The sequence below is a fragment of the Micromonospora sp. CNZ280 genome, from assembly GCF_011759515.1.
In genome coordinates this window covers 282972-339533 of the sequence record NZ_JAAOYP010000005.1, presented here as the reverse complement: position 1 = coordinate 339533, position 56562 = coordinate 282972, and the positions used below count along the sequence as shown (strand labels likewise).

The 56562-nt window shown below is 75.1% G+C and carries 55 protein-coding genes and 1 riboswitch (2 of these 56 running past the window's edge); of the genes, 7 read left to right on the top strand and 48 right to left on the bottom strand.

Features of this window, described 5'->3' with window-relative positions:
• The 4 genes in view from FHX32_RS32250 to argC are tightly spaced (each overlapping or abutting the next) and all read right to left on the bottom strand, a layout consistent with a single transcriptional unit that may run on beyond the window.
• Positions 1-331, bottom strand: the 5' portion of a protein-coding gene (locus tag FHX32_RS32250; protein ID WP_167191642.1) for an acetylornithine transaminase. 959 nt of this gene lie to the left of the window's left edge; only the first 331 of its 1290 coding nucleotides appear in the window; it begins with the start codon at positions 329-331; its stop codon lies beyond the left edge, outside the window.
• Entirely contained in the window at positions 328-1278 is a 951-nt protein-coding gene (gene argB / locus FHX32_RS32245; protein ID WP_167191640.1) for an acetylglutamate kinase, read from the bottom strand. The genes FHX32_RS32250 and argB overlap by 4 nt, the downstream gene beginning before the upstream one ends.
• A complete protein-coding gene (gene argJ / locus FHX32_RS32240) occupies positions 1275-2447 on the bottom strand; it encodes a bifunctional glutamate N-acetyltransferase/amino-acid acetyltransferase ArgJ (protein WP_167191638.1) in 1173 nt (390 codons plus the stop codon). Before argJ ends, argB begins: the two co-directional genes overlap by 4 nt.
• Entirely contained in the window at positions 2444-3445 is a 1002-nt protein-coding gene (gene argC, locus FHX32_RS32235) for an N-acetyl-gamma-glutamyl-phosphate reductase (RefSeq protein ID WP_167192213.1), read from the bottom strand. Before argC ends, argJ begins: the two co-directional genes overlap by 4 nt.
• Before the next feature lie 268 nt (positions 3446-3713).
• Here argC and FHX32_RS32230 point away from each other — a divergent pair, with 268 nt between their 5' ends.
• Entirely contained in the window at positions 3714-5510 is a 1797-nt protein-coding gene (locus FHX32_RS32230; protein ID WP_208419630.1) for a DivIVA domain-containing protein, read from the top strand.
• Positions 5511-5723: 213 nt separating this feature from the next.
• On the top strand, positions 5724-7703 hold the full coding sequence (locus FHX32_RS32225; RefSeq protein WP_167191636.1) for an AfsR/SARP family transcriptional regulator: 1980 nt from the start codon (positions 5724-5726) through the stop codon (positions 7701-7703).
• A gap of 92 nt (positions 7704-7795) precedes the next feature.
• On the opposite strand, the gene FHX32_RS32220 is transcribed toward FHX32_RS32225, so the two are convergent.
• Genes FHX32_RS32220 through FHX32_RS32210 form a run of 3 tightly spaced genes read right to left on the bottom strand, consistent with a single transcriptional unit; the run spans position 7796 to position 10790 of the window.
• The gene (locus FHX32_RS32220; RefSeq protein ID WP_167191634.1) at positions 7796-9640 is read right to left on the bottom strand and encodes an ABC transporter ATP-binding protein; all 1845 of its coding nucleotides are present in this window, start codon (positions 9638-9640) and stop codon (positions 7796-7798) included.
• Positions 9637-10176 (bottom strand): thioredoxin domain-containing protein, encoded by a 540-nt coding sequence (locus FHX32_RS32215; protein ID WP_167191632.1) that lies wholly within the window; start codon positions 10174-10176, stop codon positions 9637-9639. Before FHX32_RS32215 ends, FHX32_RS32220 begins: the two co-directional genes overlap by 4 nt.
• 41 nt (positions 10177-10217) lie before the next feature.
• On the bottom strand, positions 10218-10790 hold the full coding sequence (locus tag FHX32_RS32210) for a MauE/DoxX family redox-associated membrane protein (RefSeq protein WP_167191630.1): 573 nt from the start codon (positions 10788-10790) through the stop codon (positions 10218-10220).
• A gap of 158 nt (positions 10791-10948) precedes the next feature.
• On the opposite strand from FHX32_RS32210, the gene FHX32_RS32205 reads away from it, so the two are divergent.
• Positions 10949-11164 carry a hypothetical protein gene (locus FHX32_RS32205; RefSeq protein ID WP_167191628.1) on the top strand — a complete coding sequence of 72 codons (216 nt, stop codon included), beginning with the start codon at positions 10949-10951 and terminating at the stop codon, positions 11162-11164.
• Positions 11165-11198: 34 nt separating this feature from the next.
• Here FHX32_RS32205 and FHX32_RS32200 read toward each other — a convergent pair whose 3' ends face one another.
• The 18 genes from FHX32_RS32200 to rpe all read right to left on the bottom strand — a co-directional run bounded on the left by FHX32_RS32200 (position 11199) and on the right by rpe (position 27414).
• Entirely contained in the window at positions 11199-11681 is a 483-nt protein-coding gene (locus FHX32_RS32200) for a S26 family signal peptidase (protein WP_486481445.1), read from the bottom strand.
• Positions 11682-11685: 4 nt separating this feature from the next.
• Positions 11686-14232, bottom strand: a complete 2547-nt coding sequence (pheT, locus tag FHX32_RS32195; RefSeq protein ID WP_167191626.1) for a phenylalanine--tRNA ligase subunit beta — start codon at positions 14230-14232, stop codon at positions 11686-11688.
• Positions 14233-14271: 39 nt separating this feature from the next.
• On the bottom strand, positions 14272-15357 hold the full coding sequence (gene pheS, locus FHX32_RS32190; protein WP_167191624.1) for a phenylalanine--tRNA ligase subunit alpha: 1086 nt from the start codon (positions 15355-15357) through the stop codon (positions 14272-14274).
• A 214-nt stretch (positions 15358-15571) separates the two neighbouring features.
• Positions 15572-16390, bottom strand: coding sequence for a TrmH family RNA methyltransferase (locus tag FHX32_RS32185; protein WP_486481444.1), 819 nt, complete (start codon positions 16388-16390; stop codon positions 15572-15574).
• Between the two features lie 54 nt (positions 16391-16444).
• Positions 16445-16837 (bottom strand): 50S ribosomal protein L20, encoded by a 393-nt coding sequence (gene rplT, locus FHX32_RS32180; RefSeq protein WP_167191622.1) that lies wholly within the window; start codon positions 16835-16837, stop codon positions 16445-16447.
• Positions 16838-16868: 31 nt separating this feature from the next.
• On the bottom strand, positions 16869-17063 hold the full coding sequence (gene rpmI, locus FHX32_RS32175) for a 50S ribosomal protein L35 (RefSeq protein ID WP_088994773.1): 195 nt from the start codon (positions 17061-17063) through the stop codon (positions 16869-16871).
• Between the two features lie 20 nt (positions 17064-17083).
• A complete protein-coding gene (gene infC, locus FHX32_RS32170) occupies positions 17084-17695 on the bottom strand; it encodes a translation initiation factor IF-3 (RefSeq protein ID WP_109903314.1) in 612 nt (203 codons plus the stop codon).
• A gap of 458 nt (positions 17696-18153) precedes the next feature.
• Positions 18154-18627: a PH domain-containing protein gene (locus FHX32_RS32165; protein WP_486481443.1), complete on the bottom strand. Its 474-nt coding sequence runs from the start codon at positions 18625-18627 to the stop codon at positions 18154-18156.
• A gap of 196 nt (positions 18628-18823) precedes the next feature.
• Positions 18824-19756 (bottom strand): DMT family transporter, encoded by a 933-nt coding sequence (locus tag FHX32_RS32160; protein ID WP_167191621.1) that lies wholly within the window; start codon positions 19754-19756, stop codon positions 18824-18826.
• A gap of 155 nt (positions 19757-19911) precedes the next feature.
• On the bottom strand, positions 19912-20757 hold the full coding sequence (gene hisG / locus FHX32_RS32155; protein WP_167191619.1) for an ATP phosphoribosyltransferase: 846 nt from the start codon (positions 20755-20757) through the stop codon (positions 19912-19914).
• Positions 20758-20802: 45 nt separating this feature from the next.
• The gene (locus FHX32_RS32150; protein ID WP_088994776.1) at positions 20803-21066 is read right to left on the bottom strand and encodes a phosphoribosyl-ATP diphosphatase; all 264 of its coding nucleotides are present in this window, start codon (positions 21064-21066) and stop codon (positions 20803-20805) included.
• An 88-nt stretch (positions 21067-21154) separates the two neighbouring features.
• Positions 21155-21655, bottom strand: a complete 501-nt coding sequence (ribH, locus tag FHX32_RS32145; protein WP_167191617.1) for a 6,7-dimethyl-8-ribityllumazine synthase — start codon at positions 21653-21655, stop codon at positions 21155-21157.
• A 2-nt stretch (positions 21656-21657) separates the two neighbouring features.
• Positions 21658-22926, bottom strand: coding sequence for a bifunctional 3,4-dihydroxy-2-butanone-4-phosphate synthase/GTP cyclohydrolase II (locus FHX32_RS32140; protein WP_167191615.1), 1269 nt, complete (start codon positions 22924-22926; stop codon positions 21658-21660).
• A complete protein-coding gene (pnuC, locus tag FHX32_RS32135; RefSeq protein WP_167191613.1) occupies positions 22923-23621 on the bottom strand; it encodes a nicotinamide riboside transporter PnuC in 699 nt (232 codons plus the stop codon). Before pnuC ends, FHX32_RS32140 begins: the two co-directional genes overlap by 4 nt.
• Complete coding sequence (locus tag FHX32_RS32130) at positions 23621-24298, bottom strand: riboflavin synthase (RefSeq protein ID WP_167191611.1); 678 nt, start codon at positions 24296-24298, stop codon at positions 23621-23623. Before FHX32_RS32130 ends, pnuC begins: the two co-directional genes overlap by 1 nt.
• A 1-nt stretch (position 24299) precedes the next feature.
• The gene (ribD, locus tag FHX32_RS32125; RefSeq protein WP_167191609.1) at positions 24300-25361 is read right to left on the bottom strand and encodes a bifunctional diaminohydroxyphosphoribosylaminopyrimidine deaminase/5-amino-6-(5-phosphoribosylamino)uracil reductase RibD; all 1062 of its coding nucleotides are present in this window, start codon (positions 25359-25361) and stop codon (positions 24300-24302) included.
• A gap of 166 nt (positions 25362-25527) precedes the next feature.
• A riboswitch (FMN riboswitch) is annotated at positions 25528-25698 on the bottom strand.
• Between the two features lie 56 nt (positions 25699-25754).
• Positions 25755-26732 (bottom strand): response regulator, encoded by a 978-nt coding sequence (locus tag FHX32_RS32120; protein ID WP_167191607.1) that lies wholly within the window; start codon positions 26730-26732, stop codon positions 25755-25757.
• 1 nt (position 26733) lies between these two features.
• Positions 26734-27414, bottom strand: a complete 681-nt coding sequence (rpe, locus tag FHX32_RS32115) for a ribulose-phosphate 3-epimerase (RefSeq protein ID WP_167191605.1) — start codon at positions 27412-27414, stop codon at positions 26734-26736.
• A gap of 248 nt (positions 27415-27662) precedes the next feature.
• Here rpe and FHX32_RS32110 point away from each other — a divergent pair, with 248 nt between their 5' ends.
• Together FHX32_RS32110 and FHX32_RS32105 are read left to right on the top strand one after the other, a co-directional pair.
• Positions 27663-28550, top strand: coding sequence for a septum formation family protein (locus FHX32_RS32110; RefSeq protein WP_167191603.1), 888 nt, complete (start codon positions 27663-27665; stop codon positions 28548-28550).
• Positions 28551-28761: 211 nt separating this feature from the next.
• Entirely contained in the window at positions 28762-29652 is an 891-nt protein-coding gene (locus tag FHX32_RS32105) for a septum formation family protein (protein WP_167191601.1), read from the top strand.
• A gap of 95 nt (positions 29653-29747) precedes the next feature.
• On the opposite strand, the gene FHX32_RS32100 is transcribed toward FHX32_RS32105, so the two are convergent.
• The 6 genes from FHX32_RS32100 to FHX32_RS32075 all read right to left on the bottom strand — a co-directional run bounded on the left by FHX32_RS32100 (position 29748) and on the right by FHX32_RS32075 (position 36473).
• Positions 29748-31136, bottom strand: coding sequence for a helix-turn-helix domain-containing protein (locus tag FHX32_RS32100; protein WP_167191599.1), 1389 nt, complete (start codon positions 31134-31136; stop codon positions 29748-29750).
• 125 nt (positions 31137-31261) lie between these two features.
• Entirely contained in the window at positions 31262-32779 is a 1518-nt protein-coding gene (locus FHX32_RS32095; RefSeq protein WP_167191596.1) for a transcription antitermination factor NusB, read from the bottom strand.
• Entirely contained in the window at positions 32776-33702 is a 927-nt protein-coding gene (fmt, locus tag FHX32_RS32090; RefSeq protein WP_167191594.1) for a methionyl-tRNA formyltransferase, read from the bottom strand. Before fmt ends, FHX32_RS32095 begins: the two co-directional genes overlap by 4 nt.
• Positions 33703-33709: 7 nt before the next feature.
• Complete coding sequence (gene def, locus FHX32_RS32085; RefSeq protein WP_109900787.1) at positions 33710-34273, bottom strand: peptide deformylase; 564 nt, start codon at positions 34271-34273, stop codon at positions 33710-33712.
• A 45-nt stretch (positions 34274-34318) separates the two neighbouring features.
• A complete protein-coding gene (locus FHX32_RS32080; protein ID WP_167191592.1) occupies positions 34319-35590 on the bottom strand; it encodes a cytochrome P450 in 1272 nt (423 codons plus the stop codon).
• 28 nt (positions 35591-35618) lie between these two features.
• Entirely contained in the window at positions 35619-36473 is an 855-nt protein-coding gene (locus tag FHX32_RS32075) for a LysR family transcriptional regulator (protein ID WP_167191590.1), read from the bottom strand.
• 77 nt (positions 36474-36550) lie between these two features.
• On the opposite strand from FHX32_RS32075, the gene FHX32_RS32070 reads away from it, so the two are divergent.
• Positions 36551-37273: a CTP synthase C-terminal region-related (seleno)protein gene (locus FHX32_RS32070; RefSeq protein WP_167191588.1), complete on the top strand. Its 723-nt coding sequence runs from the start codon at positions 36551-36553 to the stop codon at positions 37271-37273.
• 82 nt (positions 37274-37355) lie between these two features.
• Here the strand turns inward: FHX32_RS32070 and FHX32_RS32065 are convergent, their stop codons facing one another.
• The 15 genes from FHX32_RS32065 to pyrR form a co-directional block, all read right to left on the bottom strand.
• Complete coding sequence (locus tag FHX32_RS32065; RefSeq protein ID WP_167191586.1) at positions 37356-38339, bottom strand: AAA family ATPase; 984 nt, start codon at positions 38337-38339, stop codon at positions 37356-37358.
• A gap of 267 nt (positions 38340-38606) precedes the next feature.
• Entirely contained in the window at positions 38607-40541 is a 1935-nt protein-coding gene (locus tag FHX32_RS32060; RefSeq protein ID WP_486481442.1) for a primosomal protein N', read from the bottom strand.
• A 59-nt stretch (positions 40542-40600) separates the two neighbouring features.
• Positions 40601-41794 carry a methionine adenosyltransferase gene (metK, locus tag FHX32_RS32055; protein ID WP_088994794.1) on the bottom strand — a complete coding sequence of 398 codons (1194 nt, stop codon included), beginning with the start codon at positions 41792-41794 and terminating at the stop codon, positions 40601-40603.
• Between the two features lie 90 nt (positions 41795-41884).
• On the bottom strand, positions 41885-43093 hold the full coding sequence (coaBC, locus tag FHX32_RS32050) for a bifunctional phosphopantothenoylcysteine decarboxylase/phosphopantothenate--cysteine ligase CoaBC (protein WP_167191584.1): 1209 nt from the start codon (positions 43091-43093) through the stop codon (positions 41885-41887).
• A gap of 14 nt (positions 43094-43107) precedes the next feature.
• Positions 43108-43374 (bottom strand): DNA-directed RNA polymerase subunit omega, encoded by a 267-nt coding sequence (rpoZ, locus tag FHX32_RS32045; RefSeq protein ID WP_013285517.1) that lies wholly within the window; start codon positions 43372-43374, stop codon positions 43108-43110.
• 38 nt (positions 43375-43412) lie between these two features.
• Complete coding sequence (locus tag FHX32_RS32040) at positions 43413-43955, bottom strand: nucleoside/nucleotide kinase family protein (protein WP_167191582.1); 543 nt, start codon at positions 43953-43955, stop codon at positions 43413-43415.
• A gap of 25 nt (positions 43956-43980) precedes the next feature.
• On the bottom strand, positions 43981-44298 hold the full coding sequence (mihF, locus tag FHX32_RS32035) for an integration host factor, actinobacterial type (protein ID WP_088994797.1): 318 nt from the start codon (positions 44296-44298) through the stop codon (positions 43981-43983).
• Positions 44299-44476: 178 nt separating this feature from the next.
• Positions 44477-45313 (bottom strand): orotidine-5'-phosphate decarboxylase, encoded by an 837-nt coding sequence (pyrF, locus tag FHX32_RS32030; protein WP_167191580.1) that lies wholly within the window; start codon positions 45311-45313, stop codon positions 44477-44479.
• Between the two features lie 77 nt (positions 45314-45390).
• On the bottom strand, positions 45391-46665 hold the full coding sequence (locus tag FHX32_RS32025) for an adenosylmethionine--8-amino-7-oxononanoate transaminase (RefSeq protein ID WP_167191578.1): 1275 nt from the start codon (positions 46663-46665) through the stop codon (positions 45391-45393).
• 145 nt (positions 46666-46810) lie between these two features.
• Positions 46811-47854, bottom strand: coding sequence for a quinone-dependent dihydroorotate dehydrogenase (locus FHX32_RS32020; protein WP_167191576.1), 1044 nt, complete (start codon positions 47852-47854; stop codon positions 46811-46813).
• Complete coding sequence (gene carB, locus FHX32_RS32015) at positions 47851-51222, bottom strand: carbamoyl-phosphate synthase large subunit (protein WP_167191573.1); 3372 nt, start codon at positions 51220-51222, stop codon at positions 47851-47853. Before carB ends, FHX32_RS32020 begins: the two co-directional genes overlap by 4 nt.
• Positions 51215-52360: a glutamine-hydrolyzing carbamoyl-phosphate synthase small subunit gene (gene carA / locus FHX32_RS32010; RefSeq protein WP_167191571.1), complete on the bottom strand. Its 1146-nt coding sequence runs from the start codon at positions 52358-52360 to the stop codon at positions 51215-51217. Before carA ends, carB begins: the two co-directional genes overlap by 8 nt.
• On the bottom strand, positions 52357-53634 hold the full coding sequence (locus FHX32_RS32005; RefSeq protein ID WP_167191569.1) for a dihydroorotase: 1278 nt from the start codon (positions 53632-53634) through the stop codon (positions 52357-52359). Before FHX32_RS32005 ends, carA begins: the two co-directional genes overlap by 4 nt.
• Positions 53631-54557 (bottom strand): aspartate carbamoyltransferase catalytic subunit, encoded by a 927-nt coding sequence (locus FHX32_RS32000; protein WP_088994804.1) that lies wholly within the window; start codon positions 54555-54557, stop codon positions 53631-53633. Before FHX32_RS32000 ends, FHX32_RS32005 begins: the two co-directional genes overlap by 4 nt.
• 61 nt (positions 54558-54618) lie before the next feature.
• Positions 54619-55200 carry a bifunctional pyr operon transcriptional regulator/uracil phosphoribosyltransferase PyrR gene (gene pyrR, locus FHX32_RS31995; protein ID WP_167191567.1) on the bottom strand — a complete coding sequence of 194 codons (582 nt, stop codon included), beginning with the start codon at positions 55198-55200 and terminating at the stop codon, positions 54619-54621.
• A 283-nt stretch (positions 55201-55483) separates the two neighbouring features.
• Between pyrR and bldD the strand changes: the two genes are divergently transcribed.
• Positions 55484-55972, top strand: coding sequence for a transcriptional regulator BldD (gene bldD / locus FHX32_RS31990; protein WP_013285505.1), 489 nt, complete (start codon positions 55484-55486; stop codon positions 55970-55972).
• A 92-nt stretch (positions 55973-56064) separates the two neighbouring features.
• Here bldD and nusB read toward each other — a convergent pair whose 3' ends face one another.
• Both nusB and efp read right to left on the bottom strand, forming a co-directional pair.
• A complete protein-coding gene (gene nusB, locus FHX32_RS31985; protein WP_208419735.1) occupies positions 56065-56475 on the bottom strand; it encodes a transcription antitermination factor NusB in 411 nt (136 codons plus the stop codon).
• Positions 56476-56498: 23 nt separating this feature from the next.
• A protein-coding gene (efp, locus tag FHX32_RS31980; protein ID WP_111245702.1) for an elongation factor P crosses the window boundary here: on the bottom strand, positions 56499-56562 show its end. Its footprint extends 494 nt past the window's final position; only the last 64 of its 558 coding nucleotides appear in the window; its start codon lies off the right edge, out of view; the stop codon is at positions 56499-56501.

Below are 56562 nucleotides of genomic sequence, written 5' to 3'. Positions count from 1 at the left end.
CCGCCTCGTTGGCCTCCGCGCCGGAGTTGGCGAAGAAGACCCGGCCGGGGCGGCCGGCGAGCGCCAGCAGCAGCTCCGCGAGGGCCACCGGCGGCTCGGCGACATAGAGGTTGGAGACGTGCCCGAGCGTCGCGACCTGCTTGGACACGGCGGCCACCACGGCCGGGTGGGCGTGGCCGAGGGCGTTCACCGCGATCCCGCCGACCAGGTCGACGTACTCCCGGCCGGCCTCGTCGACCACGACCGCGCCGGAGCCGGCGACCAGGGCCAGCGGCGGTGTGCCGTAGTTGTCCATCATGGCCTGCGACCAGCGCTCGACGAGGGTGCTCATGACGGCACGGACCCTTCCTTGTTCGCGACCGCGGGGCCTGGCCGCTCCGCTCCCGCACCCTCCGCGTCGACGACCATGGTGCCGAACCCCTCCGAGGTGAAGACCTCGAGCAGGGTGGAGTGGGCGACCCGGCCGTCGACGACGTGCGCGGCGGGCACCCCCTGCCGCACCGCGCGCAGGCAGGCCTCCATCTTGGGGACCATCCCCGACTCCAGGCGCGGCAGCAGCTTCGCCAGTTCGTCGGTGCTGATCTCGGAGACCAGGCTGTCGGTGTCCGGCCAGTCGGCGTAGAGGCCGGGCACGTCGGTGAGGACGACCAGCTTGCGCGCGGCCAGGGCGACCGCGAGCGCGGCGGCGGCGGTGTCGGCGTTGAGGTTGTGCAGCACGCCGTCGGCGTCCGGGGCGACGGTGGAGATGACCGGGATCCGGCCGGCCGCGATCAGGTCGGTGACCGCCGAGACGTCGACCGACTCCACGTCGCCGACCTGCCCGACGTCCACCGGCTGGCCGTCGACGTACGCGGGCCGGCGCACCGCGGTGAACAGCCCGGCGTCCTCGCCGGAGAGGCCGACCGCGAACGGGCCGTGCGCGTTGATCAGCCCGACCAGTTCCCGGCCGACCTGGCCGACCAGCACCATCCGGACCACGTCCATCGCCTCCGGGGTGGTGACCCGCAGGCCGCCGCGGAACTCGCTGTCGATGCCGAGCCGGCCGAGCATGGCGGAGATCTGCGGCCCGCCGCCGTGCACCACGACCGGCTTCAGGCCGGCGTAGCGGAGGAAGACCATGTCCGCGGCGAAGGCGCGTTGCAACTCGGGGTCGACCATGGCGTTGCCGCCGTACTTGACCACGACGGTGGAGCCGGAGAAGCGGGCCAGCCAGGGCAGCGCCTCGATCAGCGTGGCGGCCTTGGCCTGGGCGCGGGTGAGGTCGGTGGTGAGGCTCATGTCGAGTAGGCCGAGTTCTCGTGCACGTACGCGTGGGAGAGGTCGTTGGTCCAGACGGTGGCCGCGGCGTCGCCGGCGTGCAGGTCGATCCGGATGGTGACGTCCCGCCCGCTGAGGTCGACCTTCGACCGGTCCTCGGCGGCGGCGCCGGAGCGGCACACCCAGACCTCGTTGACCGCGACGTCGATCCCGTCCGGTTCGAAGGCGGCGGCGGTGGTGCCGACGGCGGCGAGGATCCGGCCCCAGTTCGGGTCGTTGCCGAACAGCGCGGTCTTGACCAGGTTGTTGCGGGCCACCGCCCGGCCGACCTCGACCGCGTCGTCCTCGCTGGCCGCGCCGACCACCTCGACGGCGATCTGCTTGGTGGCGCCCTCGGCGTCGGCGACGAGTTGCTGGGCCAGGTCGTGGGCGGCCGCGGTGACCGCCGCGGTCAGCTCGGCCGCGCCGGGGGTGATGCCGCTGGCGCCGCTGGCCAGCAGCAGCACCGTGTCGTTGGTGGACATGCAGCCGTCGGAGTCGACCCGGTCGAAGGTGACCCGGCACGCCTCGCGCAGCGCGGCGTCGAGCACCTCCGGCCCGGCCACCGCGTCGGTGGTCAGCACGCAGAGCATGGTGGCCAGCCCGGGGGCCAGCATGCCGGCGCCCTTGGCCATCCCGCCGACGGTCCAGCCGCTGCCCCGGGCCACCGCGGTCTTCGGCCGGGTGTCGGTGGTCATGATGGCCTCGGCGGCGGGGGCACCGCCGTCGCGGGACAGCCCGCGCACCGCCTTGTTCACGCCGGAGAGCAGCGCGGCCATGGGCAGCCGCTCGCCGATCAGGCCGGTGGAGCAGACCGCCACCTCGCCGGCGCCCAGCATCAGCCGGGCGTTGGCGGCGCTGAGCGCGCCGGCGGTGTGTTCGGCGGTGGTGTGGGTGTCCTGGAAGCCGGCGGGCCCGGTGCAGGCGTTGGCGCCGCCGGAGTTGAGCACCACGGCGCGGACCACCCCGCCGCGGACCACCTGCTGGGTCCAGAGCACCGGTGCGGCCTTGACCCGGTTGGCGGTGAACACCCCGGCCACCCCGGCGTCCGGGCCGTCGTTGACCACCAGCGCCACGTCACTGGCGCCGCTGGCCTTCAGCCCGGCCGCGACACCGGCGGCCCGGAACCCACGGGGAACGGTGACGGTCATGGCGCTACCCCCCAGACGGACAGGCCGGTGGTCTCGGGCAGGCCGAGCATCAGGTTGGCGCACTGCACGGCCTGACCGGCGGCGCCCTTGCCGAGGTTGTCCAGCGCGCTGACCACGACCAGGCGGCGGGAGTCGACGTCGACGGTGGCCTGCAGGTGGCAGGAGTTGGAGCCGAGGGTGGCCGCGGTGTGCGGCCAGCGCCCCTCCGGCAGCACGTGCACGAACGGCGCGTCCGCGTACGCCTCGGCGAGCACCGCCTGAGGGTCGACCCCGCGCGCCGGCACGGCGGTGACGGTGGCCAGGATGCCGCGCGGCATCGGCGCGAGGACCGGGGTGAAGGAGAGGCTGGTGGCGCCCGTGGCCTGCTTGATCTCCGGCACGTGCTGGTGGGTGCCGACCCGGTAGGGCGACAGGTCGCCCATCACCTCGCTGCCGAGCAGGTGCGGCTTGGCCGCCTTCCCGGCGCCTGAGGTGCCGGAGGCGGCCACCACGACCACGTCGGCGGGCTCGGCGGCACCGGCGGCGATCAGCGGAGCCAGCGCCAGCGTGATGGCGGCCGCGTAGCAGCCGGTGTTGGCCACCCGGGTGGCGCCGGCGATCGCGGCCCGCTGCCCGGGCAGCTCCGGCAGGCCGTAGGTCCACCGGCCGGCGTGGGTGCCGCCGTAGTACTGCGCCCAGTCGTACGGGTCGGCGAGCCGGTGATCGGCGCCGAGGTCGACCACCCGCACCTCGTCCGGAAGCTGGCTGGCCAGCGCCGCCGACTCACCGTGCGGCAGTGCCAGGAAGACCAGGTCCGCGTCGGCCAGCGTCGCCGGGTCGGTCTCGGCGAGCACCAGGTCGAGCCCGGCGAGCTGCGGGTGGACGGCGTCGACCCGGTGCCCGGCCTGGCTGTGCGCGGTGGCCGCGACCAGCTCGAACTCCGGGTGCCCGGCCACCAGGCGGAGCAGCTCGCCGCCGGCGTAGCCGCTGGCTCCGGCGACCGAAACTCGGATACCCATACTCACCCCCGCATGACTATGCAACAACGCTAGCAATCATGAACGCCCACTGCAAGTTCATGCAGTCCAATGCATGAAGGTGGAACGTGATGCCAGTCACACTCTGTCGCCCGAACCTCACAGTGGCCGAACCCGGGCGAGCGGCGCGGCGAGGTGGGTGGGGCGGGACCGCGGGCCGCACCGGACGGCGGTAGCGTTGCGCCACATTCGTCGCCGGTGGGCGGGCAGCCGTCGGCGAAACCGCTCGGGATCGTACGGAGGATGGCGCATGTCCAACGGCGAAGAGCCGCACCCGGTGCGCGACGAGTCGGCCGGGCGGCCGGGCTTCGAGACCGCCCTGCGCGGCTACGACAAGCGGCAGGTGGACCGCTACGTCGAGCGGGTCGAGGACCGGCTCGCGGCGCTGACCGCCGAACGGGAACAGGCCACCGCCGAGATCCGGACGCTCGACGCCCAGCTGCAGCGGCTCCGCGCCGAGCTGACCGAGTTGCGCCAGCGCCCCGCACAGCCGGAGCGGGCCGCCTTCAGCGACCTCGGGCCGATGGTCGAGCAGATCCTCGGGCTCGCCGAGAAGCAGGCCGAGGCGATCACCGGCGCTGCCGAGCAGCGCGCCGGGGAGCTGCGGGCCGAGGCCGAGTCGGTGCTGGCCGCGGCCCGGGAGCGGGTCACCGAGGCGATGAAGACGCTGGAGGAGGAGACCACCGCCCGCCGCGCCGAGCAGGAACAGGCGTACGCGGAACGGCAGGCGGCGGCCGAGTCGGAGCTGGCCGAGATCCGGGCGGCCGCCGAGCAGGCCCGGGCCGAGGGCGAGGCCGCCCACCAGCGCGCGATGCAGGAGGCGCAGCGGCTCAACGAGCAGAGCGCGCAGCAGGTCGAGCAGGCCCGCAACGCCGCCGAGGCGCTGACCAAGGCCGCCCGTACCCAGATCCAGCAGGAGGTCCAGGCGGCCCGTGCCCGCGGTCAGCAGGAGCTGACCCAGTGGCGGGCCGGCGTGGAGCGGGAGCTCACCGAACGGCGCGCCGCGGTCGAGCAGGAGCTGGCCGACCAGCGCGCGGCGGTCGAGGAGGAGCTGGCGTCACTCATCGCCGAGTCGCAGCAGTACGCCACCGAGCTGCGCGAACGCGCCGACGAACAGGACGCGGCGCACTCCGAACAGCTCGCCGCCGTCCAGCAGGAGATCACCGAGCGGCGGCAGGCGCTGGCTCAGCTCCGCGCCGAACTGGAGAACGCCCAGCAGCAGCTCACCCGGGCCCGCCAGGACTGCGCGGGCGCGGAGCGGGAGCTGGTGCAGCTGCAGCGGCGGCTCAGCGAGGTGCAGCGGGAACTGACCGACGAGGCGGCCCGGCTGGACGCGGCCCGGGAGGCGGCCGAGGCCGCCGAACTGCACGCCCGGGAGGTCCGTGCCCGGGTGCGCCGCGAGGCGAAGCGGGTGGCCGACCTGGCCGCTGCGGCGGTGATGGCGGCGGCCGCGGGCGGCACCGAGACCGCCGAGTACCCGGTGGTGGCGGCGCGCCCCGGCGACGCCGCCGCGCGGCCGGCCGCCCCGGACCCGATCGCCCCGGACCCGATCGCCGCGGACCCGACCGCGGCGGAGCCGGCCGCCTCGGAGAATGGCGGGGCGGCGGTCACCACGGCGGCGCCGGAGGCCGAGCGGCCGACCGCGGCGACCAGCGCGGTGGACGACGGGCCGGCCGATCCGGCCACCGTGGTGGCTGGACGGACGGGCGCCGGCGACGACGCCGAGCCGGCCGTGGCGCGGGCGGACGCCGCGCCGGACGCTGGGCAGGGGGAAGCCGGGCCGGACGCCGGGCGGACGAGCACCGACGAGGCCGCCCCGGACGCCGGGTGGGGACTCACCGCGGGGGCGGGGCGGACCGGCGCCGGGGTGTGGGGGCCGGGCGACGACCGGCAGCCCGCCCCGGGCGGCGGCCAGGCCGCCGGCGACGGGCGGTCGCCGGTGGAGTGGTTCCCCCGGCCGGCGCGCCCGGCGGCCGAGGGCCACGACCACCGCCCGGACGACGGTGCCGACCAGCGGCGCGACGACGAGCCGGCGGTCACCGCCTGAGCGCCGGCCGGCGGGGTGGCGCCCCGGGCAGAGGCGCTCCTCCTCGACCGCGCGGGTCACCCAGGGGATGACCTCGTCCGGCGAGGTGGCGACGAAGCTGGGCACCTCCTGGGACCGAAACGGGAGCCGCAGCCGCACCCATCGACTGGCATAATTACCGCAGCGGTGGTGTGGGGCCGACGACGGCCCGCGGGGGCGCACAGCGGAGGTCGCATGGGGCTGTCGTTCCAGATCCTCGGCCCGGTCCAGGTCCTCCGCGACGGCCGCCCGCTGCGGTTGCCGGCCGGCCGGCCGACCGCGCTGCTGGTCACCCTGCTGCTGCACGCCGGCGTGGCGGTCCCGGTGGAGCGGCTGCGCCAGGAGCTGTGGGGCGGGCAGGCCCCCGCCTCCGCGGTGGCGAACCTGCGCAGCCACGCCAGCCAGCTCCGGCACCTGCTCACCGGCCCGGGCGAGCCGGTGCGGCTGCACGCCGAGGCGGGCGGCTACCGGCTCCGGGTGGCGCCGGGTGAGCTGGACGCCACCGAGTTCGAGCGGCTGGTCACCGAGGGCCAGGCGGCCCGCGCCCGCGGCGAGCCGGCCGTCGCGGCCAACCTGCTGGAGCGGGCGCTGGCGCTCTGGTCGGAGACCGAGCCGCCACCGGCGTACGGGGCGGTGACGGCGGCCGCGTTCGACCGGCTGCGCGAGCGCCGGGCCGGCGCCCGGGAGGCGTACGCCGCGTGCCGGCTGGAGCTGGGCGACCCAGGCAGCCCCGCACTGCTGGCCCTGCTCCGAGCCCACCTGACCGAGTACCCGTTGCGAGAGCCGGCCTGGGCGCTGCTGATGACCGCCCAGTGCCGGGCCGGCGACCAGGCCGCGGCGGTGCAGACGTACCGGAGCGCGTGCCGGGCGCTCGCCGGGGAGCTGGGCGTCTCCCCCGGCCCCGAGCTGGCCGAGCTGTACCGCTCGGTGCGCCGGCACGACCCGCGGCTGCTGCCGGCGGGCAGCCGCGCCCGCCCGCGCGCCCGCGGCCGGCCCACCGGTCCCAGCCCGGCCGCCGTGCCGCACGAGCTGCCCTGCGCCACCGCGCCCTTCGTCGGGCGGCACGCCGAGCTGGCCCGCCTCGGCGCCGCGCTGGCCGGCGCCGGCGAGCGTCCGGTCACGGTGTCGGTCTACGGTATGGCCGGCATCGGCAAGTCGGCGCTCGCGCTGCGGGCCGCGGCCGCGGCGCTGGACGCCTTTCCCGACGGCCAGCTCCACCTCGACCTGGGCGGCTCGGTCGCGGACGCCCCGCTGCGGCCGATCCAGGTGGCCAGCCGGGTGCTCCGGTCGCTCTGCCCGGCCTGCCGGCCGGAGCCGACCAGCCTCGCCGAGGCCCGGGCCCGGATCCGGTCCCTGCTGTTCAACCGGCGGGTGCTGCTGGTGCTCGACAACGCCGCCGACGCCGCCCAGGTCGACGGCCTGCTGCCGGTACGCGGCGGCTGCGCGCTGCTGGTGACCAGCCGCACCCCGCTGCTCGACGGGGCGGACCGGCCGCTGCGGCTGGATCCGCTGCCCCCGGCGGACGGGCTCGCCCTGCTCCGGGCGGCCGCCGGCAACCGCCGCGTGGACGAGGAGCCGGCGGCCGCCGGTGCGGTGGTGGCGCTCTGCGAAGGGCTGCCGCTGGCGCTGTGTACCGCCGCCCGCCGGCTCACCGAGGGGCCGCACTGGTCGCTGGGCCGGCTGGCCCGGTTGCTGCGCGACGAGCGCTACCGGCTCGCGGAGACCGGGCTGCGGCCCCGGCTGACCGCCAGCTACCGCCGGCTCGGGTCGGCCGCTCCGGTGTTCCGGCGGCTGGGCCGGGCCCGACCGGGGCCGGTCACCGCCGAACTGGCCGCCGCGCTGACCGGCCAGCCGCCCGAGGACGCCGCGCGGGCCCTGGACCGGCTGGTGGCCGCGCAGCTCGCCGAGCCGGCCGGACCGGGCCGGTTCCGCATCGGCGACCTCGTCCGGCTCTACGCCGCCGAACTCGCCGCCGCCGAGGAGGCCGGCCCCGCCCCGGCCCGCCCCGACCCCGAGGCGACCCACCCGACCCCGACACGGTCCGCCCCGACCCCGGTCCGACCCGACCCCGACGCGGCCCGCCCCGACCCCGACGCGGTCCGACCCGGTTCCGGCGACGAGCGGGCCGGGCCGGCCGTGCCCCGGCAGCGGCGGCCTGCCGGGCCCGCCGACTGACCTCGCGGGGACGGGCGCCGCCGCCCCGGCGAGAGCCGGCCCGGGGCGATGCTCCGCGCGGACCCCCGCTGGGCGACCGGCGGGCGAGCCGCTCAGGCCGGGGCGGCGGTCTGCTCGCGGTAGCCGCGCGCCTGCAGGGTGAACAGCCGGGCGTAGCCGCCGCCGGCGGCGAGCAGCTCGTCGTGGCCGCCGCGCTCGGCGACCCGGCCGTCGGCCAGCACCACGATGCTGTCGGCGTCGCGCACCGCGTTCAGCCGGTGCGAGATGAGCAGGCTGGTCCGGCCGGCGCGCAGCCCGCGCAGCCGGGCGTGCAGGTCGTGTTCGGCCTCCGCGTCCAACCCGGAGCTGGGCTCGTCGAGCACCAGCAGATCGCGGTCGGCCCGCAGGAAGCCGCGGGCCAGCGCGATCCGCTGCCACTGGCCGCCGGAGAGGACCACCCCGGCCTGCGGGTCGTCCCGGTCCGGCCCGGCGAAGAAGATCCGGGTGAGCAGGGTGTCGTAGCCGCGGGGCAGGGCGGTGAGGGCGTCGTCGATGCCGGCGTGCCGGGCGGCGGCACGCAGCCGGTCCGGGTCGTCCCGGGCGGTCAGGTCGCCGACTGCGATGTTCTCCCCAGCACTGAGGTCGTACGGCATGAAGTCCTGGAACACCGCGCCCAGCCGCTCCCGCAGCGCCGCCGGGTCGAACTCGCGCAGGTCCACCCCGTCCCAGCTGATCGTGCCCCGCTGCGGGTCGTAGAACCGGCAGAGCAGCTTCACCAGGGTGCTCTTGCCGGCGCCGTTGAGCCCGACCAGCGCGGTGGTCGACCCGGCGGGCAGGAACAGGTCCACCCCGCGCAGCACCCACGGGTGCTCCGGCGCGTACCGGAACCACACGTCGCGCAACTCGATCCCGCGCCGCAGCGGCGGCACCGGGCGGGGCGTGGCCGGCACCGGCAGGTCCGGCTCGGCGCGGGTCACCTCGTCGTAATGGTCGAACAGCAGCAGCGCCTGGTGGATCGCGCCGAGCTGCCCGACCAGGCTGCCCAGCGCACCCTGCACCCCCGGCACGGCGGCCAGGTAGACCGCGACGTCGCCAGGGGTCAGCCCGCCGGCGGCCGCACGGGTGACGACGTAGACCACGCCGGCCCCGGCCACCCCGGCGCCGAGCAGGCCGAGCAGCGCCTGCGCGCGGACCTCCCGGCGGTCCAGCCGCTGCTCCACCCGGTGCATGCCGCGCAGTTCGTCGAGCATCCGGTCGCCGAAGAACCGGCCGAGGCCGAACAGCCGCACCTCCTTGGCGGCGGGCAGCCCCACCAGCAACTGGGCGAAGAACAGGTCACGCCGCTGGAAGTGTTCCAGGTGCAGGATCATCGCCGCGCGGGCCCGGTTGAGCCGCAGCTGCATCCAGAGCGTGGGCAGCGCCGCCACCAGCACCAGCAGCCCCACCACCGGGCTGAGCACCAGCAGCACACCGAGGAAGCCGACGGCCACGATCACGCTCTGCACTCCGGCCAGCGCGTTGCCGGTCAGCTGGACGGGGCCGAGGTGCCCGGTCTGCTGGGCGGCCTGCAACCGGTCCTGGAACGCCGGGTCCTCCAGCCGGGCCAGCCCGCCGAGGCGCTGCACGGCCGCGTACAGGTGGGTCCGGACCAGTCGGCTCACCGCCCGGGTCCGCTCGGCCTCCACGTACCGGCGCAGGTGCGGCAGGAGCACGCTGGTGGCGGCCACCACCGCCAGCCCGACCCCGAGCACGGCCAGCGGCACGGCCGGCCCCCGGCCGGTGGTCAGCCGGTCCAGCACCAGCTTGGTCAGCGCCGCGACGAGTACCGGCGCCAGACCGCCGACCACCGCGAGCAGCAGGTCCGCGGACGTGCCCCCGGGCGCCGCCCGCCAGGTCAGGCCGACCGCCCGGCGGGCGTGCCGGGCGGCGCGCCGGGGCGACAGCCGGGGCCCGGTCACCGTGCCACCGGCAGGTCCAACCGGGCGATGCCGAAGGAGTTGGCGGCCACCACGCCGTGCTCGTCGAGCAGCCCGAACGCCGGGAAGCCCTTGACCCCGAAGGCGAGCGGCAGCGGGCCGGTGCCCGGCTCGACGAAGACGGTGGCCACATCGGCGAACCGGGCCGCGTACGGCTCGGTCTCCGGGCCCTTGCCGACCACCACCACCCAGACGTGCTCCGCCCCACCCGGCATCTCCCGGGCCCGGTCCAGCAGGTCCGGGATCTGCGCCTCGCACAGGTCGCAGGCTGGCGAGAGGAACGCCACCAGAGTCATCGGCGGCAGGTCGGCGCGGGTGTGGGCACGCCCGCGCAGGTCGGTGGCGACGAACTCGCCGGGCACCGAACCGGGCTCCAGCATGGACTCCGGCAGGGTGGACTGCTTGTCGCCGAGCAGCTCGGTGTGCTCGCGCAGCCGGCGGATCACGCCGAGCGTCAGCACCAGGTTCAACAGGCCGAGGACGACGGCGACGATGACGGCGACGGACAGGTACCACATGGCGCACTCCTAGGTCGACGGACGGCGGGACTCGGGACGGCTCATCCCCGGCGGCGACCGGCGACGGGCGCGGCCGGCGACCGACGGGACGGGGTGGGGGCGAACAGGGCGGCGAGGTCGTCGAAGCGGATCACCAGGGCGGCGAGCGGCACCGCAGCGGCCAGGCCGAGCAGCAGCCCGGCGGGGCGCAGCGGCTCCGGCGGGGCCAGCACGAGCACCGCCCAGCCGAACCCGGCGACCGCCAGCAGCACCGCGTTGCGCAGCACGTGCCGGGCGCCGAGCGGGGCGCCGCCGGCGCCGAAGCAGCGGCACGCGGGACGGCGACCCCGACGGACGGCCGCGACGATCGCCGCGCTGAGCACGCCGAGCAGGCCGGTCGCCACGGCGTAGCCGGCGGGCACCGTCGCCGGCACCGCGAGCAGCCCGACGACCGCCGCCTCCGCCGCCACGGCGAGGTACGCCGCCGCCGCGGCCCATGCCCGGGGCAGCAGGCCGAACTGGTCGACGGAGCGGGCGAACTCGGTGAACGCCGCCCGGCCGCGCACCTTGCCGACGACCGCCGCCAGGAACACCAGCGCCAGCGTCAGCCGGCCGGCGACCTCGACGTATCGCATCGGCGCCTCCCTGCGCTCGGATCGGGCAGGGCACACGGTAGGGGCCGGTGATACAGCCACGGATACATCCGCGACCGGCGGCGGGCAGCACGATGTATCCCGCTGTAACCGCCCGTCGTACGGTCCGTCGCATCCGACGCGGCGAGGGAGGTGATCAGATGTTTCGTCGGCTGGAAAACCTGGGCGAGCGCATGCTCGGCCTGTTCGTGCCGAAGGTGACCGCGGCTGCGGGCTGTCCGCCGGACCCGTGGTGCGCGCTGTGCGGGATGTGCTACTTCAAGCGGTGCAGCTACACCCCGTCGTGCGGCACGACCTGCGGCTCGTGCGGCTACTACTGCTCCGCGGGCGCCACCACGATGACCTCGCTGTGCTGAGCGGGGTCGGGCGCGCCGCGGGACCGGTCTCCGGTCACGCGGCGCGCCGCTGCCGCGGCAGCCGGGGCCGCACCACCACGCCGAGCAGGTCGGCCGCCGGGATGTAACCGCACTCGCGCGAGTCGTAGCTGTACGGCGGGTTGTCGCCGAGCACCACCAGGCGCCCGGGCGGCACCACCGGGTCGGCGCCCCCGCGCAGCAGCGGCACCCGGTCGACCGGGACCGGGTCACCGGGCACCGCGTACGCCCGCTTGATCAGCAGCCCCGGGCCGGCGTCGCCGGGCCGCCCGGGATGACCGGCGGTCATCGCCGCCGGGGCGGCCACCACCACCACGTCACCGGCGCGGACCCGGTCCACCGGCACCCGCCGGGCCAGCACCCGGTCGCCGGCCCGCAGCGTGGGCTCCATGCTGCGCCCCACCACCGACACCAGCAGCAGGTGCCGGCGCGCCCACCACAGCCCGGCGGCGGCCGACGCGAGCGCGCCGGCCACCGCGAGCCAGCCGAGCGGCGGCACCGGCTCAGGCGCCGCGCAGGACGGCGCCGAACCGCTCCGCGGCGCGGGCCACCGCCGCGTCCCGGGCGGCCACCGCCTCCTCCACGGTCAGCGTCCGGTCCGGGGCGCGGAAGGTGAGCTTGTACGCCAGCGACTTGCGGCCCGCGCCGAGCTGCTCGGAGGCGTACACGTCGAACAACCGCACCCCCTCCAGCAGCTCGCCGGCGCCCTCGACCAGCGCCCGCTGCACCTGCGCGGCAGGCACCGACTCGTCGACCACCAGCGCCACGTCGATCAGCGCCGGCGGGAAGCCGGAGACGGTCGGCGCGGGCGCGACCGGGGCCGGCGGCAGCGCGTCCAGGTCCAGCTCCATGGCGCTGGTACGCCGGGGCAGTTCCAGCGCGGCCACCACGGCCGGGTGCAGCTCACCGGCGTGCCCGACCACCTCGCCGTCAACCAGCAGCTCGGCGCAGCGGCCGGGGTGCCACGGGGCGTACTCGGCGGCCCGCACCTCGATCCGGTGCTCCGGGATGTCGGCGGCGGCGAGCACGTCCCGGCCGGCCTGGACCGCGTCCGCCCAGCCCGCCGCCCGCCCGGAGCCCCACCAGCCGGCCGGCTCGAGGTCGCCGGTGAGCACCACCGCGACGTGCCGGGGCTGGTGCGGCAGCACCGCGTCGGCGGCGGCGAACTCGGCCTCGGTGGGCCGGTGGTCCACACCCATCGCGGGCGGGCGGCCCGCGCCCGGACGCGGCTGGAAGACCGCGCCGATCTCGTAGAGCGCCAGGTCGCGCAGGCCCCGGCCGATGTTGCGCTTGACGATGCCGAGCAGCGGCCCGAGCAGCGTGGTGCGCAGCAGCGGCTCCTCCTCCGACAGCGGGTTGGCCAGCCGCACCGCCCGCCGCCGCGGGTCGTCGGCGGGCAGGCCGAGCAGGTCGGGCAGCTCGGGGGCGACGAACGGGTGCGCGAGCACCTCGACGTACCCCCGCTCGGCCAACGACCGGGAGACGGCCCGGCGGCGGCGCTGCTGCCAGGTCAGCCCGCGGCCGGCGGGCGCCAGCGGCAGCACCGACGGCACCCGGTCGTACCCGTCGAGCCGGACCACCTCCTCGACCAGGTCGGCCGGGTGCAGCAGGTCCGGTCGCCAGCTCGGCGGGGCGACGGTCAGCGCCGCCTGATCGCCGGCCGGTACGCCGACCTCGCCCGGGTCCTCGGCCAGCCGGTCGGCGCCCTGCAGCACGGTGCAGCCGACCTGCTCCAGCAGGGCGACCACCCGCGCCGGCGGGTACGTCACGCCGACCCGCCGGCTGGGCAGGTCGACCGGCAGCACCACCGGGGCGGGCGGCCGGACGTGGTCGATGTCCAGGATCTCCGCGCCGGCGGTCCCGCCGCCGTGCTCGGTGAGCAGCCGGACCGCCCGCTCCAGGGCGACCAGCGGAAGCGCCGGGTCGACGCCCCGCTCCCAGCGCTTCGCGGCCTCGCTGAACAGCTTGTGCCGGCGGGCGGTGCGGCCGACCATCACCGGATCCCAGTGGGCGGCCTCGAAGAGCACGTTCGTGGTGCTGGCCACCACCTCGCTGGTCTCGCCGCCCATCACCGCGGCGAGGGAGACAGGGCCCGTGTCGTCGCAGATGACCATGTCCTCGGCGGCAAGCACCCGGTTGACCCCGTCGAGCGTGGTCAGCTTCTCGCCCGGCTCGGCGCGGCGCACCACCAGCGGACCGGTGATCCGGTCGGCGTCGAAGGCGTGCATCGGCTGGCCGAGTTCCAGCATCACGTAGTTGGTGATGTCCACGGCCAGCGAGATGGCGCGCACGCCGGCCTGGGTGAGCCGGCGCTGCATCCACTCCGGGCTCTGCGCGGTCGGGTCGACGCCGCGCACCATCCGGGCGGCGAACCGGTCGCAGCCGACCGTGTCGCGCACCTCGACCGGGTACGCCGGCACCTCGGTGCCGCCGGGCGCGGGTGCCAGGCCCGGGTCGCGGAACGGCACGCCGAGCGCGTGCGACAGCTCCCGGGCCAGGCCGCGCACGCTCAGCGCGTACCCCCGGTCCGGGGTGATCTCCACCTCGACCACGACGTCGTCGAGCCCCACCACGGGCCGCGCGTCGTCACCCGGCTTGGCCGGGCTGTCCGGCGGCAGCACCAGGATGCCGGAGTGGTCCTCGCCGAGCCCCAGCTCCCGGGCCGAGCAGATCATGCCGTTGGAGTTGCGGCCGTAGGTCTTGCGGGCGCCGATGGCGAACCCGCCGGGCAGCACGCCGCCCGGCAGGATCACCACGACCCGGTCGCCGGGGGCGAAGTTGGTCGCCCCGCAGACGATCTCCTGCGGCTCGCCGGTGCCGTTGGCGTCCCCGACGTCGACCCGGCAGAACCGGATCGGCTTCTTGAAGCCGGTCAGCTCCTCGATCTCGCGGACCTCGCCGACCACCAGCGGGCCGGTGACGCTCTCCCGCAGGTCCACCACGGACTCGACCTCGATGCCGAGGTCGACCAGGGCCTGCTCCAGGTCGCCGGTGGGCAGGTCGGCGGGGAGGTCGACGTACTCCCGCAGCCAACTGACAGAAACTCGCATGACTCAGACCACCGTCTCCGTAACTCGTACCCGCATCGCCTACGCCTCGACCCCGTACGCGCGGGTGAACCGCACGTCGCCCTCGGCCAGGTCCCGCATGTCGCTGACCCCGTGCCGGAACATCACCGTCCGGTCGATGCCCATGCCGAACGCGAATCCGGAGTAGACCTCCGGGTCGATGCCGCAGGCGCGCAGCACCCGCGGGTTCACCATGCCGCAGCCGCCCCACTCGACCCACTGCGGCCCGTCCCGGTGCTCCGGGAACCAGACGTCGAACTCGGCCGACGGCTCGGTGAACGGGAAGTAGTGCGGCCGCCACCGGGTCTTCGCGCCCTCGCCGAACATGGCCCGGGCGAAGTGGTCCAGCGTGCCGCGCAGGTGCGCCATCGTGATGCCCTTGTCCACCACCAGGCCCTCCACCTGGTGGAAGACCGGCGCGTGGGTGGCGTCCAGTTCGTCGGTGCGGTAGACCCGGCCGGGCACCACCACGTAGATCGGCGGCTGCCGGGTCAGCATGGTGCGCGCCTGCACCGGCGAGGTGTGCGTCCGCAGCACCAGGCCGGAGCCCGCCGCGTCACCGGAGGCCGCTGGTGCGATGTGGAAGGTGTCCATCAGGCCGCGGGCCGGGTGGTCGGCCGGGATGTTCAGCGCGTCGAAGTTGGTCCACTCCAGCTCGACCTCGGGGCCCTCGGCCACCTCGTAGCCCATTCCGATGAACAGGTCGCTGATCTGCTCCATCAGCGTGCTGATCGGGTGCCGGGCGCCGCGGGGACGCCGGTCGTAGGGCAGCGTGACGTCGACGCGCTCCTCCACCAGCACCCGCTCGGCCTGCTCCCGCTCCAGGATCTGTTGGCGGGCGGCGTACGCGGTCTCGATGGCGCGGCGGGCCTCGTTGACCCGCTTGCCGGCGTCGGCCTTCGCGGCCGGCGGCAACGCGCCGATCTCCCGGCGGGCCAGGGACACCGGGGCCCGGTCACCGAGGTGCGCCGGACGCAGCGCGGTGAGCGCGTCCGGGTCACCGGCCGCGGCGAACGCCTTCTCGGCGGTGGCGACGGCCTCGGTCAAGGCGGCCGGGTCGAGCAGGGCGACCTGCTTCGGGTCGTACGGATCGTTGCGGTAGCTCATGGCGTACGGGCACTCCCTCACGGCGGCGCCAGCCCTCACGGGCCGGCGATGCGAGTCTACGGACGCGCGGCTGTGCCGCAGCCCGCCGGTGGGAGTTGCGCGGAAAGCAGGTCAGGCCCGCCGCCCGCCGACACCGGCGGGCTGGCTAAACGAACGCCGTGGCGCGTTCATGGGCGGACGCTCTCCCCTGCGGTCTGTGCCTCGGGCGGCCGGGTCACGGCCGCCGCTGTGCTCTCGCTGAAGCGTACAGGCAGACGGCCGCGGCCGCAGCCAGGTTCAGGCTCTCCGCGCGCCCGTGCAGCGGCACCCGCACCCGGGCGTCGGCGGCGGCGGTGAGCGTCTCGGGCAGCCCGTGCGCCTCGGAGCCGAAGAGCCAGGCGGTGGGCGCGGCCAGCCGGCCGGCGTCGGCCAGGTCGTCCAGGTCGTCCTCGCCGTACCCGGTGGTGGCGAGGACGGTGAGCCCGGTGGCGCGCAGCGCCGCGACCACGGCCGGCGGGTCGGCTTCGCGGACCACGTCGACGTGGAAGAGACTGCCGGCGGAGGCCCGCACGCACTTGCCGTTGTACGGGTCGACGGCGTCGCCGGCGAAGACCACCGCGCCCGCCCCGGCCGCGTCGGCGGTGCGCAGCACGGTGCCGGCGTTGCCCGGGTCGCGGATCTCGGCGAGCACGGCGACCAGCCGGGGCGCCGCGGCCAGTGCCCGGTCCAGCGGCACGTCGAGGTGCCGGCAGACCGCCACCAGGCCCTGCGGGGCGACGGTCTCGGCGAGCGCGGTGAGCGCGTCCTCGGTCACCGGGGAGACCGGCACGCCGCCGCCGGAGGCGAGGGCGGCCAGGTCGGCGTACCGCTCCAGCGCGGCCGGGGTGCCGAACAGTTCGGTGACCACCCCGGGCCGGGCCAGGGCCTCGCGGACCGCCTGCGGCCCCTCGGCCAGGAACCGGCCGGTGGCCTCGCGGTCCCGCCGGCGCTGCAGCCGGCGGGCGGCCACCACCCGGGGCGTACGCGGGGTGAAGAGCATGGTGTCCTCAGGCATGGACGAGGCGCCCCCGTCTCGTCGACCGGGGCGCCTCGCTCAGCTGTCGGTGGATCAGGCGGCCTGGGCCGCCGCGCCGCCGGTGCCCTCGGCCGCGACCGCGGCCCGGGCGACCTCGACGATCCCCGCGAACGCGGCAGCGTCGTTGACCGCCAGGTCGGCGAGGATCTTGCGGTCGACCTCGACGCCGGCCAGCTTCAGACCCTGGATCAGGCGGTTGTAGGTCATCCCGTTGGCCCGGGCGCCCGCGTTGATCCGCTGGATCCACAGCTGCCGGAAGTCGCCCTTGCGGTCGCGACGGTCCCGGTAGGCGTACTGCATCGAGTGCAGCACCTGCTCCTTGGCCTTGCGGTACAGGCGGGAGCACTGACCGCGGTAGCCGCTCGCGGTCTCCAGCAGGGTACGGCGCTTCTTCTGGGCGTTCACAGCCCGCTTGACGCGTGCCATCTCAACTCCTTCTTACGTCAGGTGGCGCGCGTCAGCGGCCGAGCAGCTTCTTGATGCGCTTCACGTCGGCCTTGGCCAGCTCGACGGTGCCGGTCAGCCGGCGGGTCCGGGTGGAGGGCTTCTTCTCCAGGTTGTGCCGGAGGCCGGCCTGCTGGGCAACGACCTTGCCCTTGCCGGTCAGCCGGACCCGCTTGCCCATCCCCGTGTGGCTCTTCATCTTCGGCATGTGGAACGTCTTCTCCCCTGTTACTCGCCGGTGGTCCCGGCGGGCCCGGCCTCGGCCGGCGGCGCCGCCTCGGGGGCGCCGGATTCCCGCTCGCCCCGCGGAAGCGCGCCACCGCGGGCAGCCGTCGCGGCGGCCTTGGTTGCGCGGTGCGGTGCGAGCACCATGATCATGTTTCGGCCGTCCTGCTTCGGCGCGGCCTCGACGTACCCCAGCTCCGAGATCTCGGACTCCAGCCGGCGCAGGAGCCGGTAGCCCAGCTCCGGGCGGCTCTGTTCCCGACCGCGGAACATGATCGTCACCTTGACCTTGTCGCCGGCCTTGAGGAACCGCACCACGTGACCCTTCTTGGTCTCGTAGTCGTGCGGGTCGATCTTCGGCCGGAGCTTCATCTCCTTGATGACGGTCTGCTGCTGGTTACGCCGCGCTTCGCGCGCCTTCAGTGCGCTCTCGTACTTGAACTTGCCGAAGTCCATGAGCTTGCACACCGGCGGGCGCGCCATCGGCGCAACCTCGACCAGGTCCAGGTCGACGTCCGCGGCCAGCTGAAGGGCGCGCTCCAGTGGGACGATGCCCACCTGCTCACCCTCAGGGCCGACCAGTCGGACCTCACGTGCCCGGATCTGCTCGTTCACGCGTGGTTCGACGCTGATGGGGCCTCCTCGAGTCGAGAATCTGCTGCTGCCGACCCCGCGGCTCCCGGGTGGGAACCGACCCGGAAAGCAGAAGGCCCCGGCGCATGCCAGGGCCCGCTCGACCGGTCGGCACGATCACATGATCGCGCATCCGGCACCGGGACGTGCCCGGAACCGGTGACCGGACCCGGCCACCGTCGCGGCGACTCGGGTGGGAGCAGGCGCTCCACTTTCATGGCCACCCGCGCGTAGGCGGACAGCCTGGTCGACTCGACAACACTACACCCTGCGCCGACCGACCCCCAACCCGGACGCCCCACCCCTCCCCCGCGCTCCTCTCCCGCCCGCCCCTCCGCCGCCGCGGCGGGGCGCTCGTTCAGAGAATGAGTCGCCATCCGGGGCGAAATAGCCACTCTTTCAGTGCACGAGGGTGGATCTTGGGGTGGGGTGGGGGCGGGTCACGCGCCGGTGGTGCGCTCGGCGAGGCGGGTCTGGTGGGCCTGGTGCAGGCGGCGCAGGGCGCGCACGCCGTCGACGGCCAGTTCCTTGTCGGCGGCCTGCAGGGCGACCATCGGGACCAGGTCGTCGTCGTGCAACTCCAGGCTGGCCCAGGGAGCGCCCCGATCGAACCGGACCCCCCGGACGACCTCCCACGGCAGGTCGTACGAGCCGAGGACGTTGCGCACCCGCACCCCGCGCGCGTCGGCCTCCACCCGGGGCCGGGTGAAGAGCAGGAAGCCGAGCGCACCGAACACGCCGAGACCGACCATGGCGATCTGGTCGCCCCGCTGGAACGTGCCGTAGCCGTCGCCGGTCGGGCCGCTCAGCGAGGTGGCCACCAGGCTGAAGACGATCAGCAGCAGGGCCGCCGACGTCCAGCAGACCAGCCGGATGCGGCGGGGCCGGAGACGGATCAGCTCGGTGTCGCTCACCCCACCAGTCTGCCACCCGCCCCGGGCCGCTGCTCCGCCGCCACACGCGGCGCGAATCGCCGACGCCGGTCGGCGGGCCAGGGGCGGGTGGCGGCCCCCGGGCCCGCCCGATCGTGAGCGATCGCCGACGCCGTCAGACCCGGTCGACGCGGATCGCCACACCCGGGTTCGCGGCCGACGGATCGGCCGTGGCCGGTCAGTCCGCCGGGCGGCCGTTCGGCCGGGCGGACGGGCGGGGTGCGCGGCCGGCCACCACGACCGCGAGCAGGGTCATCGCCGCGCCGGCCAGCACCGCCGGCCGGGCGCCGGGACCGCCCGGCAGCAGGGCGTCCAGCAGCAGCGCCCCGCCGAGCTGGCCGGCGACCAGGGCCAGCCCGGTGCGCAGCACCCCCGCCGCGCGGACCCCGACCACCAGGCCCGCGACGATGGCAACCCCGAGCAGCCCGCCGGTGTAGAGGTACCAGGCGCCCGGCCAGCCGGGCTCCGGCCCGGCGAGGGCGCCGGCGAGAGCGGCGACCAGCAGCACCGCCGGGGTGGCGACCGCGAAGTTGACCGCCACCCCGGCAGCGGCCGAACTGGCGGCGGAGATCCGGCCGTTGAGCGCGGTCTGCAGCGCCACCGCGACCCCGCCGGCGACGGCGAGCAGGACCAGGCCGACGGCCAGCTCGCCGACCGGCTGGCCGAGCTGGGCCAGCGCCACCGCCGCCACCCCGAGCAGCCCACCGGCGATCCGCGGACCGGTGAGCGCGAGCCGGCCGACCGGGGCCAGCCCGGCCCGGTCCACCGCCAGCCCGCCGAGGCTGCCCCCGGCGACCTGCGCGATGGTGAACACCGCCACCCCGAGCACCGGCACCAGGTACGCGCCGAGCACCACGATCGCCGCCCCGCCGAGCCCGCCCAGGTAGGACCACCAGGGCAGCCGCTGGCGCCGCAGCGCGGCCAACCCGGTCCGCATGGACGGCAGGACGGCCAGCCCGAGGACGACCAGCAGGGTGCCGCCGAGGTTGTTGACCACCGCGGCCAGCGTGGCGTGCCCGACCCGGCTACCCAACTCGCCGTTGGCCGCCCCCTGCGCCGCCGAGGCGACGCCGGCCAGGGTGACCAGGGCGAGCGCCAACCACGGCGGCATCGGTCGCCGCGCCGGCCGCGCCGTACCGCGTTGCGGCGGAACCGCCGCGCCCGCCGGCGCCCCGGCAGCGACCGGCGCCGACGAACTACCGGCCGCCGGCGCCTCAGCCGGGTGGGCGGGACCATGCCCGGGCGGCGGCGCCGGCCGGGAGGCGGTCACAGCCGGCAGGCGTGGATGTTGGTGACCAGGATGGCGCGGGCGCCCAGCTCGTACAGCTCGTCCATGATCCGGTGCACGTCGTCGCGGAGCACCATCGCCTGCACCGCGACCCAGCCCTCCCGGTGCAGCGGAGAGACCGTCGGCGACTCGATGCCCGGAGTCAACGAGCTGGCCCGGTCGAGCAGCCCGGCCGGCACGTCGTACGCGAGCATCACGTAGCGGCGGGCGACCAGCACCCCGTGCAGCCGGCGCAGCAGCTGCTCGGCCTGCGAGTGGGCGGCGGCGCCGGCGCGGCGGACCAGCACCGCCGAGGACCGCAGCAGCGGCTCGCCGAAAACCACCAGCCCGGCCTGGCGCAGCGTGGCGCCGGTCTCCACCACGTCGGCCACCACGTCGGCCACGCCGAGCCGGACGGCGTTCTCCACCGCACCGTCCAGGCGGATCACGTCGGCCTTGACACCCAGATCGGCGAGGTGCCGCTCGACCAGGCCGGGGTACGCGGTGGCGATCCGGTGCCCGCCCAGCTCCTGCACCGAGTCGATGTCGTCGGGGCGGGCGGCGAACCGGAAGGTGGCCCGGCCGAAGGCCAGGTCGACCACCTCCTCGGCCGGCGCCCCGGAGTCGATCAGCAGGTCCCGGCCGGTGATGCCGAGGTCGAGGTCACCGGAACCGACGTAGGTGGCGATGTCCTTCGGGCGCAGGTAGAAGAATTCGAGGTCGTTGGGCTCGTCCCGGCAGACCAGGTCCTTCGGGTCGGTGCGCTGGCGGTAGCCCGCCTCGCGCAGCATCTGGGCGGCCGGCTCGGCCAGGGTGCCCTTGTTGGGTACGGCGACACGCAGCATGACGGAGTGCTCCTAGCAGTCGATTCTGATCAACGACGGGCGCACTCAGAGATGTCGGTAGACGTCCTTGAGGTCGAGACCGGTGGCGAGCATCAGCACCTGGGTCTGGTAGAGCAGCTGGGAGATCTCCTCGGCGGCCCGCTCCCGGCCCTCGTGCTCGGCGGCCATCCACGACTCGGCCGCCTCCTCGACGACCTTCTTGCCGATGAAGTGCACCCCCCGCTCGAGCGCGGCGACCGTGCCCGAGCCCGGGGTGCCGGCGGCGGCCTTGGCCTGCAGCTCGGCGAACAACTCCTCGAACGTCTTCACGCCGCGATTCTTCCAGCCGCCCCACCAGGGCACGTGCGCCGGGTCAGCCTCCGCTCACCGAACGGGACCGGGCGGAACCGCGGCCCGGTCAGCCGCCGAAGCCGACCCGGTGCCCGTTGCCGGCGTTCAGGCCGCGGATGGCCAGCGCCGCGTCGAGCGCGGCGACGGTCGCCGCCCAGCCCTTGTCCTCGGCCGAGCCGGGCAGCCCGGCCCGGTCCCGGGCCTGCTCGATGGTGTCCACGGTGAGCACGCCGTGCGCGACCGGCTTCCCCTCGTCCAGCGCCACCCGGGTCAGCCCGTCGGTGACCGAGCGGCAGACGTAGTCGAAGTGCGCGGTGGCGCCGCGCACCACCACGCCGAGCGCGACCACCACGTCGCACCGGCGGGCGAGGGCCTGGGCCACCACCGGCAGCTCCACCGAGCCGGCCACCCGGGCCACCACGGCCCGCGCCCCGCACGCCTCGGCGGCGGCCACCGCGCGGTCGAGCATGTGGTCGGTCAGCTCGCCGTGCCAGCGCGCGGCGACCACGCCCACGGTCATCCCGGTCGCGTCCACCACGCCCACCCCGGGCTCGCCAAATCCCGCCATCGCTACGCTCCGATCTCGTCGCCCGAGGCCAGCCGGCTCGCCGGCGCCTCGGTCACCTCGTCCAACTCGTCGAGCAGGTGCCCCATCCGGTCCCGCTTGGTCCGCAGGTAGCGCACGTTCTCCGGGTGCGGCCGGATGGGCAGCCCCTCGCGACCGGTGATGGTCAGCCCGTAGCCCTCCAGCCCGGCGCGCTTGGCCGGGTTGTTGGTGAGCAGCCGCATCGACCGCACGCCCAGGTCGTAGAGAATCTGCGCGCCGGTGCCGTAGTCCCGGGCGTCGGCGGGCAGGCCGAGGTCGAGGTTGGCGTCGACGGTGTCCCGCCCCAGGTCCTGCAGCTGGTACGCCTGCAGCTTGTGCAGCAGGCCGATGCCCCGCCCCTCGTGCCCGCGCACGTAGAGCACCACCCCCCGGCCCTCCGCCGCCACCCGGGCCAGCGCGGCGTTCAACTGCGGGCCGCAGTCGCAGCGCAGCGAGCCGAACACGTCCCCGGTGAGGCACTCGGAGTGCACCCGCACCAGCACGTCCTGGCCGTCGCCGAGGTCGCCGTAGACCATCGCGATGTGCTCGGCCGGGTCGTGCTCGCTGCGGTAGCCGAGCGCCCGGAACACCCCGTGCTGAGTGGGCATCCGGGCCTCGGCGACCAGCTCCACCTGCTTCTCGGTCCGCCGCCGGTAGGCGATCAGGTCGGCGATGGTGATCAGGGTCAGCGAGTGCTCGGCGCAGAACTTCTCCAGGTCCGGCACCCGCATCATGGTGCCGTCGTCGTTGACCAGCTCGCAGAGCACGCCGGCCGGGCGCAGGCCGGCCAGCCGGGTCAGGTCGACCGCGGCCTCGGTGTGCCCGGGCCGGCGCAGCACGCCGCCCTCGCGGGCGCGCAGCGGCACCACGTGCCCGGGGCGGGCCAGGTCGGTGGGGCCGGTGCCGGGGTCGGCGAGCAGCCGGATGGTGTGCGCCCGGTCGGCCGCCGAGATGCCGGTGCTCACCCCCTCCCGGGCGTCCACGGTCACGGTGTACGCGGTGCCGCGCCGGTCCTGGTTGGTGTGGTGCATCGGCGGCAGGTCCAGCCGGTCGCACTCGCTCTCGGTCATCGGCACGCAGATGTAGCCGGAGGTGTACCGGACCATGAACGCGACGAGTTCGGTGGTGGCCAGTTCAGCGGCGAAGATCAGGTCGCCTTCGTTCTCCCGGTCGGCGTCGTCGACCACGACGACGGGCCGCCCGGCGGCGATCTCCGCCACCGCCTGCTCGATGCTGGCGAAGGTGGTGGTCATGCGACGGCCTCCGAGTAGGTCGACGGGATCGGGGCGGCGGCCGGCCGGAGCGCCCGCGCGGCACGCCACCAGCTGACCAGGCCCCAGGCGCAGAACGCGCCGTAGACGAGGTACATGGCCGCCGAGGGGTAGAAGCCGCCGCGCAGCAGCAGCGGCACGCCGACCGCGTCGACGGCGATCCAGATCAGCCAGAAGTCCACCCAGCCGCGGGCCATGCCGTAGGTGGCGAGCAGGCTGCCGGTGAGGATCCAGGCGTCCGGCAGCGGCCCCCAGGAGCCGAGCGCGGCGAGCACCGGGTAGGCGGCGGCGGTGCCGAGCACGGCGGCGGCCAGCAGGCCGGCCCGTTCCCGGGCGGTGGCCCAGCGGGGGGCGACCGCTGTCCGGTCCGGCGCGGCGCCCAGCCGGCGGGTCCGCGACCAGCGCCACCAGCCGTACAGGCTGACCGCGAAGAAGAACACCTGCCGGCCGGCCTGCCCGTACAGGTCGTGTGCCTGCGGGGTGGCGAACGCCCCGCCGAGGAAGACGGTGAACAGCAGCGCGTTGCCGATCATGCCGACCGGCCAGGCCCAGACCAGCCGGCGCAGCCCGAACAGCGCCGAGGCGAGCCCGAAGCCGTTGCCGACGATCTCCCGGACCAGCACCGGCGATCCGGCGATGCTCACCTGGGCGTCCAGCAGCCAGTGCAGCGCGTCCATCAGGCCACCCCGCCCGCCGCGCCGGCGCCGTCCGCCGGGAAGGTCCCGGCGCCTGCGGACCCGGCCGGCAGGCCGGCGCCCGGCAGCCGGTCGCCGAGCAGCCGCTCGACGTACTTGGCCAGCACGTCCACCTCGAGGTTGACCGGTTCGCCGACGCCCCGGGCGCCTAGCGTGGTCAGCTTCAGCGTGGTCGGGATGAGCCCGACGGCGAACCAGTCGGGGCCGGCGTCGGCGACGGTCAGCGAGACCCCGTCGACGGTGATCGAGCCCTTCTCCACCACGTACCGGGCGAGCGCGGGCGGCAGCGCGAAGCGGACGGTCTCCCACCGCGGCGCCGGTTCCCGGGAGAGCACCTCGCCGACCCCGTCGACGTGGCCCTGCACCAGGTGCCCGCCGAGCCGGCTGCCGAGCGCGGCGGCCCGCTCCAGGTTGACCGGGTCGCCGGGGCGCAGCGCGCCGAGCGCGGAGCGGCGCAGCGTCTCCCCCATCACGTCGGCGGTGAAGATCCCGTCGGAGACGTCGACCACGGTCAGGCAGACGCCGTTGACCGCGATGGAGTCGCCGTGCCGGGCGTCGGAGGTGACCAGCGGGCCACGGACCGCGACCAGCGCGGAGTCGCCCGCCGTCTCGGTCACCCGGACGACCTCACCCAACTCCTCGACGATGCCGGTGAACATGTCAGCCCTCCCTCTTCCGGGGCAGCGCGGTGATCCGCAGATCGGGACCGATCTGCGTAACGTCGGTGAGTTCCAGGTCGATGGCCTCGGCGATGGTCGTCACACCGGCGTCGACCAGCGCGGCCGGGCCGGCGCCGAGCAGCCGGGGCGCGACGTAGCCGACGATCTTGTCAACCAGGCCGGCGGCGAGAAACGCGCCGGCCAGCTGGGGGCCGCCCTCCAGCAGCACCGCGCGCACCCCGCGACCGTGCAGGGCGGCGAGCAGCGCGGGCAGGTCGACCCGGCCGTCCGGGCCGGCCCCGACTTCGTCGGCGGTGGCGATCCAGGTCCGGGCGGCGCCGTCGCGGACCCGGGCGTCAGCCGGCGTACGCCCGGCGCTGTCCACCACCACCCGCAGCGGCTGCCGGATGGCCAGCGTGCCGTCGCGCAGGTTGCGGGCGGTGAGCCGGGGGTCGTCGGCGAGCACGGTGCCCACCCCGACCAGCACCGCGTCCACGGTGCCGCGCAGCGCGTGCACGTCCATCCGGGCCGCTTCGGAGGTGATCCACATGCTGGTGCCGTCAGCCGCTGCGGAGCGGCCGTCCAGGGTCGCGGCGTACTTCCAGATCACGTACGGCCAGCCGCGGCGCATCGAGGTGAGCCAGGCGACGTTGCCGGCCTCCGCCTCGGCGGCCCGTACGCCCAGGTCGACCTGGACGCCGGCGGCGCGCAGCGTGGCGGCGCCGCCGGAGGCGACCGGGTTCGGGTCGGGCACCGCGATCACCACCCGGGCGACGCCGGCCTGGATCAGCGCGGTGCTGCAGGGGCCGGTGCGACCGGTGTGGTCGCAGGGTTCCAGAGTGACCACCGCGGTGCCGCCACGGGCCCGCTCCCCCGCCTGGGCGAGCGCGACGATCTCGGCGTGCGGCCCGCCGGCGTACGCGTGGAAGCCCTCCCCGACGACCGCGCCGGCGGCGTCGAGCAGCACGCAGCCCACCACCGGGTTGGGACTGGTCGTGCCGAGCCCGCGCGCGGCGAGTTCGACCGCGCGACGCATCGCCTCGTCGACGGAGACGCCCGTCATCGCCCCTGCCCTGCCCTCTCACTCGCCGGTCCGCGCGCGGGCGGTTCGGGAGGCAGCGGCCGGGTGGCCGCAGGCAGGCGGCGGCGGAGATCCGGGTACGGCACAGCCGACCCGGGGGGCAGGCACGGCACGCCGAAGTCGGCGGCCGGGCAGGCCCGTCCGTCCCGCGCGCTGTCTCCCATCCGGACTGTCTGGGAGCGGGCGTGCCCGCACCCAACCGTCGGCCCCGGATTCTCACCAGGTCCACCGGGCGGCAGAGCCGTCCGGGTCGCGGGCTTACCACGGAAGGCCGTGGATCACCGCCGGTTCGGAATTACACCGAGTCCCGCCAGCGCGTGGTGGGTACTCCCGCAGTCTTACACGCCGAGCGGGGCGTGTCGCCACCCAGGCGAGCTACTTCACATGACGGTGGGGGTCGCTGACCCCGCGACGCCGGTCGACCGCCACGTACGACCCCGGCTGGCTCTTCGCCACCGACTTCATCTCCGAGGCGACCGCGATCGCCTCCAGCGGGTCGGTGAAGCGCTTGCCGGCGTCCGAGACGCAGACGCCGATGGAGAGGGTGACCAGGGCGGCCCGCCGGATGTTGCCCCGGCGGTCCTTCAGCTCGACGTAGCCGCGGGCGGCGTCGTCCGGGTCGTAGAGCGCGTCGGCGGCCCGCTCGAAGTCGGTGGAGACCTTCGAGGTCAGCGGCAGGACCTGCTCGGGGGTGCAGACGATGACGAAGTCGTCGCCACCGACGTGACCGAGGAAGGCCGGCGGCAGGCCGACCGAGACCACCGCCCGGTGCAGGCAGCGGGCGAGCGTCGAGATGAAGTCGTCGCCGCGGACGAAGCCGTACCGGTCGTTGACGCTCTTGAACCGGTCGATGTCGATGTAGCCGACGGCGTAGTCGGCCCCGCTGCGGACCCGGTCGGCGATCTCCCGGCGGATCCGGCTGTTGCCGGGCAGCCCGGTCAGCGGCGAGACCTCGCGGAACTCCTTGTTGCGCCGCAGCGTGGAGCTGACCCGGGCGACCAGCTCGGCGGTGTCGAACGGTTTGACCAGGTAGTCGTCGGCGCCGGCGCTGAGGCCGTTGACCTTGTCCGAGGTCATCCCCTTGGCGGTCAGCATGATCACCGGCAGGGCCGAGGTCATCGGGTCGGCGCGCAGCCGGCGGGTCAGCTCCAGGCCGTCGACGCGGGGCATCATCAGGTCCACCACCGCCAGGTCGGGCCGCTGCCGCTCGATCACCTCGAGCGCCTCCTGGCCGTCGCCGGCGTGCAGCACCTCGAAGCCGTGCAGGCGGAGGTTGAACTCGACGAAGCGGGCGATGTCCTCGTCGTCGTCGACGACGAGGATGACGTCCGGTCGCTCCTCCGCCGGGTCCACGTCAGGCCTCGGGGGCGGCGCGTTCCGCGAGGGCCCGCAGCTGGCGTACCGCCTCGGCGGGGTCGGCCGCGCCGTAGACGGCGGTGCCGGCGACGAAGGCGTCGGCGCCGGCGGCGGCGGCCTGCTCGATGGTGTCGGCGGCGATCCCGCCGTCCACCTCGATCCGCAGCTCCAGGTGGCCGCCGGCGACGTGCCGGCGCGCGGTGCGGACCTTGTCCAGCAGCTGCGGGATGAACCGCTGGCCGCCGAAGCCGGCCTTGATCGTCATGATCAGCAGGGTGTCGAAGCTGGGCAGCAGCTCCAGGTACGGCTCGATCGGGGTGTCCCGGTCGATGGCCAGCCCGGCCTTGGCGCCGGCCGCGCGCAGGTCCTTGGCCAGCGCCACCGGGTCGTCGCACGCCTCGGCGTGGAAGGTGACGTTGTACGCCCCGGCGTCGGCGTAGCCCGGGGCCCACCGCCGCGGATCCTCGATCATCAGGTGCACGTCGAACGGCAGCTCGGTGGCGGCCCGCAGGCTCTGCACCACGGGCAGGCCGATGGTCAGGTTCGGCACGAAGTGGTTGTCCATCACGTCGACGTGCAACCAGTCCGCGGCGTTCTCCACGGCGCGGACCTCTTCGGCGAGGCGGGCGAAATCGGCGGCCAGGATGCTCGGCGCGACGATCGGCGGCGGTACGGTCACGGGGCCAGTGTACGAACGCGGCCATCAGCCGCCCGCAGCGCGGCACCATGCGGGACACCCCGTGACCCGGCGGTGACCAATGGTGCAGAATTGGCCGCCTCGGTCCGGGAAACCGGACGAAGAGCCATTCGCGACTGGCCGAACGACGGAAACGCGGCAAGACTCCATCAGGGACGGTGACGCGAGCCGCCCGTCCCCCGGCACGGCGCCGGCGCACGGGCGGCCGTCAGCTCCCGGAAAGGGCGACGATGCGACGGTGGCTGCTGGCACTGACGCTGGCCGGCACGGCGGTGGCGCTGCTGGCCGGTTGCGTCCGGCCGGGCGGGTCGGACGGCGACCTCACCGACGACTGGCCGGCGCTGCGGGCGCCCCGGCTCTTCGTCCCGGCCAGCGGCGCGTGCCTGCCCCGGATCACCGCGATCGTGCAGGCGAGCACCTACGAGACGGTGGACTGCTCGCGCAACCACCTGGCCGAGGCGATCCACGTCGGCACCTTCACCGGATCGGCCGCCGAGGGTGACCGGCCGGAGCCGGGCTCGCCGGCGCTGGGCACCGCCCGCCGGGAGTGCGACGAGCGGGTTCGCGAGGTGCTCGGCGGCGACTGGCACGCCGCCCGGCTGACACTGAACATCGCACTGCCCTCCGCCCCCGCCTGGCGCGGCGGCGCCCGGTGGTTCCGCTGCGACCTCAGCGAGACCGACAGCATCGACAACACCCGGCCGGTCAACCGCACCGGAAGCCTGCGCGGCGCGATGATCGGCGACTCCCCGCTGCTGCACCGCTGCTTCGACCCGAAGCTGATCGGCGAGAACCTCAACTACATGGCGCCGGTGCTGTGCACCGAGCCGCACCGGGCCGAGTTCGTCGGGGTCTACCTGGAGCGGGACATGTCCTGGGCGGCGTTCACCCGGGCCGCCCCGCAGGCGCACCGGCGCTGCATGGCGCTGATCGCCGCCTTCGCCGACGTGCCCAACAACAGCGACCTGCCGTACCGCGCGGGTTCGATCTTCTACCCGCCGTCGCAGCGCGAGTGGGAGGAGGGCGACCGGGGCGTGCGCTGCTTCCTGTGGAGCGACGACCGGAAGCTGACCCGGTCCATGCGGGGCGTCGGCCCGAAGGGCCTGCCGGCGATCTGAGCGGCTCGGCGCCGGTCCGCGCCGGTCGGGCCGCCGGTTGGCCCCGCGCCCGTCGGCTCGCCGTCGGTTCGCGCCCGCCGGGCCGCCGGTTGGTCCGCGCCGCCGGCCGAAGCGAGCGCCCGTGACCCGGGCGCGTGCCGTATGCTGCCGCACCGTGGCGCACCGGCCGGTCGGCGAGCCGGTGGCGGACCACGATCGGGGGAGGTCGGCGATGCGACGGTGGTGGACGGCGCTCGCGCTGGGCGCGGTGACGGCGCTGGCGCTGACCGGGTGCGGCGCACCGGCCGGAGTGGACGGGAACCTCACCGACGACTGGCCCGCCCCGGTCGCGCCGCAGGCCTTCGTCCCGGCCGCCGACGTCTGCCACGCCGCCTTCCAGGAGGTCGGCTACCTCAGCGGCTACAACCCGGTCGACTGCGGCGCGTCGCACCGGGTGGAGACGCTGCACGTGGGCACGCTGTCCGGCCCGGACGCCGAGCGCGGCACGCCGCCGAAGGCCGGCTCGGCGGGCATGCGGACGGCCCACGCCGAGTGCGGCAAGGCGATCAACGAGGCGGTCGGCGGCGACTGGCGCTCCGGCCGGCTCGGCCTGACCGTGGTCTTCCCTTCGCCACCCGCCTGGACCGGCGGGGCGCGCTGGTTCCGCTGCGACGTCAGTGAGATCCGGAGCCTCGACGACGCCTCCGTCGACCTGCGCGCGGGCAGCCTGCGCGGCGCGCTGAACGCCGACTCCCCGCTGGCCCACCGCTGCTTCTCGCCCAAACTGGTCAAGGACGACATCACCGAGATGCGGCCGACGTCCTGCACCGCCAAGCACCGCGCCGAGTTCGTCGGCGTCTGGCACGCCCCCGACATCAGCTACGCCGAGTTCCGGCGCACCAGCAAGCGGGTGCACCGGGCCTGCCGCACCCTGATCGCGAAGTACGCCAAGGTGCCGGACGACGGCAACCTGCAGTACCGGGCCGGGACGATCTTCTACCACCCGTTCGAGCGGGACTGGCAGAACGGCAACCGCGGCGTGCAGTGCTTCCTCTGGGTCAGCGACCGCACCCTCACCCGGTCGGTGAAGGGCGCCGGCAACAAGGGCCTGCCGATCACCTGACCGGGTGGGCCGGCACAAACTGGCACAACCGCGGGCCGGCGCGGCCGGGCGGACCGGGCGCGGCGGCTCCGGCCGCGCGTCGCCGCCCCCGGTCGTCAGGCGGTCAGCGCGCGCAGCCGGTCCGAGAATTCGCGCACCTCGGGCAGGTCGCCCCAGCCCCGGCCCAGCCGGGTGTGCAGGCCGCGCAGCTCACCCACGATGGTCGCCCGGCGGGTCGCCAGCGCCTCCCGGGCGACCGGCGCGGCGAGCGCGACCGCGGCGCCCGGATCACCGGCGCAGGCCCAGCAGTCGGCCAGCCGGATGGTGAGCAGCAGGTAGGTGGGGCGCATCCGCGCCGGCAGGTGGGTCAGCGCCCGCTGGGTGGCGTGCGCTCCCCGGCGCGCGGCGTCCCGGTCGCCGGTGGTGGCGGCCAGGTCGCGCAACGCGCCGCCGATCGACGACTCGGCGCGCACCTGGCCGGCGTGCTCGACCAGCCAGGGGGCCTCGGCCCGGTCCCGCTCGTCCAGCCGGGACAGCCCCCGACGGCCCAGGACGATCTGCCGCTCGCACTGCGCGGCGTCGCCCATCAGGCCGTACGCCCGAGCCTGGTACAGGTGCGAGACGGTGGCCACCCAGCCGCGGTGGGCGTCGACCGCGCCGAGCGCCCGGGCGTACCGCAGCGACGAGGCGCCGTCGTGGTCGAGGCGGGTCAGGGTGCAGAAGTCGCTGTAGAGGGTGGCCTGGGCGACCAGGTCGGCGGAGACACCGGCCCAGCGCAGGCCGTGGCCGAACCACGCCATGCCCACCGCGCTCTGCCCCCGCTGCATCCGCAGCCGCCCGGCGAGCTGCGCGTACCCGGCGGCGAGCCGGAGCAGGCTCTGCGGCGGCCGGCCCGCCGCGTGCACCGCCTCCGCCCAACTCGTGACCAGGTGCAGGATGCGTTCGATGGATCCCACGATGTCGGTCGAGACCTGCTCCATGGTGGCCTGCGTGTAGCCCGGCAGCAGCGCGGCCAACCCGTGCACGAGGTCGGTGACCGGTTCGGTGGGCAACTCCGCCGGGCCGCGCCGGACCAGCCGCGCGATGGTGCTCAGCACGTCGCCGGGGGCGGGGACCGCGCAACCGGCGTCACCGTGCAGCGGGCAGGCGATGCCGGCGTACGGCAGCCGGGTGGGCCAGACCGGGACGCCCGGTGGGGTCACGCCGTCCGCGGTGAGGACACCGGGGGCGGCGAACAACGTCGGGTCGCCGGCGGCGCCACGCGGCCGCCGGTCGACCCCGAGGGAGGCGAGCGCGCCGTTGGTGGCCAGCACCTCGTCGAGCCGGCGGGCCAGCCCGGCCGGCGCCTCGCGCAGCCCGCTCTCCACCCGGCTGATCACGCTGTGGTGGTAGCCCACCCGCTGGCCGAGCTGCGACTGGGTGAGGCCGGCGGCCCGCCGCCACCAGCGCAGCTCCCGACCGAACTCCGCCCACGACCGCGCCGCACCGGCCTCCTCGGCGTCCATCGGCCCCTCCCGTGCCCGTCCCCCCGACCGCCCCCCGGTTCTGGGTGGTGCAGCACTATAGGAGCGGGAACGGACCTGGTCAACGCGATCCGGTGCGGTCGGCACAGGACGTCGACCCGGGACGGTCAGCCCCGGCGGAGCACCGCGAGGAACATCGCGTCGGTGCCGTGGCGGTGCGGCCAGAGCTGCACCGTCGGCCCGTCGCCGAGCCCGGGCATCCCCGCCGGCAGCAGTGGGCGGGCGTCGACGAAGTCGACCGGCACCCCGGCGCGCCGCGCCGACTCGGTGACCGTCACGTGCGTCTCGACGGTGTGCGGCGAGCAGGTCACGTACGCGACCAGGCCGCCGGGGCGGACCGCGCGCAGCGCCGCGGCGAGCAGCTCACGCTGCAACCGGGTCAGCGGCGGCAGGTCGGACGGCTGCCGCCGCCAGCGCGACTCCGGCCGGCGGCGCAGCGCTCCCAGCCCGGTGCACGGCGCGTCGACCAGCACCCGGTCGAAGTGGTCCGCCGGCAGCTTCGGGTGGTCGCCGACCGCGCGCCCGTCGGTGTTCAGCACGGTCACCGGCAGGTCGCGGGTGGCCTGGGCCACCAGCCGGGCGCGGTGCTCGGCCACCTCGACCGCGGTGAGCCGACCGCCGCGCTCCGCGGCCAGCGCGCCGAGCAGCCCGGACTTGCCGCCCGGCCCGGCACACAGGTCGAGCCAGCGCCCGTCCGGGCCGTCCAGCGGAGCCTCCGCCAGCGCGTTGGCCACCAGTTGGGAGCCCTCGTCCTGCACGTGCGCCCGCCCCTGCGCCAGCGCCGGCAGGTCGCCGGGCGCCCCGCCGGAGAGGTAGACGGCGTACGGCGAGAAGGCGCCCGGTGCGCCGCCGACCTCGTCGGCCAGCTCCACCGGGTCGGCCAGCCCCGGCCGCGCGCACAGGTGCACCGGCGGGCGTTCATTGTCCTCGATCAGCAGCCGGGTGGTTTCGCCCAGGTCGCCACCGAGCGCCTCGGCGAACGCCCGTACGATCCACTGCGGATGGCTGTACGCCAGCGCGAGGTGCCCGATCGGGTCGCTGTCCATCGGCGGGGCGAGCTGCCGCACCCAGGCGTCGGCGTCCTTGCCCGCCACCTCGCGCAGCACCGCGTTGGCGAACCCGGTGGCCCCCGGCCCGACCGCGCGGACCAGGTCGACCGTCGAGGAGACCGCCGCGTGCGCGGGCACCCGGGTGTGCAGCAGCTGGTACGCGCCGAGCCGCAGCGCGTCACGGACCGGCGGGTCGATCCGCTGCACGTCGCGCCCGGCGGCGGCGGTGAGGATCGCGTCCAGGGTGCCGAGGTGACGCAGCGTGCCGTAGGTCAGCTCGGTGGCGAAGGCGGCGTCCCGGCCGGTCAGCCCCGCCTCGCGCAGGATGGTCGGCAGCACCAGGTTGGCGTACGCGTCGTCGCGGTGCACCGCCGCAACCGTCTCGTACGCGGCGTGCCGCGGCAGGTCCACCGCGGGCCGCGGCGCCCGGCCGCCGTACCGGCCGCCCCGGGCCGGTCGCTCGGTACGCCGGCCGGCCGGGGGCCGCGCACCGCGCTCGCCGCCGCCCGCCCGACCCGCGCCGGGCCGCTCGTCGCGTCGACCGTCCGTCGCGGGTCGCTCGGCAGGCCCCGTCACGCGAGCACCTCGCCGGCCGCGACCCGGGCGCCACGGGCCCAGTCGCTCGCCGGCATGGCCCGCTTGCCCGCCGCGCGCACCTCGCCGAGCGCCACCGGCACGGTGGCGGTGCCGGCGAGCACCCGGGACTTCTCCACCAGCAGCTCGCCGGGCTTCAGCTCGGGCCCGTCGGCCACCGGGGTGACCGGGCCGAGCTTGACCCGCTCACCGCGGAAGGTGGTCCACGGGCCGGGCGCCGGGGTGCAGGCACGGACCCGGCGGTCCACCGCGAACGCCGGCTCCGACCAGCGCACCCGGGCGTCGTCCACGGTGAGCTTCGGGGCCAGCGACACCCCGTCGGCGGGCTGCGGCTCGGCCCGGGCGGTGCCGTCGGCGATCGCGTCGAGCACCGCCACCAGCAGGCCCGCCCCGGAGTGGGCGAGCCGCTCCAGCAGGTCGCCGGAGGTGTCGGTGGGGCGGATCTCGTCGGTCAGCGTGCCGTAGACCGGGCCGGTGTCCAGCCCTTCCTCCAGCTGGAAGACGCTGGCCCCGGTGATCTCGTCGCCGTGCAGCACGGCGTGCTGCACCGGCGCCGCGCCGCGCCAGGCGGGCAGCAACGAGAAGTGCAGGTTGACCCAGCCGTACCGGGGGATCTCCAGGGCGGCCGGCGGCACCAGCGCGCCGTAGGCGACCACGGGTACGCAGTCCGGAGCCAGCTCGCGCAGCCGGTCGAGGAACTCCGGCTCGCGCGGGCGGGCCGGGGTGAGCACCGGCACACCATGCTCGTCCGCCCACGCGCCGACCGGGGACCGGACCAGGCCACGGCCCCGGCCGGCGGGCGCGTCCGGCCGGGTGACCACGGCCACCAGCTCGTGGCGGGAGGTGGCCACCGCGGCCAGGGCCGGGACGGCGACGGCCGGCGTACCGGCGAAGATCACCCGCACCGGCCGCTCACCGACCCAGGCCGAAGGGGCTGCTGCCGGCGGCGTGCGGGCTGAGCTTGACCGTCGGCGGGGCGGCCGGGTCGTACCACTCGGCCTGGCGGATCGCCTTCATCGCCTCCTTGCGCCCGGCCGGGTCGAGCCGGTCGACGAAGAGCACCCCGTCGAGGTGGTCGGTCTCGTGCTGCACGCAGCGGGCCATCAGGCCGGTGCCGACGATCTGCAGCGGGTCTCCGTAGCCGTTGAAGCCCTTGGCGATCACGTTCTGCCGCCGCTTGGTGTCGAAATAGAGCCCGGGGATGGACAGGCAGCCCTCCGGGCCGTCCTGCTCCTCCTCGTCGGGGAACTCGAGCACCGGGTTGACCAGGTGGCCGAGCACGTCGTCCACGTCGAAGGTGAACACCCGCAGCCCCACGCCGAGCTGTGGCGCGGCGAGGCCGGCGCCGTTCTGCTCGCGCATGGTGTCGGTCAGGTCGGCGATGAGCTTGCGCAGCTCGGCGTCGAAGTCGACCACCGGATCGGCCGGCGTGCGCAGCACCGGGTCGCCGAACAGACGGATGGGCTGGACGGTCACGCGGGGTGGCTCCTTCACGGGTGGGACGAACTGTGCCGTACCAGTCTACGGAGTGCCGGGACGGCTCCCGGCCGGCGTACCGCGATCGGTGCCCGGCGCCACCGCACCGACCCGCACCGACAGCGTGTCGTAGCCGCGCAGGGTCAGCCGGGTGCGGTGCCGCGGCTCGCCGGCCAGGGCCAGGCCGGGCAGCCGACGCAGCAGCAGCGGGAAGGCGACCTGGGCCTCCAGCCGGGCCAGTCCGGCGCCGAGGCAGTAGTGCGGGCCGGCGCCGAACGACAGCGGCTGCTGCTGCGCCCGCCAGGGGTCGAAGCGGGCCGGCTCGGGGTACCGCCGGGGGTCCCGGTTGGCCGCGCCGAGCAGCAGCAGCGCCCAGCTGCCGGTCGGCAGCTCGACGCCGCCGACGGTCGCCGGTGCGGTGCCCAGCCGGCTGGTGAGCTGCACCGGCGAGTCGTAGCGCAGCATCTCCTCGACGTAGTCGGGGGCGAGGTCGGGCCGCGTGCGCAGCGCGTCGGCCTGGCGCGGGTGGCGCAGCAGCGCCACCAGGCCGTTGCCGAGCAGGTTGGTGGTGGTCTCGAAGCCGGCGACCAGCAGCACCACCAGGTTGGCCAGCAGCTCGTCGCCGGTGAGCCGGGCGCCGTCCGCGTCGTGGGCCTGCACCAGCGCGGAGGTCAGGTCGTCGGCCGGGGCGCGGCGGCGGGCCGCCACCAGCTCGGTGAAGTAGGCGCTGAGCTCGCGCGCGCCCCGGTCGGCGACGGCCAGCTCGGCCGGGGTGATCTCCGGCTCCAGCACCCCGGTCAGGTCCGCCGCCCAGCGCCGGAACAGCGGCCGGTCGGCGGCGGGCACGCCGAGCAGCGCGCAGATCACCCCGACCGGCAGCGGGTAGGCGAACTCGGTCATGAAGTCGACGGGCGCACCGTCGCGGCCACGCTCGCACATCGCGTCGACCAGCTCGCCGGCCTGCGCCGTGACCACCTCGCGCAGCGCGGCGACCCGGCGCGGGGTGAACGCGCCGGAGGCGAGCCGGCGCATCCGGCTGTGGTCCGGCGGGTTGGTCCGCAGCATCGACCGGGAGATCGAGGTCACCGCCGGGCTCTCCCGCCAGCCGGGCCAGAACTGGTCGCGCAGCTCGTCGTCGAGCACCCCGAACCGCGGGTCGCGGAGGATCTCGTCGGCCTCGGCATAGCCGGTCACCACGTAGTACGCCGGGGCCGCCTCGATGACCGGCCCGTGCTCGCGCAGCCGCTCGTAGGTCGGGTAGGGGTCGACCCGCCCCCGCGGTGACATCAGCAGCGTCAGCGCCTCGGCAGCGTCCATGGCCGGCCTCCCCGATCGACGAACCTCATCATCCACCCGATCCGCCCGGCTGGCCATCCACCGGCGCCGGCCGGAGCAGCTCCACCCGGTGCACCAGCCGCGGGTCGGTCAGCGCCACCCCGACCAGGTCGGCGCAGGTCCGCACCACCCCGGCCGGGAGCACGGCCAGCCCGTGCCCGGCCGCCACCACCGCCAGCAGCCCCGCGACGTCGGTGCCGAGGTAGCGCACGGCGGCGCGGAACCCGTCCGCGCCGGTGACCGCGCGCAGTTGGGTCAGCGGGGCCGCGACCTCCGGCGCGTCGACCCAGCGGGCGAGGGCCAGGTCGGCGAGCCCGAGGCCGCGGCGGGCGGTCAGCGGATGGGCTCGGGGCAGCGCCACCGCCACCGGCTCCACCCCGTGCACCTCGACCCGGATGGGCCCGAGGTCGGCGCCGGGCAGCGGATCGTTGGGGGCGGCGTACCCGTCGCGCAGCCCGAGGTCGAGCTGGTCCGTCGCGACCCGGCGCGGCAGGTCGGCGCGGGTGGTGACGTGCAGGGTCAGCGCGCCGCCCCGCTCGCCGGCGGCGAGCCGGGCAGCCGCGGGCACCACCAGCGGGGTGGCGCCGACGCGCAGCGGGCCCGGTCGCGGGGTGGCCAGCCGGGCCAGGTCGGCCCGCGCCGCGGCGAGCCGGAGCAGGATCGGCTCGGCGTACCCGAGCAGCCGGGTCCCGGCGGCGGTCGGCGCCACCGGCCGGCGGCCCAGCAGGCGTACGCCGAGATCGGCCTCCAGGGCGGCGATGTGCTGGCTCACCGCCGACTGGGTGTAGCCGAGTTCCGCGGCGGCCGCCGAGAAGGACCGGAGGCGGGCGACGACGGTGAAGGTGCGCAGCAGGTGCGGGTCCACGACCGATAAGTGTTCCTGATCCGGCCAGTACGGATCATCGTTGGACGTGATCGGCCGTGCGTGGCCACGATGGGCGCATGACCTCCGCCGTTGCCCGGCTCGCCCTCGTCGGCGACCGCTCCCCCGCCGTCCGCTCGCACGTCCGGGTGCCCGTCCTGCTGGCCGCGCTGCGGGACCGGCACGGAATCGACCTGGAGGCGTACTGGATCCCCACCGACGAGGCGGCGGCCAGCCGGCTCGCCGACTTCGACGGGATCTGGCTGCTGCCGGGCAGCCCCTACCGCAACGAGGCCGGCGCGCTGCACGCCGTACGCCGCGCCCGCACCGGGGCCATCCCGCTGCTGGCGACCTGCGGCGGGTTCCAGCACACCCTGCTGGAGTACGCCCGCGCGGTCTGCGGCCTGACCGACGTCGCCCACGGCGAGAACGCGCCGGACGCCGGGGATCTGCTGATCGAGCCGCTCGCCTGCGCGCTGCACGGCCACGAGGGGCCGGTGGTGTTCACCGCCGGTTCGCTGGCGCAGCGGAGCACGGGCGTCGACCGCAGCACCGAGCGCTACCAGTGCGGCTACGGGCTGAACCCGCGCTACCTGCCGACGCTGGTCGGGCACGGCCTCCGGTTCACCGGGCACGACCCGCAGGGGCAGGTACGGGTCGCCGAACTGCCCGGGCACCCGTTCTTCCTGGCCACCCTCTTCCAGCCGGAGCTGGCCGGCGACGGCGACGAGCCGCACCCGATGGTGCGGGCCTTCGCGGCCGCGGTGGCGGCCCGGCGGTCACCGCCGGTCGCCCCGGCCTGAGCCCGGGTCGCCGGTCGGCCCGGACGAGTCGAACTGCCAGGTCGCCGCCGGACCGGCCGTCGGCCGGGTCACGCCGGTCGGCTCAGGCGCCCGCGCCCGGCTCCCCGGCCAGCACCGCGTCGCCGGCGTGCCGGGCGTGCTCCGGCAGCGGCAGCTCGATCTTGTGGGCGGCCTCCCAGTCGTAGACCACGGAGGGCCGGACCTGGGCGGTGAAGTAGTCCACCGCGCTCATTCCGCCGACCACCGGCTCGTCCACCTCGGCGACCAGCTGCGCCGGCACCAGGTGGAAGCCGTTCTGCAGGGCGGCGCTGAGCCGGCGGTGCCCGTCGACGACGAAGAAGTACTCGCCGGTGTAGCCGATCTTCAGCGGCTCCAGCGCTTCGTCGCCGGCGGAGGCGACGTCGCCGACGAACTCGGAGTCCCAGAGCCCGCGCAGGGTGGCGATGTCCTCGGTCGGGTAGACCCGGGCCGGGTCGAGCAGCAGCAGCGGCGGCGCGTCGCGCAGCACGTCCGCGCCGAGCCGCCCCTCGTACGCGTCGATGATGTGCTCGACCACCTCGGCGGCGGACGCCCGGGTGGTGTCGCAGATCAGGTCGTAGTTGCGCAGCCGGGCCTTGTCCACCCCGTAGCGGACCAGGAACCGGCCCCGCTCGCTCTCGCTGCGCTCCTTCAGCTTGGCCCGGGCCTCCTCCAGGGAGGTGTAGCTCTCCGCCGGGCCGGACGGCCGGGCCAGCACCCGGCGGGCCGCCTCGGTCGGCTCGGTGATCATGTGCACCTTGAGCGCGTCGGTGAAGAAGTGCCAGGCCAGCCGGGAGTCCATGACCAGGCGCTCGCCCGAGGCCGCGATGTCGCGCTGGAGCTGGTCGACGTAGCCGTCGACCGCCTGGTCGAGCTCGGCGTGCAGGTTGAGCTGCAGCGCGGTCATCTGCCGCTGCTGCGCCATCTCGCGGTAGAGGTCGCCGACGCTGACCCGGCGCAGCCCCAACCGCTTGGCGATCTCCACCGACACCGTGCTCTTGCCGCTGCCGAGGTCACCGTTGAAGACGATCGACTGACGAACGGTCACGACTGGTCCACCCCTGATCACCGGCTGTTAGAGATCCCGACACCGCGCCGACCGACGCGTTCGGCGCCACCGTCGCGCCGTCCTGCGGCAGCTCCAGCTCGGCGCGCCTGACGCCGCGCCGCGACCTGGAGCCGTCGTACGCCCGGGCATGACGGGCGATGCTATCACCTCATGGCCAGCGGTTTCCCGGACACCGGGTGCGACGCGGGGCCGGTGGCGGCCCGGATCCGCGGCCCGGCCGCCGGCGGCAGGCCCGGGCCGGGGCGCTCAGAAGAGAGCCGACGGGTCGACCTGGAGGCGGACCGGATCGGCGGCCTTGCGGGCGGTGCGCACCCCGGCGGCGGAGTGCAGCGCCTCGGCCAGCGCGGCGGCCCGGGCCCGGGGCACCCGGACCAGCATCCGCTCCCGCTCCCCGTCCGCCGGCACCGGCCCGAGCAGCTCGGCCTCGGCGGGCAGCCGGGCCTCGGCCAGCAGGTCGGCCACCGCCCCCGGCTGGCCGGTGACGCTGGCCATCCGCACCGCCGGCGGGAAGCCCAGCTCGCGCCGCTCGGCCAGCTCCCGTTCGGCGAACCAGGCGGCGTCCCAGCGCAGCAGCGCCTGCACCGGGGCGAGCGCGCCGTCGGCGACCACCACCACCCGGCCGCCGGCCGGTCCCGGGCGGGCCAGCGCGGCGGCGGCCAGCCAGCGACGCAGCGCCTCCTCCCCGGCCCGCAGGTCCGCCCGGGTGAGCAGGGCCCAGGAGTCGAGCAGCAGCACGGCCCCGTAGCCGCCGTCGGCGACCGGCTCGGCGCCCGGGGTGGCGATCACCAGGCCGGCGCCGCCGGGCACCGCGGCGAGCACCTCCTCCCGCCCCGAGGTGCGCACCGGCACGCCGGGGAACGCTCGCCCCAGCTCCTCGGCGGTGCGCCGGGCGCCGGTGACCGAGGCGCGCAGCCGCCGGCCACCGCAGTGCGGGCAGGCGTACGCGGCGGCGACCCGGCCGCACCAGCGGCAGGCGGGGGTGCCGGCGGCCGACGGCAGCGCGAGCGGGCCGGCGCAGTGCGGGCAGCGCGCCGGGCTCCGGCAGTCGGCGCAGGCCACCGAGGGCAGGTAGCCACGCCGGGGCACCTGGACCAGCACCGGCCGGTCCGCCCGCAGCGCGTCCCGGGCGGTGGTCCAGGCGAGGCTGGGCAGCCGGGCGGTGGCGGCCTGCGGGTCCCGCGCCAACTGCGGATCGTCGCCGGTCGGCGCTATCGCCGGCATCCGCGCCCGCACGGTGGCCCGGTCGGCCACCACCTCCCGGGCCCAGCCCGTCTCCACCAGCAGCTGCGCCTCGGCGGTGCGGGCGTACCCGCCGACCAGGGCGGCCGCCGCACCGAGGTGGGCGCGGGTGAGCAGCACCTCCCGGGCGTGCGGGTAGGGCGCCCGGGGCTCGGCGTGCAGGTCGTCGCCGTCGTCCCAGATGGCGACCAGGCCGAGCCGGTCGACCGGGGCGAACATCGCCGCCCGGGTGCCGATCACCACCGGCACGTCGCCGCGCCGGGCGGCGAGGAACGCCCGGTAGCGGCGGGCCGGGCCGAGCGCGGCGGAGAGGCAGACGTGCCGGCCGGCGCCCAGGGTGGCGGTCAGCGCGGCGTCGAGGCGGTCCAGGTCGCGGTTGTCGGCGACCACCACCACCGCGCCCCGGCTGCCGGCCACCGTCGCAGCGACCGCCTCGGCGTAGCGGGCGGGCCAGTCCTCGCCGGGCAGCGCCGACCAGACCGCCCGCGGCGACCGGCCGTCGGCCAGCGCCCGGAGCAGGGCCGACCCGGCCGGGTAGTCCCGCCAGCCGTGCGGGTCGGGCGCGGTCACCGGGCCGGCGCCGTCCGCCCCGCTCTCAACTGCGGCGGCGGCGCGGGCGCGGACGTCCTTCTCCACCCTGGCGTGCCGGGGCGGCACGGCCAGCCGAAGCACGTCGGCAAGGCTGCCGGCGTACCGGTCGGCGACCGCGCGGGCCAGCCGGGCCACCTCGGGCGCCAGCACCGGCTCCGGCGAGACCACCTTCTCCAGGTACGCCAGCCGCCCGGTGTGCCCGGAGTCGTCGCCCCGGGACAGCAGCCAGCCGTCCACCAGCTGTCCGGCGAAGCGGACCTTCACCCGCACCCCGGGCGTCGCGTCCGCGTCCAGCTCGGCCGGCACCAGGTAGTCGAAGGGCCGGTCCAGGTGAGCCAGCGGCACGTCCACGCAGACGCGAGCGACCGGCGACCCGTCCGCGGGCCGCCGGTCGCTACGCCTGGTGCCGGTCAGGCTCCCGCGGCCGACTTGAGGTCGGCGGCCCGGTCGGTGCTCTCCCAGGTCAGGTCGGGCAGTTCCCGGCCGAAGTGGCCGTACGCCGCGGTCTGCCGGTAGATCGGGCGGAGCAGGTTGAGGTCCCGGATGATGGCGGCCGGGCGGAGGTCGAACACCTCGGTCACCGCCTTCTCGATCGAGGTGACCGGCACCGTCTCGGTGCCGAACGTCTCGATGAAGAGGCTGACCGGGTGGGCCTTGCCGATCGCGTACGCGACCTGCGCCTCACAGCGCTCGGCCAGGCCGGCGGCCACCACGTTCTTGGCCACCCAGCGCATCGCGTAGGCCGCCGAGCGGTCCACCTTCGACGGGTCCTTGCCGGAGAACGCGCCACCGCCGTGCCGGGCGTAGCCGCCGTAGGTGTCGACGATGATCTTGCGGCCGGTCAGGCCGGCGTCGCCCATCGGGCCGCCGATCTCGAACCGGCCGGTCGGGTTGACCAGCAGCCGGTAGCCCTCGGTGTCCAGCCCGAGGCTCTCCAGCTCCGGGGCGATGACGTGCTCGCGCACATCCGGGGTGAGCAGCGACTCCAGCGAGATGTCCGCGGCGTGCTGGCTGGACACGACCACCGTGTTGAGCCGCACCGGGCGCAGCCCGTCGTACTCGATGGTGACCTGGGTCTTGCCGTCCGGCCGCAGGTACGGGATGGTGCCGTCCTTGCGTACGGCGGCGAGGCGGCGGGCCAGCCGGTGCGCGAGCGCGATCGGCAGCGGCATCAGTTCCGGCGTCTCCGAGCAGGCGAAGCCGAACATCATGCCCTGGTCACCGGCGCCCTGCGCGTCCAGGGCGCTCTCCGAGGCGCCGGTGCGCAGCTCGAAGGCGTTGTCGACGCCCTGGGCGATGTCCGGGGACTGGTTGCCGATGGAGACGCTCACGCCGCACGAGGCACCGTCGAAGCCCTTCTTCGACGAGTCGTAGCCGATCCCGAGGATGGTCTCCCGGACGATGGTCGGGATGTCGGCGTACGCCTTGGTGGTGACCTCACCGGCCACGTGCACCTGGCCGGTGGTGATGAGGGTCTCCACCGCGACCCGGCTGTGCGGGTCCTGGCTGAGCAGCGCGTCCAGGATCCCGTCGCTGATCTGGTCGGCGATCTTGTCCGGGTGGCCTTCCGTGACCGATTCGGACGTGAAGAGGCGGCGTGTCACGGCACTCCTAAGTTATGGAAAAGTCGTTCCGCGGCAGTGTAGTCACCACGGCCCGCAGAGCGCGCGCTGGTCAGCGTTCGATACCAACCGTCAGGAAGGACCTGCCAGCCGGGTCGCGACGAGGTCCCAGACGCCGTCGGCGAGATCCTCCTTCGACTGCTCGGGCATCCGGCTGACCGAGCCGTCCACGCCGATGACGGTCGCCGCGTTCGTCTCGGCGCCGAAGACCTTGTCCGGCCCGACCTCGTTGATCACGATGAGGTCGGCTCGCTTGCGGGCGAGCTTGGCCCGGCCGTTGGCCTCGGCGTCGCCGGTCTCGGCGGCGAACACCACCAGCACCTGCTCCGGCCGACGGCGCTGGCCCAGCTCGGCGGCGATGTCCGGGTTGGTGACCAGCTCGATCGTGGGCGCGCTGCCGTCGTCCGACTTCTTGATTTTGCCAGTCGCGTAGGTCGCCGGCCGGAAATCGGCCGGAGCGGCCGCCATCACCACCACGTCGGCGGCCTCGGCCGCGGCGAGGGTGGCCTGGCGCAGCTCCTCGGTGGTGCCGACCCGGACCAGGTCCACGCCGGCCGGATCCGGCAGCGAGACGTTGGCCGAGATCAGGGTGACCCGGGCGCCCCGGGCGACGGCGGTGCGGGCGAACGCGTAGCCCTGCTTGCCGGAGGACCGGTTGCCCAGGAAGCGGACCGGGTCCAGCGGTTCCCGGGTGCCGCCGGCGGTGACCACCACCCGGCGGCCGGCCAGGTCGGCCGGGGCGGCGACGCCGCGGCTGAGGGCCCGGCGGGCGACCGCGAAGATCTCGGCCGGATCGGGCAGCCGGCCCTTGCCGGTGTCAGCGCCGGTGAGCCGGCCGACGGCGGGCTCGATCACCCGCACGCCGCGGTCGCGCAGCGTGGCCACGTTGGCGACGGTGGCCGGGTGCTCCCACATCTCGGTGTGCATGGCGGGCGCCAGCAGCACCGGGCAGCGGGCGGTGAGCAGGGTGTTGGTGAGCAGGTCGTCGGCGAGGCCGTGGGCGGCCTTGGCGAGCAGGTCGGCGGTGGCCGGGGCGACCACCACCAGGTCGGCCTGCTGGCCGAGGCGCACGTGCGGCACCTCGTGCACGTCCGACCAGACCTCGTCGGCGACCGGCTGACCGGAGAGCGCCGCCCAGGTCGGCGCCCCGACGAAGCGGAGCGCCGACGCGGTCGGCACGACCCGGACCCGGTGGCCGGACTCGGTGAACAGCCGCAACAGCTCGCACGCCTTGTAGGCGGCGATGCCGCCACCGACCCCGAGGACGATCCGGGCGGACATCGGCGCGCGGCGGATTACGGCTGGTCGGTCGGCTCGGCGGTGAGCAGGCCCGCGTTGATCTCGCGCATGGCGATGGAGAGCGGCTTCTCCTGCGGGGTGGTCTCGACCAGCGGGCCGACGTACTCCAGCAGGCCCTCACCGAGCTGGCTGTAGTAGGCGTTGACCTGACGCGCGCGCTTGGCGGCGAAGATGACCAGGGCGTACTTCGACGTCGTCTTCTCGAGGAGCTCGTCGATCGGCGGGTTGGTGATGCCCTCGGGGTTGGTGGCGATGGATCCCACGAATTAACCTCTGCGTCTGGAGAACCGCTCGGACGCGGCTACGTCGCCCGACCGCTCAGCGGCGACCGGGCCGGAGCCGGTAATGAAGAACCGAGCAAGCCTACCAGCTCGGTCACCACCCGCTCGGTCAGGTCGTGCACCACGACGGCGTCGGTCTCCGCCAGGGTGGCCGGCGCCGGCTCGAAACCGGGCGGGACGAGCAGCACCAGGCGGGCGTCGGGAAACACGGCCCGGACGCCGACCGCGCCGGGCAGGTCGAGCGGGAGGAACACCGGCTGCCCGATGGCCAGCCGGGCGCGTACCTGCGCCGCGGGCGTGCCGCGCGCGTACGGGCCGATCCGGCTCCACTCCAGCAGCTCGCCGGCGGCGGCCATCCGGTCGAACTCGACCGGATCGCAGAAGAGCCGGTCGGTGCCGGGCCGCTCGCCCGCGCGGGGCGGGCGGGTGGTGACCGGCACCGGGGTCCACACGGCGGGAGAACGCGCCCGGACGAGCTCGACGACACTCTCCCGGCCGGCGCCCGAAGGTCCGGCCAGGACAGTGAGCCGAGCCGCCGGGCGCGCCTCGCCTTCCGTGCTCACTGCTTGTTTCTACACGCCGCCACGATCAGTTGGCGGAGAACTCTCCAAGCAGTGCCTTGCGCTGCTGCTCGCCGAGACCACGCAGGCGACGGCTGTCGGCGATCTTGAGCTTCTCCATGATCTGGGTGGCCCGGATCTTGCCGATACCCGGCATCGCCTGCAGGACGGCGGACACCTTGAGCTTGCCGACGACGTCGTCGGACTCGGCCCGCTCAAGGACGGCTCCGAGGGTGGTCTTGCCCTGCTTGAGCTGCTCCTTCAGCTCAGCGCGGGCCTTGCGGATCTCCGCAGCCTTCTCCAGCGCGGCTGCGCGCTGCTCTGGGGTCAGTGACGGGAGCGGCACCAGTTCTCCTCAGGTCCCTATCGCGACGGGCGGGACGCACCGCCGCTTCTGTGAAACGTGGTGTCGCTGTGAACCAAGGGGTCCGTGGTTCCCAGCGCGGGGAAAACTAGCGGTCAACGGAGCTTTCGGCAACGTGGGCGCGCCATGATCACCGCAAAGTGACCGACCCGTCAGTCAGTCAACCGGCAGCCAGGGCGGCCCGGCAGTCGGCCTGCGCCCGGTCCGCGGCGGCCCGCAGGGCGGCGACGTCGGGGCCCGCGCCCAGCACCTCGCGGGAGTACGAGGGCAGCACCGCGGGCAGGCTGGAACCGAAGACCAGGCGCAGGTCGGCCGGGGTGGCGCCCTGCGCGCCGAGGCCCGGCGCGAGCAGCGGACCGTTCACCGCGGACAGGTCGTGACCGGTGTCGCCGATGGTCGCCCCGACCACCAGACCGAAGCTGCCGAGCGGCTCCGCACCCGCGTTGAGCTGGGAAATCTCGTCGATCACGGCCTGCGCCACGGTCCGCCCGTCGGCCGTACGGGCGCGCTGCACGGCGGCCCCCTCCGGGTTGGAGGTGAGCGCCAGCACGAAGACTCCACCGCCGTGCGCGGCGGCCAGCTCGAACATCGGGGCGAGTGAACCGACGCCGAGATACGGGCTGGCGGTGACCGCGTCGACATACAAGGGGCTGGATGGGTCGAGGTACGCGGCGGCGTACGCGGCGACCGTCGAGCCGATGTCGCCGCGCTTGACGTCGAGCAGAACGAGCGAGCCGGAATCCCGTAACTGTCGGATAGTTGACTCAAGAATCTCGACCCCGCGCGCGCCGAACCGCTCGAAGAAGGCCGACTGGGGCTTGATCACCGCAACCCGGTCACCGAGCGCTTCCACGACGGTCCGGGCGAACCGGTCGAGCCCGGTGACGTCGTCCGGCAGTCCCCAGCGGGCCAGCAGCCCCGGGTGCGGGTCGATGCCCACGCAGAGCGGGCCCCGTTCGGTCACGGCCCGGTGCAGGCGGGCGCCGAAACTCTCCACGTCTCGTCCTCTCCTCGCTCCTCGCGCGGGCCGCGTCGGCCGCCCGCGTACCCGGTCGGGGGTCCCCGGACCGGGGCTCAGCCGGCCGCCACCGCCGCCGCCACGCCGGCCGTGATCCGGGCCAGGTCGGCGTCGTCGGTGACGTACGGCGGCATGGTGTAGACCAGGTCGCGGAACGGGCGCAGCCAGACCCCCCGTTCCACCGCGGCGGTCGTGGCGGCGGGCAGGTCCACCTCGTGGTCCAGTTGCACCACGCCGATCCCGCCCAGCACCCGCACGTCGGTCACCCCCGGCGCGCCGCGCAGCGGCTCCAGGCCGGCCCGCAGCCCCGCCTGGAGCCTCGCCACCTGCCCCGCCCAGTCCCCGGCCCGGAGCAGCCCGATGGAGGCGTTGGCGACCGCACAGGCCAGCGGGTTGCCCATGAACGTCGGGCCGTGCGCCAGCACGCCGGCCGCGGAGATGCCCCGGGCGATCTCCGGGGTGCACAGCGCCGCGGCCAGGGTGAGGTAGCCGCCGGTGAGCGCCTTGCCCACGCACATCACGTCCGGCGCCACCCCGGCGTGCTCGGCGGCGAACATGGTGCCGGTCCGGCCGAAGCCGGTGGCGATCTCGTCGAAGACCAGCAGCACCCCGTGCGCGCGGGTCACCTCGCGCAGCACCCGCAGGTAGTGCGGGTGGTGGAAGCGCATCCCGCCGGCGCCCTGGACCACCGGCTCGACGATCACCGCGGCCAGCTCGTGGGCGTGCCGCTCGACCGCCTCGACCAGGGCGGTCTCGTAGGCCGGGTCGGGCGGGGTGTCGAACCCGCCGGGCGGCACCGGGGCGAAGACCTGCCGGGGCAGCACGTCGCCCCAGAGGTGGTGCATGCCGCCCTCGGGGTCGCAGACGCTCATCGGGTGGAACGTGTCGCCGTGGTAGCCGCCCCGCCAGGTGCCCAGCCGGCGGCGCTCCGGCCGGCCGGTGGCCCGCTGGTACTGCAGGCACATCTTCACCGCGACCTCGACGCTCACCGAGCCGGAGTCGCAGAGGAAGACGTGTTCCAGCCCGTCCGGGGCCAGCTCGACCAGGGTCTGCGCCAGCCGCACCGCCGGGGCGTGGGTGAGCCCGCCGAACATCACGTGGCTCATCCGGCCGAGCTGGTCGGTCACCGCCGCGTCCAGCACCGGGTGCCGGTAGCCGTGGATCGCCGCCCACCACGACGACATCCCGTCGACGAGTTCCCGCCCGTCCGCCAGCCGCAGCCGCACCCCCTCCGCGCCCTCGACCAGGTAAGGCGGGCTGGCCGGCGGGAGCGCCGCGTACGGATGCCACACGTGCGCCCGGTCCCCGGCCAGGATCTCCTCGGGTGTCACGTGCGCTCCCTCGTAGCCTCGTCGAACGCGACGCCGGTGGTCCCGACCTCTCGGGGATTACTCCCGGTCGGTGTCGGCCCCGCCGCGCGTCGGGCGCGGCCGGCGGACTCCGCCGGGACGGGTCGGACTCCGCCGGGGCGGCGGCTCACCGGCTCGCGGTCCCGGCCGGGGCCGGGGCGGCGGCCGACGCGCGGGCGGCGGCGCGGACCAGGGCCGGGCCGCGGTAGATGAAGCCGGTGTAGAGCTGGACCAGGCTGGCGCCGGCGTCGAACATCCGGGCCGCGCCGTCCGGGTCGACGATGCCGCCGACGCCGACGATCGGCAGCCGGCCACCGGTCTCCCGGTGTACGAAGGCGACCACCTGCCGGGCCCGGTCGGCGAGCGGCCGGCCGGAGAGCCCGCCGGTCTCCCCGCCCCGCGCCCGGTCCGCCGGAGCCAGCCCCTCCCGGGACAGGGTGGTGTTGGTGGCGATCACCCCGGCCGCACCCCGGGCCAGGCAGACCTCCAGCAGCTCGGCGATGGCCGGCTCGGTCAGATCCGGGGCGATCTTCACCAGCACCGGCTTCTCCCCCACCAGCGCCGCCAGCAGCGCGTCCAGGTGCGCCCGGTCCTGCAACGCCCGCAGCCCCGGGGTGTTCGGCGAGGAGACGTTGACCGCGAAGTAGTCGCCGTGCCCGCGCAGCGCCCGGTAGGAGGCCTGGTAGTCCGCCACCGCCCCGTCCAGCGGGGTCACCTTGGACTTGCCCAGCGAGATGCCCAGCGGCACGCCCAGCGGGCGGGGCAGCGCCGCCAGCCGGGCCGCGAGGGCCTCGGCGCCGGCGTTGTTGAAGCCCATCCGGTTGACCACGGCCTCGCTGTCGCGCAGCCGGAACAGCCGGGGCCGGGGGTTGCCCGGCTGCGGGTGCGCGGTGACCGTGCCGACCTCCACGAAGCCGAAGCCCAGCGCCGGCCAGGCGGGCAGCGCGACGCCGTTCTTGTCCACCCCGGCGGCGAGCCCTACCGGGTTGGGGAACTCGACGCCGAAGACCGTGCGCGGCGCCGCGACGGCGTACCGGGCGCGCAGCGCGGCCAGCGCCGCCGGCCGGCGGGAGAGTCCCGCCAGCCGGCGCAGCGTCCACTCGTGCGCCGCCTCGGCGTCCCCGCCCCCGATCCGGAACAGCACCGGCCGCACCACCCGCTCGAAGATCACTGCTCGGCCCGCAGCGCGGCGTGCAGTTCCTGGAGGGGGCGGACCTGCATGTCGCCCCGGATCCGGGCCTCGATACCCATCACCGCGGCGGCCGCGCCGGGCACCGTGGTGATGCACGGGATGTCGGCGGTGACCGCCGCGCTGCGGATCTCGTAGCCGTCCGAGCGGGCGCTGGCGCCGGAACCCTGCGGCGTGTTGATCACCAGCGCCACGTCGCCGCCGAGGATCAGCGACACCGCGTCCTCGCCCGCGCCGGCCTCGTAGTGCTTGCGGATCTGCTCGCAGGCGATGCCGTGCCGGCGCAGCACCTCGGCGGTGCCGGTGGTGGCGACGATCTCGAAGCCCAGGTCGGCCAGGCGCTTGATCGGGAAGATCATGCCGCGCTTGTCCCGGTTGGCCACCGAGACGAAGATCTTCCCGCCGGTCGGCAGCGAGCCGTACGCGGCGGACTGGCTCTTGGCGAAGGCGTGCCCGAAGGCGGTGTCGATGCCCATCACCTCGCCGGTCGACTTCATCTCCGGACCGAGCAGCGAGTCCACCCCCTTGCCGGTGGGGGTGCGGAACCGCTTGAACGGCAGCACCGCCTCCTTCACCGCGATCGGGGCGTCCGGCGGCATCGTGCCGCCGTCCCCGGTGGCCGGGAGCAGCCCCTCGGCGCGCAGTTCGGCGATGGTGGCGCCGAGCGCGATCCGGGCCGCCGCCTTGGCCAGCGGCACCGCCGTGGCCTTCGACACGAACGGCACCGTCCGGGACGCCCGCGGGTTCGCCTCCAGCACGTAGAGCACGTCGTCCTTGAGCGCGTACTGGACGTTGAGCAGCCCGCGTACGCCGATCCCCCGGGCGATCGCCTCGGTGTACCGGCGGACCTCGGCCAGGTGCGAGCCGGCCAGGGTGATCGGCGGCAGCGCGCAGGACGAGTCGCCGGAGTGGATGCCGGCCTCCTCGATGTGCTCCATCACCCCGCCGAGGTAGACCTCGCCGTCGGCGTCGCAGAGCGCGTCCACGTCGATCTCGATCGCGTCGTCGAGGAAGCGGTCCACCAGCACCGGGTGGTCCGGCGAGATCGCGGTGGCCCGGCCGATGTAGTCGCGCAGCGTGGCGTCGTCGTAGACGATCTCCATGCCCCGGCCGCCCAGCACGTACGACGGCCGCACCAGCACCGGGTAGCCGATCTCCTCGGCGATCGCCTTCGCCTCCTCGTACGAGGTGGCCATGCCGTGCGCCGGCGCGCGCAGCCCGGCGCGGGCCAGCACCGCGCCGAACGCACCCCGCTCCTCGGCCAGGTGGATCGACTCCGGGGAGGTGCCGACCACCGGCACCCCGGCGTTCTTCAGCCGCTGCGCCAGCCCGAGCGGGGTCTGCCCGCCGAGCTGCACGATCACCCCGATCACGCCCGGACCGCCGACCGCCTTGCCGGAGGCGTCCTCGGCGTGCCAGACCTCCAGCACGTCCTCGAAGGTGAGCGGCTCGAAGTAGAGCCGGTCGGCGGTGTCGTAGTCGGTGGAGACCGTCTCCGGGTTGCAGTTGACCATGACGGTCTCGAAGCCGGCGCCGGCCGCGCCGCCGACCGGCGCGGTGCGCAGCGCCATCACCGCGTGCACGCAGGAGTAGTCGAACTCGATGCCCTGCCCGATCCGGTTCGGCCCGGAGCCGAGGATCAGCACCTTGGGCCGGGCCGAGCCGACCACCTCGGTCTCCGAGTCGTACGAGGAGTAGTGGTAGGGCGTGGTGGCGGCGAACTCGGCCGCGCAGGTGTCCACCGTCTTGTAGACCGGCCGGATGCCGAGCCGGTGCCGAAGCGTGCGTACTCCGTCCTCGGCCGCCAGCTCCGGACGCAGCGCCGCCAACTGCCGGTCGGACAGGCCGGCCCGCTTCGCCCGGCGCAGCAGGTCGGCGTCGAGCACCGGCGCGGCGACGATCTCGGCGCGCAGCTCGACCAGGGCGGCGATCTGGTCCAGGAACCACGGGTCGATGCCGCCGGAGGCGGTGGCGACCTCGGCGATCGACGCGCCCAGCCGCAGCGCCCGCTCCACCGTGTAGAGCCGGCCGTCGTGCGGCATCCGCAGCGCGGCGAGGGTGTTCTCCCTGGTCGCCCCGGCCGGGTCGGGCCGGGTCCAGAACCCGGCCGCCGCGGTCTCCATCGAGCGCATCGCCTTGTTCAGCGCCTCGGTGAAGTTGCGGCCCAGGCTCATCGCCTCGCCGACCGACTTCATCGTGGTGGTCAGCTCCGGGTCGGCGCCGGGGAACTTCTCGAACGCGAACCGCGGGATCTTCACCACCACGTAGTCCAGCGTCGGCTCGAACGCCGCCGGGGTCTTCAGGGTGATGTCGTTGGGGATCTCGTCCAGGGTGTAGCCGATGGCCAGCTTCGCGGCGATCTTCGCGATCGGGAAGCCGGTCGCCTTGGACGCCAGCGCCGAGGAGCGGGACACCCGGGGGTTCATCTCGATCACCACGATCCGCCCGTCGGCCGGGTTGATCGCGAACTGGATGTTGCAGCCGCCGGTGTCCACCCCGACCTCGCGCAGCACCGCGATGCCCAGGTCGCGCAGGCGCTGGTACTCCCGGTCGGTGAGGGTCATCGCCGGGGCGACGGTGACGCTGTCACCGGTGTGCACGCCCATCGGGTCCACGTTCTCGATCGAGCAGACGACCACCACGTTGTCGTGGCGGTCGCGCATCAGTTCGAGCTCGTACTCCTTCCAGCCGAGCACGCTCTCCTCGATGAGCACCTCGTGCACCGGGCTCGCGGCCAGGCCGGCACCGGCGATCCGGGTCAGTTCCTCCGGGGTGTGCGCCATGCCGGAGCCGAGGCCGCCCATGGTGAACGACGGCCGGATCACCACCGGCAGGCCCAGCTCGGCGACGGTGGCCTCGACCTCCGCCATCGAGTGGCAGACCCGGGACCGGGGCACCAGCCCGGCCGGGTCGTCGAGACCGAGCCGGACGCCGGCCTTGGCCACGATGTCCTTGAACAGCTGCCGGTCCTCGCCACGGTTGATCGCCTCGATGTTCGCGCCGATCAGCTCGACGCCGTACTTCTCCAGCACGCCGGACTCGTGCAGGGCGACCGCCGTGTTCAGCGCGGTCTGCCCGCCCAGGGTGGGCAGGATCGCGTCCGGCCGCTCCTTGGCGATCACCAGCTCGACGAACTCCGGGGTGATCGGCTCGACGTACGTGGCGTCGGCGAACTCCGGGTCGGTCATGATCGTCGCCGGGTTGGAGTTGACCAGGCTGACCCGGATGCCCTCGCTGCGCAGCACCCGGCAGGCCTGGGTGCCGGAGTAGTCGAACTCGCAGGCCTGCCCGATCACGATCGGCCCGGAGCCGATCACCAGGACGTGCTTGAGATCGGTCCGCTTAGGCATCGGTGCGCCCCTCGATGAGCTCGGCGAAGCGGTCGAACAGGTAGTCCGCGTCGTGCGGGCCGGCCGCCGCCTCCGGGTGGTACTGGACGGTGAAGGCGGGCACGTCCCTGGCCCGCAGCCCCTCGACCACGTTGTCATTGAGGCAGACGTGACTGACCTGGACGCCGCCGAACTCGGTCTCGATCACCTGGTCGGGTACGACAGCGCCCTGCCGGGCCCCGGGCACCTCGACGGCGAAGCCGTGGTTGTGGCTGGTCACCTCGACCTTGCCGGTGGCCCGGTCGAGCACCGGCTGGTTGATCCCCCGGTGGCCGTAGCCGAGCTTGTAGGTGCCGAAGCCCAGCGCGCGGCCGAGGATCTGGCTGCCGAAGCAGATGCCGAACAGCGGCACCCGCCGGCGCAGCACCTCGCGGGCCAGCGCGACCGGAGCGTCGGCGGTGGCCGGGTCGCCTGGGCCGGGCGAGAAGAAGACCGCGTCCGCGCCGGTGGCCAGCAGGTCGTCGATGGTGGAGCCGGCGGGCAGCACGTGCGTGGTGACCCCGCGCGCGGCCAGCCGGCGCGGCACGTTGCGCTTGATGCCCAGGTCCAGCGCGGCCACCGTGTACCGGTGCTCGCCCTCGGCGGCGACCACGTACGGCTTGGCGGTGGTCACCTCGGCGGAGAGGTCCGCGCCGACCATCGCCGGGGACTGCCGTACCCGGGCCAGCAGCGCCCGCGGGTCGGTCTCCACGCTGGAGACGCCGACCCGCATCGCACCGCGCTCGCGCAGGTGCCGGGTCAGCGCCCGGGTGTCCACCCCGCTGATGCCGACCACGCCCTCGGTGGCGAGCCGGTCCTCCAGCCCGCCGGTGGCCCGCCAGTTGGAGCCGATCCGGGCCGGGTCACGCACCACGTAGCCGGCCACCCAGATCCGGTCGGACTCGTCGTCCTCGCCGTTGACGCCGGTGTTGCCGATGTGCGGGGCGGTCTGCACCACCACCTGCCGGTGGTAGGACGGGTCGGTCAGGGTCTCCTGGTAGCCCGTCATGCCGGTGTTGAAGACCGCCTCGCCGAAGGTCTCCCCGACGCTGCCGTACGCCTCGCCGTGGAAGGTGCGTCCGTCCTCGAGGACGAGGATCGCCGATCGTCTGCGGGTCACTTGACAGCCTTTCCGTCCAGGACCGTCGGCTCGCCGCGCAGGAAGGTCGCCACGATGCGACCCGGCAGCGTCATGCGGGCGTACGGGGTGTTGCGACTGCGGCTGGCCAGTTCGGCCGGCTCGATCACCCGGCGGGCGGCCGGGTCGACCAGGGTCAGGTTGGCCGGCACGCCGGGCGCCGGGTCGAGGCCGTGCCCGTCCAGCCCGGCGATCCGGGCCGGGGTGCGGGACATCCGCTCGGCGATCAGGTCCCACTCGGGGCCGAGCACGTCGAGCGCGATCGACAGCGCCGTCTCCAGGCCGAGCATGCCCGGCCGGGCGTACGCCCACTCGCACTCCTTGTCCTCCACCGCGTGCGGGGCGTGGTCGGTGGCGACGATGTCGATCACGCCTTCCACCAGCGCGGCGCGCAGCGCGGCGATGTCGCCGGCGGTGCGCAGCGGCGGGTTGACCTTGTAGACCGGGTCGTAGGTCGCCGCCCGCTCGTCGGTGAGCAACAGGTGGTGCGGGGTCACCTCGGCGGTGACCCGGACCCCGCGGGCCTTGGCCTGCCGGAGCACCTCGACGCTGCCGGCGGTGGAGACGTGGCAGACGTGCAGCCGGCTGCCGACGTGCTCGGCCAGCAGCACGTCCCGGGCGATGATCGCCTCCTCGGCGACCGCCGGCCAGCCGGTCAGCCCGAGCCGGGTGGAGACCTCGCCCTCGTGCATCTGCGCGCCCTCGGTGAGCCGGGGCTCCTCGGCGTGCTGGGCGATGATCCCGTCGAACGCCTTGACGTACTCCAGCGCCCGGCGCATCAGCTTCGGGTCGGCCACGCAGTGCCCGTCGTCGGAGAAGATCCGCACCCGGGCCGCGGAGTCGGCCATCGCGCCGAGTTCGGCCAGCCGCTCGCCGGCCAGCCCGACCGTGACCGCGCCGATCGGCTGCACGTCGACCAGCCCGGCCTCCCGGCCGAGTCGCCAGACCTGCTCGACCACGCCGGCGGTGTCGGCGACCGGTGAGGTGTTGGCCATCGCGCAGACCGCCGTGTAGCCGCCCAGGGCGGCGGCCCGGGAGCCGGACTCCACGGTCTCGGCGTCCTCCCGGCCCGGCTCGCGCAGGTGGGTGTGCAGGTCGACCAGGCCGGGCAGGGCCACCAGGCCGGTGGCGTCGAGCACGGTGGCGCCGGCGGCGGTCAGGCCGGGGCCGGCCTCGGCCACGACGCCGTCGCGGATCAGCAGGTCGGTCGGCGCGGCCCCCACCACGCTGACCCCCTTGACCAGGTACGCGGTCATGAGTTGTTCCCCCCGAGCAGCAGGTAGAGGACGGCCATCCGGACGGAGACGCCGTTGGCGACCTGTTCGACGATGGTGGAGCGGGGCGAGTCCGCGACCTCGGGCGTGATCTCCATGCCCCGGTTCATCGGGCCGGGGTGCATGACGATCGCGTGCTCGGGCAGCCGGCGCATCCGCGGGCCGTCCAGGCCGTAGCGGCGGGCGTACTCGCGGGCGGACGGGAAATAGGAGTCGTTCATGCGCTCGCGCTGCACCCGCAGCATCATCACCACGTCCGAGGTGGGCAGCACGGTGTCCAGGTCGTAGCAGACCCCGGTGCCGGGCGCGAGCGCCTGCGCGATGTCGACCGGGATCAGCGTCGGCGGCCCGACCAGGGTCACCTTGGCGCCGAGGGTGGACAGCAGCAGCACGTTGGAGCGGGCCACCCGGCTGTGCAGCACGTCCCCGACCACCGCCACCGACAGGCCGGCCAGCCGGCCCAGCCGGGCGCGCATGGTGTACGCGTCCAGCAGCGCCTGGGTGGGGTGCTCGTGGGTGCCGTCGCCGGCGTTGACCACCGAGCCGTCGACCCAGTTGGCGAGCCGGTGCGCGGCGCCGGAGGCGGGGTGGCGCACCACCACCGCGTCGGCCCCCATCGCCTGCAGGGTCAGCGCGGTGTCCTTCAGGCTCTCGCCCTTGGCGACGCTGGACCCCTTGGCGGAGAAGTTGATCACATCGGCGCTGAGCCGCTTCGCCGCCGCCTCGAAGGAGATCCGGGTCCGGGTGGAGTCCTCGTAGAAGAGGTTGACCACGGTGCGGCCACGCAGCGCGGGCAGCTTCTTGACCTCGCGGCCGGCGACGGTGGCCATCTCGGCGGCGGTGTCCAGGATCTGGGTGGCGGTGGCGGCGTCCAGGTCGCCGCCGGAGAGCAGGTGCCTGATCATGCGGGCTGCGCCTGCCTTTCGTTCGCGACCGCGGGGCTCCGCTTCGCTGCACTCCTCGCGCTCACCGCGTACCCCCGTACAGCTTGACCTCGTCCGTGCCGTCGGTCTCGGCGAGGGTGACCTTGACGCTCTCGGCGAGCGAGGTCGGGATGTTCTTGCCGACGTAGTCGGCGCGGATCGGCAGTTCCCGGTGCCCGCGGTCGACCAGGACGGCGAGCTGCACCGAGGCCGGCCGGCCCACGTCGTTGAGCGCGTCCAGGGCGGCCCGCACGGTACGCCCGGAGAAGAGCACGTCGTCGACCAGGACGACCCGCTTGCCGTCGATGCCGCCGGCCGGCAGCTGGGTGGGGCCGACCGCGCGGGTGGCGTGCCGGCGCAGGTCGTCGCGGTAGAGGGTGATGTCCAGCACGCCGACCGGGACGGTCACGTCCTCGAAGGTGCTGATCCGGGCCGCGAGCCGCTTCGCGAGCGGGGCGCCCCGGGTGGGTATGCCGAGCAGGACGGTGTCGGCGGCGCCCTGGGTCTTCTCCAGGATCTGGTGGGCGATCCGGTCGACCACCCGCTGGACGTCGGCGCTGGTGAGGATCACCTTCACCGAGGGTTGTCGGGCGGTCGGTGACTGGGCAGCCGGTGGGTAGGCCACGGCGGACCTCCTTCCCCGCCTCACGGGACGGGTCGTTAAAGGACGTCGGATCCTCCCGCCGGACCGTACCCGGCCCGGCGCGGGCTTCAGCCACGTTACCAGTGGTCACGGGCCGGACCGCCGCCGGCCACTGAGCACCTGGTCAGCCCGGCGAAATGGGGATAACTCCCCCGGCGTACCCAACGGGAAGGTCACGACCACTTGACCAGGTGTCGCAATCCCCGTACCGTCACGCTCCGTAGCGATAGCTGGGAGAACCCCGAGCAGCACTGGGAGTGTCCGAATGCCCTCTGAATACGCCAAGTCGCTGGGCGCCCGCCTGCGCTCCATCCGCCAGCAGCAGGGCCTGTCCCTGCAGGGGGTGGAGGAGAAGTCGAACGGGCGGTGGAAGGCGGTGGTGGTCGGCTCGTACGAGCGCGGCGACCGGGCCGTCACGGTGTCCCGGCTGGCCGAGCTGGCCGACTTCTACCGAGTTCCCGTCTCGGAGCTGCTGCCCGACGGCAGCGGGGTGCGCCACGAGCCGACCAGCAAGATCGTCCTGGACCTGGAACGGCTCTACGACGAGGCCTCGGAGGACCTGGCCTACGTCGCCCGGTACGCCCGCGCCATCCAGCAGCAGCGCGGTGACTACAACGGCCGGGTGCTCTCGATCCGCGCCGACGACCTGCGCGCGCTGGCGATCGTCTACGACGCCTCGCCGTCCGGCCTGATCGAGCGGCTGACCGAGCACGGCGTGCTGGTCGCCGACCCGCGGGCGTTCTTCGCCTCCTGACCGCTGTCGCACCGAAAGGGCCCGTGCCGTCCGGCACGGGCCCTTTCGGGTCAGCTGTCGCGTTTCGCGCCGCCGCGGTGGCCGGACGACGCTCAGCGGGTGGCGTACTCGGCGATCCTGCCGAGCAGGCCGTTGAGGAAGCGCGGCGAGTCGTCGGTCGACATCTGCCGAGCCAGCTCCACCGCCTCGCTGATCGCCACCGGGTCGTCGATCTCGTCGACGTAGAGCAGCTCGTAGACGGCGATCCGGGCCAGGTTGCGGTCGACCGCCGGCATCCGGTCGAGCGTCCAGCCCTCGGCGTAGCTCGCGATCAGCTCGTCGATCCGGTCGAGCTGGTCGGCGACGCCCTCGACCAGGCTCACCGCGTAGCCGAGGTGCTCCGGCCGGGGCTTCTCGATCCGCTCGAGGTAGCCCGCGAGCACCTCGACCGGCGGCCGGTCACGCAGGTCGGCCTCGTAGAGCACGTCCAGTGCCCGCTTACGCGCCTTGCGGCGCGCCGGCATCTGCTGTTTGGGACCCTCGGCCATCAGGCGCGGCCGAGGTAACGGCCGTCGCGGGTGTCGACCTTGATCTTCTCGCCGGTGGTGATG

What these genes read in the sequence shown, in the direction of transcription:
- ribD (WP_167191609.1), bottom strand. Translation starts at nt 25,361, where the DNA reads ATGACGGGCGTCTCCGTCGACGAGGCGATGCGTCGCGCGGTCGAACTC.
- pnuC (WP_167191613.1), bottom strand. Translation starts at nt 23,621, where the DNA reads ATGGACGCGCTGCACTGGCTGCTGGACGCCCAGGTGAGCATCGCCGGA.
- FHX32_RS32215 (WP_167191632.1), bottom strand. Translation starts at nt 10,176, where the DNA reads ATGTGGTACCTGTCCGTCGCCGTCATCGTCGCCGTCGTCCTCGGCCTG.
- carB (WP_167191573.1), bottom strand. Translation starts at nt 51,222, where the DNA reads ATGCCTAAGCGGACCGATCTCAAGCACGTCCTGGTGATCGGCTCCGGG.
- FHX32_RS32100 (WP_167191599.1), bottom strand. Translation starts at nt 31,136, where the DNA reads ATGGACGCCGAGGAGGCCGGTGCGGCGCGGTCGTGGGCGGAGTTCGGT.
- hisG (WP_167191619.1), bottom strand. Translation starts at nt 20,757, where the DNA reads ATGCTGCGTGTCGCCGTACCCAACAAGGGCACCCTGGCCGAGCCGGCC.
- ribH (WP_167191617.1), bottom strand. Translation starts at nt 21,655, where the DNA reads ATGGCGGGATTTGGCGAGCCCGGGGTGGGCGTGGTGGACGCGACCGGG.
- FHX32_RS32205 (WP_167191628.1), top strand. Translation starts at nt 10,949, where the DNA reads ATGTTTCGTCGGCTGGAAAACCTGGGCGAGCGCATGCTCGGCCTGTTC.
- FHX32_RS32000 (WP_088994804.1), bottom strand. Translation starts at nt 54,557, where the DNA reads ATGATCAGGCACCTGCTCTCCGGCGGCGACCTGGACGCCGCCACCGCC.
- nusB (WP_208419735.1), bottom strand. Translation starts at nt 56,475, where the DNA reads ATGCCGGCGCGCCGCAAGGCGCGTAAGCGGGCACTGGACGTGCTCTAC.
- FHX32_RS32225 (WP_167191636.1), top strand. Translation starts at nt 5,724, where the DNA reads ATGGGGCTGTCGTTCCAGATCCTCGGCCCGGTCCAGGTCCTCCGCGAC.
- FHX32_RS32210 (WP_167191630.1), bottom strand. Translation starts at nt 10,790, where the DNA reads ATGCGATACGTCGAGGTCGCCGGCCGGCTGACGCTGGCGCTGGTGTTC.
- pheT (WP_167191626.1), bottom strand. Translation starts at nt 14,232, where the DNA reads ATGCGAGTTTCTGTCAGTTGGCTGCGGGAGTACGTCGACCTCCCCGCC.
- pheS (WP_167191624.1), bottom strand. Translation starts at nt 15,357, where the DNA reads ATGAGCTACCGCAACGATCCGTACGACCCGAAGCAGGTCGCCCTGCTC.
- FHX32_RS32185 (WP_486481444.1), bottom strand. Translation starts at nt 16,390, where the DNA reads ATGCCTGAGGACACCATGCTCTTCACCCCGCGTACGCCCCGGGTGGTG.
- FHX32_RS32130 (WP_167191611.1), bottom strand. Translation starts at nt 24,298, where the DNA reads ATGTTCACCGGCATCGTCGAGGAGTTGGGTGAGGTCGTCCGGGTGACC.
- FHX32_RS32005 (WP_167191569.1), bottom strand. Translation starts at nt 53,634, where the DNA reads ATGACCGCGTACCTGGTCAAGGGGGTCAGCGTGGTGGGGGCCGCGCCG.
- argB (WP_167191640.1), bottom strand. Translation starts at nt 1,278, where the DNA reads ATGAGCCTCACCACCGACCTCACCCGCGCCCAGGCCAAGGCCGCCACG.
- rpmI (WP_088994773.1), bottom strand. Translation starts at nt 17,063, where the DNA reads ATGCCGAAGATGAAGAGCCACACGGGGATGGGCAAGCGGGTCCGGCTG.
- argJ (WP_167191638.1), bottom strand. Translation starts at nt 2,447, where the DNA reads ATGACCGTCACCGTTCCCCGTGGGTTCCGGGCCGCCGGTGTCGCGGCC.
- FHX32_RS32230 (WP_208419630.1), top strand. Translation starts at nt 3,714, where the DNA reads ATGTCCAACGGCGAAGAGCCGCACCCGGTGCGCGACGAGTCGGCCGGG.
- coaBC (WP_167191584.1), bottom strand. Translation starts at nt 43,093, where the DNA reads ATGTCCGCCCGGATCGTCCTCGGGGTCGGTGGCGGCATCGCCGCCTAC.
- FHX32_RS32105 (WP_167191601.1), top strand. Translation starts at nt 28,762, where the DNA reads ATGCGACGGTGGTGGACGGCGCTCGCGCTGGGCGCGGTGACGGCGCTG.
- bldD (WP_013285505.1), top strand. Translation starts at nt 55,484, where the DNA reads ATGCCCTCTGAATACGCCAAGTCGCTGGGCGCCCGCCTGCGCTCCATC.
- rplT (WP_167191622.1), bottom strand. Translation starts at nt 16,837, where the DNA reads ATGGCACGCGTCAAGCGGGCTGTGAACGCCCAGAAGAAGCGCCGTACC.
- FHX32_RS32070 (WP_167191588.1), top strand. Translation starts at nt 36,551, where the DNA reads ATGACCTCCGCCGTTGCCCGGCTCGCCCTCGTCGGCGACCGCTCCCCC.
- FHX32_RS32080 (WP_167191592.1), bottom strand. Translation starts at nt 35,590, where the DNA reads ATGGACGCTGCCGAGGCGCTGACGCTGCTGATGTCACCGCGGGGGCGG.
- FHX32_RS32160 (WP_167191621.1), bottom strand. Translation starts at nt 19,756, where the DNA reads ATGCCGCCGTGGTTGGCGCTCGCCCTGGTCACCCTGGCCGGCGTCGCC.
- argC (WP_167192213.1), bottom strand. Translation starts at nt 3,445, where the DNA reads ATGGGTATCCGAGTTTCGGTCGCCGGAGCCAGCGGCTACGCCGGCGGC.
- FHX32_RS32140 (WP_167191615.1), bottom strand. Translation starts at nt 22,926, where the DNA reads ATGACCACCACCTTCGCCAGCATCGAGCAGGCGGTGGCGGAGATCGCC.
- FHX32_RS32110 (WP_167191603.1), top strand. Translation starts at nt 27,663, where the DNA reads ATGCGACGGTGGCTGCTGGCACTGACGCTGGCCGGCACGGCGGTGGCG.